General features: G+C 71.4%; 51 protein-coding genes and 4 pseudogenes (1 of these 55 cut by a window edge). 16 read left to right on the top strand and 39 right to left on the bottom strand.

Going from position 1 to position 55,750, the window contains the following annotated elements:
• Positions 1–380: the 3' portion of an SOS response-associated peptidase family protein gene (locus ACFZCY_RS42170; RefSeq protein WP_391186327.1), read on the top strand. Its footprint begins 400 nt before the window's first position; only the last 380 of its 780 coding nucleotides appear in the window; the start codon falls outside the window, past its left edge; it ends in the stop codon at positions 378–380.
• On the opposite strand, the gene ACFZCY_RS42165 is transcribed toward ACFZCY_RS42170, so the two are convergent.
• The 7 genes from ACFZCY_RS42165 to ACFZCY_RS42135 form a co-directional block, all read right to left on the bottom strand.
• On the bottom strand, positions 331–1,122 hold the full coding sequence (locus ACFZCY_RS42165) for an alpha/beta fold hydrolase (protein WP_391186324.1): 792 nt from the start codon (positions 1,120–1,122) through the stop codon (positions 331–333). The two genes, ACFZCY_RS42170 and ACFZCY_RS42165, sit on opposite strands and share 50 nt — an antisense overlap.
• A complete protein-coding gene (locus tag ACFZCY_RS42160; RefSeq protein WP_391186321.1) occupies positions 1,119–8,411 on the bottom strand; it encodes an SDR family NAD(P)-dependent oxidoreductase in 7,293 nt (2,430 codons plus the stop codon). The genes ACFZCY_RS42165 and ACFZCY_RS42160 overlap by 4 nt, the downstream gene beginning before the upstream one ends.
• A gap of 227 nt (positions 8,412–8,638) precedes the next feature.
• Positions 8,639–8,833, bottom strand: coding sequence for a 4Fe-4S domain-containing protein (locus ACFZCY_RS42155; protein ID WP_391186318.1), 195 nt, complete (start codon positions 8,831–8,833; stop codon positions 8,639–8,641).
• Entirely contained in the window at positions 8,830–10,014 is a 1,185-nt protein-coding gene (locus ACFZCY_RS42150; RefSeq protein ID WP_391186315.1) for an FAD-dependent oxidoreductase, read from the bottom strand. Before ACFZCY_RS42150 ends, ACFZCY_RS42155 begins: the two co-directional genes overlap by 4 nt.
• Positions 10,011–10,211, bottom strand: a complete 201-nt coding sequence (locus ACFZCY_RS42145; protein ID WP_391186313.1) for a 4Fe-4S domain-containing protein — start codon at positions 10,209–10,211, stop codon at positions 10,011–10,013. The genes ACFZCY_RS42150 and ACFZCY_RS42145 overlap by 4 nt, the downstream gene beginning before the upstream one ends.
• Positions 10,212–10,272: 61 nt before the next feature.
• A complete protein-coding gene (locus ACFZCY_RS42140) occupies positions 10,273–11,502 on the bottom strand; it encodes a cytochrome P450 (protein WP_391186310.1) in 1,230 nt (409 codons plus the stop codon).
• A gap of 193 nt (positions 11,503–11,695) precedes the next feature.
• Positions 11,696–12,352 carry a TetR family transcriptional regulator gene (locus tag ACFZCY_RS42135; RefSeq protein ID WP_391186307.1) on the bottom strand — a complete coding sequence of 219 codons (657 nt, stop codon included), beginning with the start codon at positions 12,350–12,352 and terminating at the stop codon, positions 11,696–11,698.
• 349 nt (positions 12,353–12,701) lie between these two features.
• Between ACFZCY_RS42135 and ACFZCY_RS42130 the strand changes: the two are divergent.
• A pseudogene (locus ACFZCY_RS42130) lies at positions 12,702–13,084 on the top strand (cytochrome P450); the annotation flags it as partial.
• A gap of 49 nt (positions 13,085–13,133) precedes the next feature.
• Here ACFZCY_RS42130 and ACFZCY_RS42125 read toward each other — a convergent pair.
• The gene (locus ACFZCY_RS42125; RefSeq protein WP_391186304.1) at positions 13,134–13,754 is read right to left on the bottom strand and encodes a glycoside hydrolase family 3 N-terminal domain-containing protein; all 621 of its coding nucleotides are present in this window, start codon (positions 13,752–13,754) and stop codon (positions 13,134–13,136) included.
• Positions 13,755–13,790: 36 nt separating this feature from the next.
• Here ACFZCY_RS42125 and ACFZCY_RS42120 point away from each other — a divergent pair, with 36 nt between their 5' ends.
• A complete protein-coding gene (locus tag ACFZCY_RS42120; protein ID WP_391186301.1) occupies positions 13,791–13,958 on the top strand; it encodes a hypothetical protein in 168 nt (55 codons plus the stop codon).
• A 259-nt stretch (positions 13,959–14,217) separates the two neighbouring features.
• On the opposite strand, the gene ACFZCY_RS42115 is transcribed toward ACFZCY_RS42120, so the two are convergent.
• The 5 genes from ACFZCY_RS42115 to ACFZCY_RS42095 all read right to left on the bottom strand — a co-directional run bounded on the left by ACFZCY_RS42115 (position 14,218) and on the right by ACFZCY_RS42095 (position 19,212).
• A complete protein-coding gene (locus tag ACFZCY_RS42115; protein ID WP_391186299.1) occupies positions 14,218–15,144 on the bottom strand; it encodes an alpha/beta hydrolase fold domain-containing protein in 927 nt (308 codons plus the stop codon).
• A gap of 102 nt (positions 15,145–15,246) precedes the next feature.
• A complete protein-coding gene (locus ACFZCY_RS42110) occupies positions 15,247–15,870 on the bottom strand; it encodes a TetR family transcriptional regulator (RefSeq protein WP_391186296.1) in 624 nt (207 codons plus the stop codon).
• A 15-nt stretch (positions 15,871–15,885) separates the two neighbouring features.
• Positions 15,886–16,278: a hypothetical protein gene (locus ACFZCY_RS42105; RefSeq protein WP_391186293.1), complete on the bottom strand. Its 393-nt coding sequence runs from the start codon at positions 16,276–16,278 to the stop codon at positions 15,886–15,888.
• Positions 16,279–16,669: 391 nt separating this feature from the next.
• Positions 16,670–18,097 (bottom strand): C4-dicarboxylate transporter DctA, encoded by a 1,428-nt coding sequence (dctA, locus tag ACFZCY_RS42100; RefSeq protein ID WP_391186290.1) that lies wholly within the window; start codon positions 18,095–18,097, stop codon positions 16,670–16,672.
• The gene (locus tag ACFZCY_RS42095) at positions 18,094–19,212 is read right to left on the bottom strand and encodes a PrpF domain-containing protein (RefSeq protein WP_391186288.1); all 1,119 of its coding nucleotides are present in this window, start codon (positions 19,210–19,212) and stop codon (positions 18,094–18,096) included. Before ACFZCY_RS42095 ends, dctA begins: the two co-directional genes overlap by 4 nt.
• A 132-nt stretch (positions 19,213–19,344) precedes the next feature.
• Between ACFZCY_RS42095 and ACFZCY_RS42090 the strand changes: the two genes are divergently transcribed.
• Positions 19,345–20,328, top strand: coding sequence for a LysR substrate-binding domain-containing protein (locus ACFZCY_RS42090; protein ID WP_391186285.1), 984 nt, complete (start codon positions 19,345–19,347; stop codon positions 20,326–20,328).
• Here ACFZCY_RS42090 and ACFZCY_RS42085 read toward each other — a convergent pair.
• Positions 20,253–22,043, bottom strand: coding sequence for a trehalase family glycosidase (locus ACFZCY_RS42085; RefSeq protein ID WP_391186283.1), 1,791 nt, complete (start codon positions 22,041–22,043; stop codon positions 20,253–20,255). The two genes, ACFZCY_RS42090 and ACFZCY_RS42085, sit on opposite strands and share 76 nt — an antisense overlap.
• Entirely contained in the window at positions 22,040–23,068 is a 1,029-nt protein-coding gene (locus ACFZCY_RS42080; RefSeq protein ID WP_391186280.1) for a substrate-binding domain-containing protein, read from the bottom strand. Before ACFZCY_RS42080 ends, ACFZCY_RS42085 begins: the two co-directional genes overlap by 4 nt.
• Positions 23,069–23,341: 273 nt before the next feature.
• Between ACFZCY_RS42080 and ACFZCY_RS42075 the strand changes: the two genes are divergently transcribed.
• Positions 23,342–25,984: a cellulosome protein gene (locus ACFZCY_RS42075; protein ID WP_391186379.1), complete on the top strand. Its 2,643-nt coding sequence runs from the start codon at positions 23,342–23,344 to the stop codon at positions 25,982–25,984.
• Here ACFZCY_RS42075 and ACFZCY_RS42070 read toward each other — a convergent pair.
• From ACFZCY_RS42070 to ACFZCY_RS42045, 6 genes are all read right to left on the bottom strand, one after another.
• Positions 25,971–26,348, bottom strand: coding sequence for a substrate-binding domain-containing protein (locus tag ACFZCY_RS42070; RefSeq protein WP_391186277.1), 378 nt, complete (start codon positions 26,346–26,348; stop codon positions 25,971–25,973). The two genes, ACFZCY_RS42075 and ACFZCY_RS42070, sit on opposite strands and share 14 nt — an antisense overlap.
• 94 nt (positions 26,349–26,442) lie before the next feature.
• Complete coding sequence (locus tag ACFZCY_RS42065; RefSeq protein WP_391186274.1) at positions 26,443–26,730, bottom strand: YiaA/YiaB family inner membrane protein; 288 nt, start codon at positions 26,728–26,730, stop codon at positions 26,443–26,445.
• A gap of 59 nt (positions 26,731–26,789) precedes the next feature.
• A complete protein-coding gene (locus ACFZCY_RS42060; RefSeq protein WP_391186272.1) occupies positions 26,790–27,191 on the bottom strand; it encodes a VOC family protein in 402 nt (133 codons plus the stop codon).
• Positions 27,192–27,246: 55 nt separating this feature from the next.
• Positions 27,247–28,035: an ABC transporter permease gene (locus ACFZCY_RS42055; protein WP_391186269.1), complete on the bottom strand. Its 789-nt coding sequence runs from the start codon at positions 28,033–28,035 to the stop codon at positions 27,247–27,249.
• A 55-nt stretch (positions 28,036–28,090) separates the two neighbouring features.
• Positions 28,091–29,020 (bottom strand): M48 family metalloprotease, encoded by a 930-nt coding sequence (locus ACFZCY_RS42050; RefSeq protein WP_391186266.1) that lies wholly within the window; start codon positions 29,018–29,020, stop codon positions 28,091–28,093.
• On the bottom strand, positions 29,017–29,388 hold the full coding sequence (locus tag ACFZCY_RS42045) for a BlaI/MecI/CopY family transcriptional regulator (RefSeq protein WP_391186262.1): 372 nt from the start codon (positions 29,386–29,388) through the stop codon (positions 29,017–29,019). The genes ACFZCY_RS42050 and ACFZCY_RS42045 overlap by 4 nt, the downstream gene beginning before the upstream one ends.
• Positions 29,389–29,504: 116 nt before the next feature.
• On the opposite strand from ACFZCY_RS42045, the pseudogene ACFZCY_RS42040 reads away from it, so the two are divergent.
• The 3 genes and pseudogenes from ACFZCY_RS42040 to ACFZCY_RS42030 all read left to right on the top strand — a co-directional run bounded on the left by ACFZCY_RS42040 (position 29,505) and on the right by ACFZCY_RS42030 (position 32,106).
• A pseudogene (locus tag ACFZCY_RS42040) lies at positions 29,505–29,986 on the top strand (phosphatase PAP2 family protein).
• 72 nt (positions 29,987–30,058) lie between these two features.
• On the top strand, positions 30,059–30,721 hold the full coding sequence (locus ACFZCY_RS42035) for a winged helix-turn-helix domain-containing protein (protein ID WP_391186259.1): 663 nt from the start codon (positions 30,059–30,061) through the stop codon (positions 30,719–30,721).
• The gene (locus ACFZCY_RS42030) at positions 30,718–32,106 is read left to right on the top strand and encodes an ATP-binding protein (protein ID WP_391186256.1); all 1,389 of its coding nucleotides are present in this window, start codon (positions 30,718–30,720) and stop codon (positions 32,104–32,106) included. The genes ACFZCY_RS42035 and ACFZCY_RS42030 overlap by 4 nt, the downstream gene beginning before the upstream one ends.
• On the opposite strand, the gene ACFZCY_RS42025 is transcribed toward ACFZCY_RS42030, so the two are convergent.
• The 11 genes from ACFZCY_RS42025 to ACFZCY_RS41975 form a co-directional block, all read right to left on the bottom strand.
• Positions 32,087–32,917: a hypothetical protein gene (locus ACFZCY_RS42025; RefSeq protein ID WP_391186254.1), complete on the bottom strand. Its 831-nt coding sequence runs from the start codon at positions 32,915–32,917 to the stop codon at positions 32,087–32,089. The genes ACFZCY_RS42030 and ACFZCY_RS42025 overlap by 20 nt on opposite strands.
• Positions 32,918–32,989: 72 nt before the next feature.
• On the bottom strand, positions 32,990–34,498 hold the full coding sequence (locus tag ACFZCY_RS42020; RefSeq protein WP_391186377.1) for a hypothetical protein: 1,509 nt from the start codon (positions 34,496–34,498) through the stop codon (positions 32,990–32,992).
• Positions 34,499–34,676: 178 nt separating this feature from the next.
• The gene (locus ACFZCY_RS42015) at positions 34,677–35,555 is read right to left on the bottom strand and encodes a hypothetical protein (protein ID WP_391186251.1); all 879 of its coding nucleotides are present in this window, start codon (positions 35,553–35,555) and stop codon (positions 34,677–34,679) included.
• A gap of 225 nt (positions 35,556–35,780) precedes the next feature.
• The gene (locus tag ACFZCY_RS42010; protein WP_391186248.1) at positions 35,781–36,152 is read right to left on the bottom strand and encodes a hypothetical protein; all 372 of its coding nucleotides are present in this window, start codon (positions 36,150–36,152) and stop codon (positions 35,781–35,783) included.
• A gap of 134 nt (positions 36,153–36,286) precedes the next feature.
• Entirely contained in the window at positions 36,287–37,123 is an 837-nt protein-coding gene (locus ACFZCY_RS42005) for a hypothetical protein (protein WP_391186245.1), read from the bottom strand.
• Positions 37,124–37,264: 141 nt separating this feature from the next.
• On the bottom strand, positions 37,265–39,355 hold the full coding sequence (locus ACFZCY_RS42000) for a beta-galactosidase (RefSeq protein WP_391186242.1): 2,091 nt from the start codon (positions 39,353–39,355) through the stop codon (positions 37,265–37,267).
• A gap of 60 nt (positions 39,356–39,415) precedes the next feature.
• Positions 39,416–40,270, bottom strand: a complete 855-nt coding sequence (locus ACFZCY_RS41995; RefSeq protein ID WP_391186239.1) for an ABC transporter permease subunit — start codon at positions 40,268–40,270, stop codon at positions 39,416–39,418.
• A complete protein-coding gene (locus tag ACFZCY_RS41990) occupies positions 40,267–41,250 on the bottom strand; it encodes an ABC transporter permease subunit (protein ID WP_391186236.1) in 984 nt (327 codons plus the stop codon). The genes ACFZCY_RS41995 and ACFZCY_RS41990 overlap by 4 nt, the downstream gene beginning before the upstream one ends.
• Positions 41,251–41,261: 11 nt before the next feature.
• Positions 41,262–42,470 carry an extracellular solute-binding protein gene (locus ACFZCY_RS41985; RefSeq protein ID WP_391186232.1) on the bottom strand — a complete coding sequence of 403 codons (1,209 nt, stop codon included), beginning with the start codon at positions 42,468–42,470 and terminating at the stop codon, positions 41,262–41,264.
• Positions 42,471–42,832: 362 nt separating this feature from the next.
• Complete coding sequence (locus ACFZCY_RS41980) at positions 42,833–43,831, bottom strand: substrate-binding domain-containing protein (RefSeq protein ID WP_391186229.1); 999 nt, start codon at positions 43,829–43,831, stop codon at positions 42,833–42,835.
• A 255-nt stretch (positions 43,832–44,086) separates the two neighbouring features.
• A complete protein-coding gene (locus tag ACFZCY_RS41975; protein WP_391186226.1) occupies positions 44,087–45,616 on the bottom strand; it encodes a family 43 glycosylhydrolase in 1,530 nt (509 codons plus the stop codon).
• 201 nt (positions 45,617–45,817) lie between these two features.
• On the opposite strand from ACFZCY_RS41975, the gene ACFZCY_RS41970 reads away from it, so the two are divergent.
• On the top strand, positions 45,818–46,999 hold the full coding sequence (locus ACFZCY_RS41970; RefSeq protein WP_391186223.1) for a serine hydrolase: 1,182 nt from the start codon (positions 45,818–45,820) through the stop codon (positions 46,997–46,999).
• Positions 47,000–47,027: 28 nt separating this feature from the next.
• Here the strand turns inward: ACFZCY_RS41970 and ACFZCY_RS41965 are convergent, their stop codons facing one another.
• Positions 47,028–47,306, bottom strand: coding sequence for a hypothetical protein (locus tag ACFZCY_RS41965; RefSeq protein WP_391186219.1), 279 nt, complete (start codon positions 47,304–47,306; stop codon positions 47,028–47,030).
• 54 nt (positions 47,307–47,360) lie between these two features.
• Between ACFZCY_RS41965 and ACFZCY_RS41960 the strand changes: the two genes are divergently transcribed.
• Entirely contained in the window at positions 47,361–48,092 is a 732-nt protein-coding gene (locus ACFZCY_RS41960) for a MerR family DNA-binding transcriptional regulator (RefSeq protein ID WP_391186216.1), read from the top strand.
• 44 nt (positions 48,093–48,136) lie between these two features.
• Here ACFZCY_RS41960 and ACFZCY_RS41955 read toward each other — a convergent pair.
• The 3 genes and pseudogenes from ACFZCY_RS41955 to ACFZCY_RS41945 all read right to left on the bottom strand — a co-directional run bounded on the left by ACFZCY_RS41955 (position 48,137) and on the right by ACFZCY_RS41945 (position 50,070).
• Positions 48,137–48,851 (bottom strand): annotated as a pseudogene (locus tag ACFZCY_RS41955) (helix-turn-helix domain-containing protein).
• Between the two features lie 212 nt (positions 48,852–49,063).
• Positions 49,064–49,498 (bottom strand): DUF2267 domain-containing protein, encoded by a 435-nt coding sequence (locus tag ACFZCY_RS41950; protein ID WP_391186374.1) that lies wholly within the window; start codon positions 49,496–49,498, stop codon positions 49,064–49,066.
• A gap of 137 nt (positions 49,499–49,635) precedes the next feature.
• A complete protein-coding gene (locus ACFZCY_RS41945; protein ID WP_391186213.1) occupies positions 49,636–50,070 on the bottom strand; it encodes an Hsp20 family protein in 435 nt (144 codons plus the stop codon).
• A 130-nt stretch (positions 50,071–50,200) separates the two neighbouring features.
• Here ACFZCY_RS41945 and ACFZCY_RS41940 point away from each other — a divergent pair, with 130 nt between their 5' ends.
• Positions 50,201–50,872 carry a type III effector protein gene (locus ACFZCY_RS41940; protein WP_391186211.1) on the top strand — a complete coding sequence of 224 codons (672 nt, stop codon included), beginning with the start codon at positions 50,201–50,203 and terminating at the stop codon, positions 50,870–50,872.
• A 66-nt stretch (positions 50,873–50,938) separates the two neighbouring features.
• On the opposite strand, the gene ACFZCY_RS41935 is transcribed toward ACFZCY_RS41940, so the two are convergent.
• The 3 genes and pseudogenes from ACFZCY_RS41935 to ACFZCY_RS41925 all read right to left on the bottom strand — a co-directional run.
• Complete coding sequence (locus ACFZCY_RS41935; RefSeq protein ID WP_391186207.1) at positions 50,939–51,733, bottom strand: SigB/SigF/SigG family RNA polymerase sigma factor; 795 nt, start codon at positions 51,731–51,733, stop codon at positions 50,939–50,941.
• A gap of 163 nt (positions 51,734–51,896) precedes the next feature.
• Positions 51,897–52,142, bottom strand: coding sequence for an endonuclease/exonuclease/phosphatase family protein (locus ACFZCY_RS41930; protein ID WP_391186204.1), 246 nt, complete (start codon positions 52,140–52,142; stop codon positions 51,897–51,899).
• A gap of 89 nt (positions 52,143–52,231) precedes the next feature.
• Positions 52,232–52,348: pseudogene (locus tag ACFZCY_RS41925) on the bottom strand (DUF5133 domain-containing protein); the annotation flags it as partial.
• A 495-nt stretch (positions 52,349–52,843) separates the two neighbouring features.
• Here ACFZCY_RS41925 and ACFZCY_RS41920 point away from each other — a divergent pair.
• The 5 genes from ACFZCY_RS41920 to ACFZCY_RS41900 all read left to right on the top strand — a co-directional run bounded on the left by ACFZCY_RS41920 (position 52,844) and on the right by ACFZCY_RS41900 (position 55,660).
• Entirely contained in the window at positions 52,844–53,347 is a 504-nt protein-coding gene (locus ACFZCY_RS41920) for a methylated-DNA--[protein]-cysteine S-methyltransferase (RefSeq protein ID WP_391186201.1), read from the top strand.
• Between the two features lie 63 nt (positions 53,348–53,410).
• Complete coding sequence (locus ACFZCY_RS41915) at positions 53,411–54,142, top strand: 2OG-Fe(II) oxygenase (RefSeq protein WP_391186198.1); 732 nt, start codon at positions 53,411–53,413, stop codon at positions 54,140–54,142.
• Entirely contained in the window at positions 54,139–54,444 is a 306-nt protein-coding gene (locus ACFZCY_RS41910; RefSeq protein WP_391186195.1) for an Ada metal-binding domain-containing protein, read from the top strand. Before ACFZCY_RS41915 ends, ACFZCY_RS41910 begins: the two co-directional genes overlap by 4 nt.
• A gap of 35 nt (positions 54,445–54,479) precedes the next feature.
• Complete coding sequence (locus tag ACFZCY_RS41905) at positions 54,480–55,004, top strand: ABC transporter substrate-binding protein (RefSeq protein ID WP_391186192.1); 525 nt, start codon at positions 54,480–54,482, stop codon at positions 55,002–55,004.
• Complete coding sequence (locus tag ACFZCY_RS41900; protein WP_391186190.1) at positions 55,001–55,660, top strand: alpha-ketoglutarate-dependent dioxygenase AlkB; 660 nt, start codon at positions 55,001–55,003, stop codon at positions 55,658–55,660. Before ACFZCY_RS41905 ends, ACFZCY_RS41900 begins: the two co-directional genes overlap by 4 nt.
• The last annotated feature ends 90 nt before the right edge of the window (positions 55,661–55,750 follow it).

Here is a 55,750-nt window from a genome sequence, read left to right as displayed (position 1 = left end):
TCCACCCCACCGATGAGCAGGTGATGGCCCTCGCCGGCCTGTACGAGTACTGGCGCGATCCGGAAGCGGGCGACGACGACTCGGGCGCCTGGCTGATGACCTGCACCATCATCACCACCGAGGCCACCGACGCGGCCGGTCGCGTCCACCCGCGCATGCCGCTCGCCCTGGCCCCGGAGCATTACGATGCCTGGCTCGACCCTCGCCGCGACGACGCCGACGAGCTGCGCGGCCTGCTCACTCAGCCCGCGGACGGCCACCTGAGCGCTCGGCCCGTTTCGACGGCGGTGAACAACACCCGCAACAACGGTCCGCAGCTCCTGGGCGAGGTCACCAGTCGCCCGCCGGATTCCGGTACGCGGCCAGCAGATCGTCCGTGAGCCGGCCGACCACCTCGGCCACTTGGGTGCGCAGATAGTGGTGGCCGCCGGGGAAGCGGTGCACCCGGGCGTCGGCCGTCGTACAGGCGCTCCACTCATGCAGGGTCTCGGGATCGACCATCGGGTCGTCGAGTCCGCCGAAGACGCTCAGCCGCGCGCGCAGCGGCGGCCAGGCCCGCCGCGTATGGTGCAGCAGCGCCACCGCGTCCGCGAGGAACGGGGTGTAGACGGTGCGCGTGAGCGCGTCGTCGGCCGGTGGCTCCCAGCCCATGATCTCGGTGATGACGGCGATCCCGGAGCCGAGGTTGCGCGCGATGTGGTCGTCGAGGCCGTCGCGGTCGGGTGGTGGAACGGCGGACAGTGCGAGCAGGTCCGGCTCGGTGCGTGACGCCGACCGGAGCCGGTGGGTGGCCTCGTAGGCGAGCAGCGCTCCGAAGCTGTGGCCGAAGACGGCGTAGAAACCGTCGGCGGGTGGCCGGTGCCGCAGGTCCGCGGCGATCTCTTCCGCGATACCGGCGGCGGCCCAGCCGATGTCGGTGATCGACGGTTCCCCGGTGCGGGTGCCGCGGCCCGGCAGGTCGACGGCCACCAGCTCGAAGAGTTCGGAGAATGCGGCGGTCCAGGGCAGGAAGAACTCCGATCCGGTGCCGGACGGTGGCACGCAGTAGAGCCGGATCCGCGCGGTCTGCCGGTCGGTGAGCCGGTTGAGCTCCGGGGCGGGGAAGGGCGTTCGCGGTGTCATGCGCCCCGCCTGGCCCGTCCGAGAAGGCGTGGGGCGAGCTGCCGGACACCGGCCGCGGTGGCCAGTTCCATCGTCGGGACGACGCAGTCCAGCCTGCGCTGCAGTACGGAGCTCAGCTCGGCCGCCATCAGCGACTCCAGACCGAGCTGGTCGAGCCGGGTGTCGGGGTCGATGCGTTCCGGAGTGGTCTGCAGCACCGTGGCGAGCGCCGAGACCAGCACCTCGGTGACGAGGGCCAGCGCCTCCGGCTCGTCCGCCGAGCGCACCAGCTCCGGTATGTTCCGGTCGGCTTCATGGGGATCGGCGTCCGGCGCGGGCAGAATCTCGGCGAAGCGCGGTGCGGCGACGGCGGGGAGGAGCTTCGCGGTCTGTGCCCAGTCCGTGTTCCCCACCATGACGACGTCGGCGCCGGGATCGGTGATCAGCTCGCCGAGAACCCGGGTGGCGGTCGTGGAGTCGAGTTCCCCGAACCCGGCCTGCCGCATGGTGTCGACCATGCCGGCCCGGTCGGCGTAGCCGGTGTCGGAGATGGCGCACCACTGGACGGCCAGTCCGGGCAGCCCCGCGGCCCGGCGCTGCCGGATGATCGCCTCGCCCGCCAGGTTGCCCGCGGCGTAGGTGCTTTGCCGGAGGTTGCCGGCGAGCGCGGAGATGGAGCTGTAGAAGACGAAGAAGTCCAGGGGCCGGCCGCGGGTGAGCCGGTCCAGGTGTGCCGTGCCGTCGAGTTTCGGGCTCACCACGGCGCGGGTCCGCTCGTCGTCCAGTTCCACGGCGGTGGCGTCGTCGAGGACGTCGTCGAGCACCATGGCGGCGTTGATGACGCCGCGCAGCGGGTGGCCGGTGGCGTCGATCGCGGCCACCAGTTCCCGGGTGGCCGCGGGGTCGGTGATGTCGGTGGCGTAGGCGGTCGCCTGTGCCCCCTCTTCGGCGATGCGGGCGAGCACCGCACGGGCCTCGGGGTGGGCGGCGCCGCTGCGCGAGGCCAGCGCCAGGTGGCGCGCCCCGCACCGGGCCAGCCAGAGGGCGGTGGCCGCGCCGAACCCGCCGAGCCCACCGGTGACGAGGTACGTCGCCTCCGGGTCCGGGGCCACGGGAGGGCGGGGAACGCGTACGGGGAGCGGTTCCGCGGGGTCGAGCGTGATGACGATCTTGCCGATGTGCCGGGAGTCCCGCAACAGGGCCATGGCGTCGGCGATCTGGTCCGCCGGGTAGGTGAGATGCGGCAGCGGCCGGTACACCCCGGATGCGACGTGCCCGGCCAGTTCGTCGATCATCTGGTCGGCCACCGGGCTGTCGCCCTGGAGCAGACTGGTGAGGTCGACCCCGAAGAAGGACAGGTCGCGGGAGAACGGCCGCAGGGCGAGCGCGTTGTCGGCGAGGATGTCGCGCTTCCCGAGCTCCACGAACCGGCCGTGCGGGCGCAGCAGTTCCATGCCGCGGCCCAGCGCCTCCCCCGCCACCGAGTTGAGCACCACGTCCACCCCGCGGCCCTCGGTGATGTCGAGGACCTCGTCGGCGAAGCCGAGGCTCCGCGAGTCCCGTACGTGTGCGTAGCCGAGCAGGCGCAGCAGCTGGCGTTTGGCGGGGGTGCCCGCGGTGGCGATGACGGTGGCCCCGATGTGTTCGGCGTACCGCAGCGCGGCCAGCCCCACTCCCCCGGCGGCCCCGTGCACGAGGATCGTCTCGCCCGGGCGGAGCCGGGCCTGGTAGTCGAGGCCGTAGTGCACGGTGGCGAAGACCGTCGGGATGGTGGCCGCCTCGGTGAACGGCATGTCCTCGGGGATGGGGATGGTGAGCCGGGCCGGGCAGCGCACATGCGAGGCGAGGCTTCCGGACTGGGCGACCATCACCCGGTCGCCCACGGCCCGGTCGGTCACCCCGGCACCGACGTGGGTCACCACTCCGGCGCATTCGAGGCCCAGCAGCGGGGTCCCGGTGTCCGGTGTCGCGGCCATGGGCGGCACCAGTCCCCGGGAGACCATGATGTCGGCGTAGTTGAGCGCCGCCGCCCGCACCTCGATGACCACGTCTCCCGGTCCGGGTTCGGGCGCGGCCACCGCCGTCCAGGCCGGTCCGTCGTCCGCCACGGCCAGGGCGAAGGGGCGGACGGCGCGGGTGGCGGGGCGGCGCTCGGTGATCCGTGGTACGAAGCGCCCGCCCCCGGTGAGTACGACCTCGTCCTCCTCGGTCCCGGCGAGCAGCTCCGCGCGGATGTCCGCCGCGGTGGCGCCGGGGGCCACCGCGATCCTGCGGACCCTCAGCAGGGGGTTCTCGCTGGTCAGGGTGCGGGCCTGGGCCCAGGCGGCGGCCGGGGCGGGGCGTTCGGGAACGGCGGTGCGCTCGCCGGTGGTCAGCACCCAGGCGTGCACCTCACGGCTCTCGGGCAGCGCCTGGCAGGCGGTGACCATCGCCCGGAGGACCGCCGCCTGCCGGACGACCAGGCCGACGGGGTCAGCCGTGTCCTCAGCGGCCTCGTCGCCGAGCATGACCAGGATCCCGGTGCTCTCCTCGGTGCCGTTCAGCGCGGCGCCCCATCGCGCGGCGTCGTCGGAGGCGTGGACGTGGCTCACGGAGCGGCCCGGACCGCGCAGCCGCGCCACCACGGATGCGGCCAGGTCGTCGAGGCCGTCGGTCGCCACCAGGAAGTGGCCGGGCGCCGTGGCCGTGGGCTCCGGCGCGGTCTGTTCGCGTTCGCCCCGGTCGGCGAGGAGGACCGAGCAGGTGGGCTCCTCGCCGACCTGGGCCACGTCGGTGAATCCGGCGGAGCGCAGGACTGGGGGCCACTGGTCCCGGGCCAGCAGCGTGTCCTCGCGCAGATCGGTGTCGGTGAAGCCGGTCGCCGAGGGGAGCAGTCCGTAGCAGGGGGCGAAGAGGTCGTTGTCGTGGAACTCCACGGCGAGCAACCGGCCACCGGTGTCCAGGAGTTCGGCGACATGGCCGAGGGCCCGGCGCACATTGGTGGTGGCGTGCAGCACGTTGGCGGCGATCACCAGGTCGAAGGAGGCGGCTCCGAAGCCCTGTTCGGTGGGGTCCCGGTCCAGATCCAGCGTCCGGTAGTCGAGGAACCGGTGGCCGGCGAAGCGGTGGCGGGCGCGGGGGAAGAACGCGCTGGAGATGTCCGTGTAGGCGTAGGTGGTGCGGTCGGCGGGCAGCCGGGGCAGCAGCCAGGCGGTGGTGGACCCGGTGCCGGCGCCGACCTCCAGGATCCGCAGCGGCCGGTCCGCGGGCCAGGCGTCGACCAGTGCGGTGAGCAGTTCCCCGGCCATCCGGTTCAGGTAGTGGTGTACCACGGAGGTCGTGTAGTGCAGCTCGGCGAGGCGCTCGGTGTCCGAGAAGAGCAGGCGCACCGGGTCGACGTCTCCGGTGAGCACACCGGCCAGTTGCGGGCCGCACCGCGCGTACAGGAGCAGCTCCGGCGCCATGGCGGGGAAGTCGCGCAGCAGACCGGCGAGAAGCCGGTCCGGTTCCGGGGTCCGGTCGAGCACGCCTTCCCGTTCGGCGAGCGCCCGCAGGTTCTCGTACAGCCCGCGGTTGGCCGGTCGCTCGCCCCTCTCCTCCAGTTCGGCGAGCGCGGCCGTCACGAAGTGGCCGGTCAGGTGTTTCACCCGGCGTACGAAGGCGGGGCTGTCGTGGCTTCGGGCCGCAGTGCTCAGCGCCGCCACTTCGGTGGCCCGCGCGGCGGCGAGCGCGGTGGCGGTCGGCTGCCCGATCGGGCCGGTGGTCCCGGGCAGTGGTGCGGCCCGGAGCGTGGTGACGATGCGGTCGACGCCGCTCGCGGCTCCCTTGTTGCGGCGTACGTGGACTCCGCGCAGCTCCATGGCGACGGTGCCGTCCGGGTCCGCGACGGTGATGTCCACCACCGCCTCGCGCAGCGTCAGGTCGCGCGTGCGGATCAGTGCCACGCCCCGGTCGGCCGGGGTACGCCAGAACCGGACCCGCTCCAGTGCGGCGGGCAGGAACTGGTGGACCTGGCCGTTCTCGGCGCGGGGAAGCAGCGCCGCGATGGATTGCAGCGTGGAGTCGATCAGGGCCGGGTGGGCGTGGAACCCCTGCGCCCCGGAGGGGTTGGCGTAGTCGGCGAGCACCGTGTCGTCGGCCACGGCGAGCCGCTGGACACCGCGGAACGCCTCTCCGTACGCCAGCTCGACCTGCCGCATCCGTGCGTAGTGCCGTTCACCGGAGATCTCGGTCCGGGCGGCCGCGCGGATGGCCGCCACGTCCAGGGGCGCCGGAGGTTCGCCGTGCAGTCGGCGCACCCGCCCCTTCGCGTGTTCCTGCCAGTCCTCCTCGCCCCGGCGGGAGGCCACGCGGAGTACTTCACCGGCGAGGCGGGTCTGCACGGTGGTGTCCATGTCGGCGTCGTCCCACGGCAGTACGAGCGCCTTGCCGATGTCGAGGCCGGTGACCTCCACGGCCCCCTCGTGGCGGGTCCGTCCGGCCGCGAGCGCCATCTCCAGGTACGCGGCGCCCGGCATCACGACCGTCCCGCTCACCCGGTGGTCGCCGATCCAGCCGTGCCGCGACGGCTCGACCGGGGTCTGCCAGGTTGGTTCCACGGTCGGCAGCCGGTCGCCGAGCAGCTGGTGGCCCGACTCCTGCCCGCCGCCCGGTCGCGCCGACCACCAGTCCGGGCCGCCGTTGAAGTGGGGCTCGCGCTGCCATGGGTAGGCGGGCAGCGGCACCACCTTGCCGCGTACCGGGAACCAGGTGTCCCAGCCGACCTCGGCCCCGGTGGCGAGCACCGCCGCGCAGGTGGTCCGCACCGAGGCCGCGCCGGCCGCCTCGCGGGACAGCGTGCCGACCGTGGTCACCGGCCGGTCCACGGTGGCGCACTGCCTGCGCAGATAGCCCAGCAGCACCGGATGGGGGCCGATCTCCACGAGCGTGCCGCAGCCGTGCTCGTCCACCAGCCCGGTGACGGCGGGCCCGAACAGCACCGGCTCCCGGATGTTGCGCCACCAGTATCCGGCGCCCAGGTCGGTGCCCGGCAGTGTCCCGCCGGTGACGGTGGAGACGAACGCCGCGGTACCGGCTCGTGGCGCGAGCCCGGCCAGCGACGTGCGCAGCCGGTCCCGGATCGGTTCCATCGACCGGCTGTGAAAGGCGTAATCCAGGTCCAGCTCCCGGACGAACACACCGCGGCGGAGCAACTCGTCCCCGAGCGCGGCCAGTTCCGCGGCGGGTCCGGAGAGCGTCACATCGGTGGGACTGTTCACCGCGGCCAGCTCCAGGTCCCGGCCGGCGATCAGCGCGGGGACCTCGTCGGCGGGGAGCCCCACCGCGGCCATCCGGCCGCCACCGGCGGTGTCGGCCTGCGCGTGACCGCGTTCGGCGATGACCCGGCAGGCCGACGGCAGGTCCAGCGCCCCGCAGGCGTGCGCCGCGGCCACTTCGCCCACCGAATGCCCCGCCACCGCGGCGGGCCTGATGCCACGCTCCCGCAGCAGTGCGGTCAGCCCGATCTGCACCGCGAACAGCAGCGGCTGGGCGATCTCGGTCCGGTGCAGCTCCGGCCCCGCGGACCTCAGCTCCGCCAGCACCGACCAGCCCAGGTGTCCGGCCAGTTCGGCGTCCACCTCGGTGACGGCGTCGCGGAACACCGGTTCGGCATCCAGCAGTTCCGCGCCCATGCCCGCCCACTGGGCGCCGTTGCCGGAGTACACGAACGCCACCGGCCCCGGGCTCGCGCTCGCCGCCGCTCCCCCGCTCACGGGGGTGCCGTCGGCGATGGTCTCCAGCAGCGCGGCGGCCTGTTCGGCGCTGCCGGCCATGACGGCGGCCCGTTCGCGGTGGTGTCCGCGCCGGAGGCAGCTGGTGAAGGCGATGTCGTAGAACGCGTCGGTGGTGTCCCGGAGCCGGGCGGCGGTGCGGGTGGCGGCCTCGGTGAGCGCCTCCGGGGTGGCCGCCGAGACCAGCACCGGCAGGGACGTCACCTCCGGCGGCGGGGTGACGGAGGGCAGGAGTGGCGGGCCGAGGACGGCGTGGGCGTTGGCCCCGCCGAATCCGAACGAGTTGACCGCCAGTGCCCCGGGGGCCAGGGGCCGCGGCGCGGTCACCGGCTCCAGGCCCAGCGTGGAGAAGTCGATGGCGGGGTTGAGCGGTTCGGCGTGCAGCGACGCCGGAATCACACCGTGGCGCAGCATCAGCACGCATTTGAGCAGACCGGCCATGCCCGCCGCGGACTCCAGGTGGCCGAGGTTCGACTTCACCGAGCCGATGGGCAGCGGCGTACTCCGGCCCGCGCCGAGCGCCTGCCCCAGCGCCCGGCACTCGATCGGGTCGCCCGCCTGCGTACCGGTGCCATGTGCTTCCACATAGGACATGTCCTCGGGGCGCACCCCGGCGCGGTGGTGCACTTGGCGCATCAGGTGCACCTGGGCCTGTGCGCTGGGCAGCGAGAGCCCGGGGGTGCGTCCGTCCGCGCCCACTCCGGTGCCGAGGACCACGGCGTGCACGGTGTCGCCGTCCGCCTTGGCGTCGGCGAGGCGCTTGAGGACCACCACCGCGCCGCCCTCGGCGCGGACGTATCCGTCGGCGTCCGCGGAGAAGGAGCGGCAACGGCCGCCGCGGGAGAGCATGGACGCCTTGGAGAACCCGATGAAATCCCCCGGGCTCAGGAGCAGATTGATCCCGCAGGCGAGCGCGACGCCGCCGTCTCCGGCGTCTGCGGCACGGAGGTGTGCGCAGGCCTGGTGCAGGGCGACCAGGGATGAGGAACAGGCTGTGTCCACCGCCATGGACGGCCCCCGCAGGTCGAACAGGTGCGAGATCCGGTTGGCGGTGTTGCAGAGCGCCGCGCCCGCCATGGTGTACGCCGTGATCGCCTCCGGGCGGGCGTACTGGAGTTGGCCGTAGTTGGCGTTGCTCACGCCCACGTGGACCCCGGAGCCGGACCCGGCGAGGGTCGCCGGGTCGATACCGGCGTCGTCGAGGGCTTCCCTGGCCATCTCCAGCAGCAGCCGCTGCTGCGGGTCCATCCGGCTCGCCTCACGGGGCGACAGTCCGAAGAACGCGGCGTCGAATCCGGTGATGTCCTCCAGGAATCCGCCCGCGGCCGAGTACGCCTTGCCGGGCCGTCGTGGATCGGGGTCCACGAACCGGCGCGTGTCGAACCGGTCCGCCGGTATCTCACCGACCAGATCGCGCCCGTCGGCGAGCGCGGCCCACAGCCCCTCGGGCGCCGTGATGCCACCCGGCAGCCGGCAGCTGAGCCCGACGACGGCGATATCGTCGGCCTGCTCTTCACGGGCGAACGGGGCGGGCAGCGTGGATGTGTTCTGTTGCGCCATCGCCACCGACCCTATCAACGGCAGCCCCCGGTCAGCGGGTTGCGGCGGACGCGTGGCGGGTCGCCCCGGGACCCGCTGGCCGGAGGGAACGCCGGGGACCGCTCAGCGGAAGAACGTGCGGAGGTCCGCGACGATCAGGTCGTGCCCAGCGGCACGCCGTAGTCCCAACCGGCGCCCGATGGTTCGTCCGGCCGGCGGGTCAGGTCGTGGCGGCCGCGGGCGGTCCCTCATTCCTCGATCGTGATGGCCGGCGCGGGGCAGACGGCCGCGGCGTGCCGGACGTCGTCGGCCTGGCCGGCGGGCGGGTTCTCATTGAGCAGGACCACGATGCCGTCCTCGTCACGCTGGTCGAAGATCTGCTCGGCGCTCATGACGCATTGTCCGGACGCGACACACTTGTGCTGGTCGACCGCCACCTTCATCGGATTTCCCTCCCCTGGAACGTCTCGACGACTTCCTGCCGGCGCAGCCGGGTCTGTTTGGGCATGCGCCAGCCGAGCACGCCGGTCGTGGTGCCGCCCTGGCGGTAGAGCGCGACGAAGCGGCCTTGCGCCAAGTCGCCGTCCACGACAGTCACTTCGGCTTCGACCGACAGCGCGCCATGGACCTGGATCTTGACGTCGAACTGGTCGGTCCAGAAGTACGGAACCGGGGTGTAGGGGCGGCTCTCGCCGAGGATGGTGGCGGCCACATGGCTCGCCTGCTCGGTGGCGTTGGTGCGGTTCTCCAGGCGCAGCAGGGTGCCCAGGCCGTCGTGGTGCCAGCGGGCCAGGTCTCCGACGGCGTAGACGCCGTCCGCGGCGCGGCACGAGGAGTCGCAGACGACTCCGTTGTCGATCTTGAGGCCGCTGCCGGTGAGCCACTCCGTCGCCGGGGCGGAGCCGAATGCCACCACGACGACGTCGGCGGGCAGTACCTCGCCGGTGGCCAGGTGCACTCCCGCGACGTGTCCGTCGTGTTCGGCAAGGCCGGTGACGGCGGTGCCGAGCCGTAGGCCGACTCCGCGGTCGGTGTGCAGTGCGGCGAGGTGCTGGGCGATCAGGGGGCCGAACTGGCTCTCCAGCGGTGCGGCCTGGGGTCCGGCCAGGGTGACCGACGCCCCCATGGTCCGTGCGGTGGCGGCGATTTCCGTACCGAGCACCCCGTCCCCCACCACCACGACGCGGGAGGCGGTCAGCAGCTCGGCCCGCAGGGCCAGGGCGTCGTCGAGCGTGCGCAGCACATGGACTCCGGCGAGGACATCCTGTCCGGCGAACGTACGGGGTCGCAGGCCTGTCGCCACGACGATCGCGTCGGCCCGCAGCGCACGGCCCGATGTGGTATGGACGGTCCGCGCCGCCGCGTCGAGGCCGACTGCCGCGTCGTTCAGGATGAAGTCGGCGTCCAGCGCGGACAGTTGTTCCGGCCGGCGGAGAAAGGCCCGGTCCGCCTCCCAGGTGCCGGAGAGGACCTGCTTGGACAGCGGCGGCCGGTCGTAGGGCTGATGCGGTTCGGCGCCCAGCACGGTCACACCGCCCTGGAATCCCTTCCGCCGCAGGGCTTCCACGGTGGAGAGCCCGGCCGCGGACGCTCCGACCACCAGAACGCTGGAGGGGATGCTCATGCGTCCTCGCTCACGTGGATCGCGCCCGCGGGGCACACCTGTACGCATTCACGCACCGCGTCGTGCTGGTCCTCGGAGGGCGCCGCGTCGAGCAGGATCACGATGCCGTCCTCCTCACGCTGGTCGAACACCTCCGGCGCGATCATCACGCAGGTGCCCGCGGCGCAGCACTTGTCCTCTTCCACGGTGACCTTCATCGCTGATACTCCTTCGTTGGTTCAAGGGGATGGGGTGCGAACTCCTGGGAGGTTCGCGGGATTACCAGGTCACGGGGAGTTCGTAGACGCCGTGGACCAGGCCGTCGTACTTGAAGGGGACCTGGTCCGGCTCGATGGCCAGTTCCAGGGTGGGGATGCGCCGGTAGAGGGTGCTGTAGACGACCTGCAGCTCCATGCGGGCCAGCGGCTGGCCCAGGCATTGGTGGACGCCGAAGCCGAAGGCCACGTGGCGGCGGGCGTCGCGGGTGATGTCCAGCCGGTCCGGGTCGGGGAACGCGTCGGGGTCGCGGTTGGCGATCTCGTTGGGCATGATCAGGCCCTCGCCGGCGCGTACGGTCCGTCCGGCGATCCCGAGGTCTTCCCGTGCGACGCGCATCCGCCCGTTGTGGACGATGTTCAGGTAGCGCAGCAGCTCCTCCACGGCCGAGGCGACCAGCTTCGGATCGTCGGTGCCGCGCAGGAGGGCGAGCTGGTCGGGGTTTTCCAGCAGGGCCAGCGTGCCCAGGGCGATCATGTTGGCGGTGGTCTCATGCCCGGCGATCAGCATCAGAGTGCCCATCCGGGCCGCCTCGGGCCGGGTCAGCTCCCCCGCCGCGATCCGTTCGGCCAGCCCGGACAGCAGGTCGTCACCGGGAGCGTCGAGCTTCTCGCCGACCAGGCCGTCCAGGTACTCGGTCAATGCCGCGTGGGCCGCCTGCCGCTGCTCGGGGGCGGACGTCCGCTGGATGATCGTCTTGCTGTTCTCCTGGAAGAACGCGTGGTCGTCGTAGGGGACGCCGAGCAGTTCGGATATGACCAGTGACGGCACCGGCAGGGCGAACGCCTCGACCAGATCGGTGGGGTTCGGCCCGGCCAGCAGGTCGTCGATCAGATCGTCGACGATCCTCTGCACCGCGGGGCGCATGGCCTCGACACGCTTGACGGCGAACGGCGCGGTGACCATCCGGCGCAGCCGGGCGTGCTCCGGATCGTCCATCCCGATGAAGCTGCGCTTCACACCGCCGGGCGGCAGCGGCATCGTGTGGGGGTAGCCGGGACGGTCGGCGTCGGCGCTGACCCGCGGGTCCGCCAGCGCGGCCCGCTGCTCGGCGAAGCCGGTGACCAGCCACGGGGTGCTGCCGTCCCACAGCCGGACCCGGGTCAGCGGGCCCTCCTGCCGCTGGGCGTACAGCTCCGGGGCCGGATCGAACGGGCAGCCCGCCGACTTGGTCATCGGGAAGTCGGGGATCTTGGCCGGGTTCCCCCCGACGGAACTCTGCGCGCTGGTCATGACCGCTGTCCTCTCCTCTGCTCCGCGTTCGGCCGGGCCGGTCGAACGGGGAGCACGATGCGGCCGCCGCCCGACGGGACGTGATCCGGCTACGGCCGCGGGTCGGCGCGTCGCCTCCCGAGATAAGTAAATCCGACGATTTAAAAAAGTCAAGCAGGTGGTTTAATCGATCTCGGCCGGAGCCGCCCGCCGATCAGGAGTCGTGCGTGACGGGCGCCTGCCACAACGCGACGATCACGTCGATGAGACCGGTGGCGACCTCGGACCACGTCGCGCGGGAGTAGATAGGGGCGTTGTCGGCGAGGGCGCGCTCCCTTTCGACGGCCATCTGCGTGATCAGATGGCGCGTCATGGCGGCGCGCTCCTCGTACACCTCGGCAGGCAGATCGGGCAGACAGCGGTTCATGCCCTCCTGCAGCGCGTACATCGACGGAGCGGCGACGGAGACTTCGTCGGTGGTGATCGCGTAGAGCGCGGGGTCGGCCGTGACCTGGGCGATGAACCGCGCGTACCAACTGGGGCTGCCCAGAGCCTCCAGATGCTCGGTGGTCGGACGGACCGCACAGGCCACCCAGTCCCGCAGATCGGCGGAGTCGCCGATGCCGGCCAGCAGCCGCCCCCGGATCCCCTCGATCTGCCCGGCGTGCCTGCGAACGATGGCGCGAACCAGGTCGACCTTGGTGCCGAAGTGGTAACTGACCGCGGCGTTGTTGCCCTGCCCGGCCGCCTCGCTGATCTGACGGTTGGCCACCGCGTGCACCCCGCGCTCGGCGAACAACCGCTCCGCCGCGCTCAGCAACGCCTCCCGCGTCGCGGCGACCCGCTCATCCTGCCTCGTCCTGTCTGCCATCATCACCACCACATTCGGGGCCTCACAAACTCCGCGACGACCGGCCCCACAAGCCGCCACAGACCCTCGCCCGAGCCGGGCGAGATCAAACGCCGGAAGCCTACGCAACAGCACACCGGGGCACCCCCCTTCCCATATCTTAAATCAATGGATTGATTTAAGATATCGTCGCGCACACGCCTTCGCCATCCATGGAGATGTCAGATGAGCCAGAACGACCAGGTCGTCCGTCTGCCGCTGCCCACCGAAGGACCGCTGGACCCGCCTGCCGCCTGGAAGCAGCTGCGCGAGCAGTGCCCGGTGGCCACCACCGAACTCCCCAGCGGGGACACCGGCGCGTTTCTGACCCGCCTTCCTCCACATGGACGACCCCGAACACGCCCGCATCCGCCGGATGGTCACCGGCCCGTTCATCATCAAACGCATCGAGGCCATGCGGCCCGCCGTCCAGATGATGACCGACGACTTCATCGACACCATGCCGGCCGGACCGAAACCCGCCGACCTGGTGGCCGCCCTCGCGCTGCCGCTGCCGTCCCTCGTCATCTGCGAACTGCTCGGCGTGCCCTACGAGGACCACGCGTTCTTCCAGAGCAAGAGCGCGGCGGGGTCCGCCGGGACGCGTCCCCCGAAGACTCACGGGCCGCCCCCGGCGCGCTCATGACGTACCTGGACGAGCAAATCGCGGCCAAGCTCGCCGACCCGGCCGACGACCTGCTCTCCGATCTGGCCGATGACCTCGACATCGCTGTCCAGCGCTGGCGTCGTATAGGTGAGGACGTCAGGGCAGCAGGACGACGCAGTCCGCGGCCATCTCACGTGCCAGGGCGTGGTGTTCGGCGGGTACGGTCGCCTCGGGTTCCGGGGCGACGGCGCGTGTCGCGAGGACGGCCACACGCCGTACGCTCGCGTCGGCCAGGGCCTCGTCCAGCACGCCGGCACGCACCGCCGGTACGATCGCCGCGTCGTTGGCGGTGTCCGGGCCGGGCATCTGCAGGTCGAGGCCCGCGGCCAGGGCCGCCACTCGGTGGCCGACGCCGCCCCAGTCCGAGACGACCGCTCCAGGGAAGCCCCACTCCGTGCGGAGCACATCGGTCAGCAGCCATCGGTTCTCCGGGGCCGGGACGCCATTGATCCGGTTGTAGGCGGCCGGATGCGCCTCGGTGACGATGCGTTCGAAGGCCGCCAGGCAGATCTCGCGCAGGGTGCGCTCGTCGCCGTCGGCGCTGACGCCCATCCGGCCGGTCTCCTGGTTGTTGGCGGCGAAGTGTTCGACGGTCGCTCCCACGCCCTGGGCCTGCAGGCCCCGTACGAACGCGGCACCCAGCACACCGGACAGGAGGGGGTCCTCGGAGTGGTACTCGAAGTTGCGCCCGCACAGCGGGGACCGTTTGATGTTCACTCCGGGACCCAGGACGACTCCTACGCCCAGAGCAGCGTGCTGAACCTGCTCGTCCTCATGCCCGACATCCCCGGCCTCTCCGATGGTCTGGGCTGGACCGGTGGCACGTTGGTGGCCGCCGGTGTCGCCCTCATGTCCCAGTTCCACTACAGCGTCGCCCAGCTCATGTCGATCGGCGTGCTCAGCGGGGCATCGAATCGGTGAGGCCGGAGGAACAGGCGCTGGGCAACGGCGCGCAGAGCATGATGCAGGGTGTTCTGCAGGGCGTGCTCACCCAGGTGGCCTTCGTGGTCGTCGCGCAGAAGAGCAAGGTGATGAAGGGCACCGCCTTCTACTCCGACGACAGCTACACCAACGGTTTTCTGCTGTTCGCCGGGGTGGTCGCCATCCCGGACCGGTCCTCCCCGTGGCCACTCGGCCGGCTGCGTCTCCCCGCCGGAGCCGGCCGGGTGGTGGCGGGTGGTCAGCCGGAGAGCGTGGTCACGAAGAAGTCGAGCGAGCGGTCGACTTCCTTGAGGGAGGGGCCCCGGTTCAGGTGTCCGTGCGTCATGCCCACCGCGAGGTGCGTTCGGACGGGGACACCGGACTCCTCCAGTTGCCGGGCGAGCAGGTCGCCGGACGGCCGGAGGTCGTCGAACTCGGACAGGACGATGCCGGTGGCGGGAAGACCGTCGAGGTTCGCCGCCCCGGGCATCGCGGCCGCCGGCAGATCGGTCAGGCGGCCCACGTAGTTGCCCACCATGTGTTCGATCGACGCGGTGGTGAACCGCAGGAGCGCCGGCAGGTCCCGCATCCCGGCCGCGGTCTCGTCGTCCAGAGCCGGGGTCGGGAAGTGGGCGAAGGGATAGGCGAGCAGCAGGGTGTCCGGACGGGGTTCGTCCTGGTCGCGCAGGCGGATCGCGGTGGACAGGGCGAGGGCGGCACCCGCGCTCGCGCCCCCGAGGCCGACAGGACCGGACCGCGGCGGGTGGGTTTCGGTGAGCCAGCGCCACGCGGCGTGCGCGTCGTCGACGGGAACCGGGTAGCGCGTGCCGTTGACGGCCAGGCGGTAGTCGACGGAGACCACCAACGCCTCGGCGCGGGAGGCGAGTTCGGCAGACACCAGGTGCGCTTCCGGCATGTCGAGATCACCACCCATGAACCCGCCACCGTGCAGCCACAGCAGTGCGCGGCGAGGCTCGCCGCTGGGGGTGTAGGTCCGGACGGGGACCTCTCCGTGGGGTCCGGGGACGGTGCGGTTCTCGACGGAGACGTCCGGCATGGTCCACTCGCCGGGATCGCGGAAGTATTCCGTGAACCTGGCCATGGCATCCGGGTCGGCCTGGGCGTCCTCCCAGCTGAGGCCCTGGAGAAGGTGCGTCTTCCCGGCGAGGAAAGGATCAAGCGGCATGGGTGCTCCCGTGGTGTGCGGCACCCAAAATCTAGCACTCTTAAAAATTTACGGCGAGAGGCCGCCACCACGCGAAAGCCGGGCCGGTCGAGGGCCGGCCGATCACTCTTCCGGCTCGGTTTCCGGACCGGAGCCGGCCGGAGGCATCAGCATCCGCGTGAAGGACTTGGCGACCGCGGCGATGTCCACCGCGGGGCCGTGCATCCACTGGATCTGCAGGCCGTCCAAAACCGCCAGCACCGCCCTGGCCAGGTGCTCGGCCGGTAGGTCGGCCCGGATCACCCCGGCCCGCTGTGCCTCCTCCAAGTCCTGCGTGACCTCCGCCGCGAGGTCCCGGTAGCGCTCGGCGAAGTAGCCGTGCGCGGGACTCTCCGGGTCGGTGGCCGCCGCCGAGAGCGTGACGTACAGCTTGGCCAGCCCGGGGTGATCGGTGGTGTGACGCGTGCTCGCCACCATGTTGTCGATCATGCTCCGGTCCTCTCCGGCGCCACCGGCGAGCGACTTGCCCAGCACGTCCCGCCGGTCCAGGACCGCGAGGAGCAGGTCGTCGCGGGTGGGGAAGTAGTACGTCAGCGCGGGCTGCGTCACCCCGACCCGGTCGGCGATGTCCTGCATGGAGGCTCGTTCTCCGTGCTCGTCGATCGCCTCGTAGGCGGCCTGGAGGATCCGTTCCCGTCGCTCCGCGCTCTTGCGATACGGGCCCCGGGGCTTCCGCTGGTTCGTCATCCGTCAGACCGTACTTCACTTCGTTCGTCGGCAGGATGGGCGTGTGACCTGGGCACCGACCGTGATCGTCGCTCTGCCGGGGAGGGCGTCGGCGGCGACTCCGGCCAGTACGGTGACGTCGCCCGGCTCGATGCCGCGGCGCCCGTCGGCCAGGGTGCAGCCCGCCGACATGCGGGGAGCCCCGCTGCCGGTGACCTCCGACGAACCGGTGCGGGAGGCGGGGCTGTTCGGCATCCACGGCGGGCACGTCAACGTCACCGACGGCCGGTAGGTGTACATGCGGGCGCCGGTCCCGGCCGAGAACGGCCCGCTGTACGAGCACACGCTGATGCCGACCCACATGCGCGGGCGCTTCACCCCCGAGGAGCTGTCCGGCCTCGAACTCACCGAGCCCTTCGACTTCACCAAGGGCGTCCGCACCCTCCGCGTGGCCGGCCGGACCTTCGTGAACCCCTACCGCTTCGGCACGCTCCTGTTCGACCTGCGCACCGACCCGGAACAGCGCGTGCCGATCGTCGACGACGCGGTGGAGCTCCGCATGGCGAACCTGCTCGTCGGTCTCATGCGGGCCGACGACGCCCCGCCGAGCCAGTACGAACGTCTCGGGCTGCCCGCCGACGGACCGCTGACGGAGGACCACCTCCTGGTGAAGGAGCAGCGCCACCTGGCCGAAGCGGCCCAGGAGCCGCTGCCGACGCCGGAGGACTACCCGGAGGGTAGACCTCTCGGCGCTCTGAGCGGACGGCGGCGCCGGTCCGGAGCAGGGGCTCCGGACCGGCTGTGCGGGGGGGTACGTACGTCAGCCGGCGGCGGCCACGGGCTCACGGTCCGTCCCGGCCGCCGGCTTCGGGTCGGGCTCCGTGGGCTTCTCACCGGGTGCGGGGTCGGCCTGCGGCTCGGAGGTGTGATCGGAAGCGGAGGTGTAGGGGATCTCGCCACGGAGGACGGCCTTGGCGCGGTCCTCGTCGAGCTGCCCCTCCCACTTGGCCACCGCCAGGGTGGCGACACCGTTGCCGACCACGCTGGTCAGGGCGCGGGCCTCGGACATGAAGCGGTCGACGCCGAAGATGAGCGCCAGCGCGGCGGCGGGTACGTGGGGAACCGCGCTGAGGGTGGCGGCCAGGGCGATGAATCCGGAGCCGCTGACCCCGGCCGCGCCCTTGGACGTGACCAGCATGACGGCGAGCATCGACAGCTGCTCGGTGAGGCTGAGGTCGATGCCGAGGGCCTGGCCGAGGAAGACCGAGCCCATGGTCAGGTAGATGGCGGTGCCGTCGAGGTTGAAGGAGTACCCGGCGGGCAGCGTGATGCCGACGACCGGCTTGGAGGCACCCGCGTGCTCCAGCTTGCCCATCATCCGGGGCAACACCGGCTCGCTGGACGAGGTGCCCAGGACGATCAGCAGCTCTTCCCTGATGTAGCGGAGGAAGGGCAGCAGACGCAGTCCGTTGATCCGCATGACCGTGCCCAGGACGACCAGGACGAAGAACAGGGCGGTGAGCCAGAAGGAGCCGACCAGCAGGAAGAGGTGGCGCAGGGTGTCCAGTCCGTAGTTGCCGATGGTGAAGGCCATGGAGCCGAAGGCGCCGACCGGGGCCAGCCGCATGATCCAGCGGATGAGCGTGAACAGGACCTTGGACAGCTTCTCGATGCCCTGGGTGATCCCCAGACCCGCCTCGCCGGCGGCGTTCAGGCCGAAGCCGAACAGCACCGAGATCAGAAGGACCGGCAGGATCTCGTGACCGGTCAGCGCGCCGGCCAGGGTGTCCGGAATCATGGCGAGTACGAACGCGGCGAAGCTCTCGTGGCTCGCGGTCGCCTCCGGCGGCAGCCCCTCGGTGGACAGGGTGGAGACGTCGACGTGCAGTCCGCTGCCGGGCTGGACGACGTTGACGACGACCAGCCCGATCACCATGGCGACGGTGGTCAGGACCTCGAAGTAGATCAGCGCCTTGAGGCTGACCCGGCCGACGGCGCGCGCGTTGCCCATGGAGGCGATGCCATGGACGACGGTACAGAAGATGATCGGCGCGATCATCATGCGTACCAGGGCGATGAAACCATCGCCCAGGGGTTTCAGCTCGGCTCCGAACGACGGCCACAGCCAGCCGACGGCGGCCCCGGCGAGGACACCGATCAGGCACTGCACGTAGAGCAGGGACAGCAGCCGGCGGATGCGGCGCGGTGGAGCGGTGCCGGTACCCGGCGCGGCGTCGTTGCGGCTCATGCGTGGCGTCCTTCCAGGACGGGAACGAGAAGTTCGGCTCGGGCGATGCGGCGGGCGGCGCGGTGCAGCAGCACCGTGGGGGACGCGCCGTCCACCGCGGGGACGGCTCGGGTGGTGATGACACCAGCCGGGGTGCCCAGGCGCAGCGTGCCGTCGGCGGTCTGCCGGGCGAGGCGGTGGGCGAGGGTGCCGGGGATGGCGGCCGCGGTGGCCAGGGCGACGGCCGAGGTGAGACCGATCGCCGGGTGGGGTGCGTGCATGGAGACCATGCGCACGCCCAGGTCGTACTCGTCCTGTGCGACCAGGGTGCCATGGGTGGTGCGGTACGGGGCAGGTCCCGCGACGACACCGACCTTCGGTACGGCGTGGCCCACGGGATCGCTCTCCTCGGCCAGCCCCATGGTCAGGGCGGCCCGGCGGCGCAGCACGGTGAGCGCGGGCACCGCCGCGGAGAACTCGGCCGGGGATTCGGTGCCGTCGAGGCCGAATGCCTTGGCCTCGAACAAGGCGGCCGGGGCGCCGGCGTCGACCAGGGATGCCTCGACCGGGCCGGCGGGCCCGGCCAGGGTGTCCAGGGCGCGGCCGGTCGGCAGGGCGCGCCCCGTGGTCGTACCCGCCGGGTCCTCGAAACCGAGCAGGACCGGCACACCGAGCGCGGCAGTGCCCGGCACCGCGGCCACGCCCTCGTCGGGCGCCGCGCCTCCGGGGGTGGGGATGGTGCCGCTGAGGCGGGCCCCGGTGTTGACGTTGAGCATCCGCACCGTGGTGGAGTCCGACGTGATCCGCACCAGGTCGTTGTGGACGGCGTACAGGGCGACGGCGGTGGCGCAGTTGCCGCAGTTGCTGGTCCACTCCACGTGCTCGTCACCGATGCCGACCTGCGCGAAGGCGTACTCGACGTCGATGCCCGGCTCGGGCGACGCCTGCACGATCGCGGCCTTGGAGGTGGTGGAGGAGGCACCGCCGACACCGTCGATCTGGCGGGGGTCGGCGGCGTTGTAGGCGGCGAGCAGCAAGGTGTCGGCATCCACACCGCTCGCCACCACATCGTGGCGGTCGAAGATCCAGCACTTGCTGGTTCCTCCGCGGATCATCTCGCCCTGCAGACGCAACACAACAGACTCCTCGTGGAAACCCAGACGGCTCTTCCGTGTGGGGTGTGATCCACAGTGGGCGTGGAGAGCATGAAGTACAATCACGGAAATCTGCATGGCTATTAAGTTGAAGTTAACCCTGGAGGTGGGGCGATGCTTGATGTCCGCCGCATCCTGCTCTTCACCGAGGTCGCCCGCCGAGGCTCGGTCACCGCGACCGCGCGGGCTCTCAACTACACGCCGTCAGCGGTATCCCAGCAGGTCAGCCGCCTGGAGGCGGAAGCCGGGCAGCCCTTGCTGCAGCGCCACGCGCGGGGTGTCACGCTCACCGACGCGGGGCGCGCCCTGGCGATACGCGGGCAGCGGATCGAGCGTGAGCTGACGGCCGCGGAGAACGAGCTCGCCGACTTCGCGGGACTGCGTGCGGGCACCCTCCGGATCGGCACCTTCCCCACCGTGGGCGCTTCCCTCCTCCCCCGGGCCGTGATCGCCTTCCGGGAAGCACACTCCGATGTACGGCTGACGGTGCGCAGCGCCCGCATCGCGGGCCTGTGGGCGATGCTGGAGAACCGGGAAATCGAGATGTCCCTGATGTGGGACTACGACTGGAACCGCATCGACCGCGAGGACATCGTCGTCACCCCGCTCGCCGACGACCCCCCGGCCCTCCTCGTCAGCAAGGACCATCCCCTCGCCGACCGTCCCATGGCCGCCCTCGCGGACTTCGCGGACGACCCCTGGATCACCCGCGCCGACCATCACCCGGTGGCCGAAGCTCTCGCCCGCAGTTGTCATACGGCCGGTTTCGAACCGCAGATCGCCTACGAGGCCCACGACTACCAGGAGGCCCAGGCCATGGTCGCCGCGGGCATCGGCGTCGCCCTCGCGCCCACCCTCGCGCTGGAAGGCATCCGGGGCGGCGTCAGCGTCCTGCCCCTGCAACCCCCCGCGCCCGTGCGCCGCATCCTCCTCGTCCGCATGAGCGACCACATCCTCACCCCCGCCGCCCAGTCCTTCGCGGGCTTCCTGCGCGACAGCGCGACGGCCGGTACGTCAGCGGGTCAGGGGCTCGGCCCGGTCGCGGGCCCTGCCTCGGGTGGAGCGCCGGCCCCCTCGGGGGCGCGCCGGGATGCGTAGGCTTCGGCGAGGAGGAGGTAGCCGGCGGCCGTCCAGGTGTAGGCGCGGTCGCGCAGGCCACTGCCTGCGAGGGCGTCGAAATTCTCCGCGAAGCCGTGGCTTTCGCACAGGGCCCGGAAGCGGGCGCTGATCTCGTCCGCGAGCCGGTGGTGGCCACCGCGCCGCAGTCCGTCCTCGACGAGGACGGTGGCGGGCGCCCAGATCGGGCCGCGCCAGTAGCCGTCCGGGCGGTAGTGGGGTGAGGTGGGAAGCTCGGTGGCCAGCCCGTAGGGGGTCAGGTGTGTCTCGATCCGGGCGGTCAGGCTCTTGGCGACGTCGTCGGGCAGGTGCTCGCCCAGCACGATCGGCATCAGATCGAGCAGGCTGGAGCCGCTCCAGGTCTCGCCGCTCCCTGCGCCCCGGGCAAGGAACCGCTCCCCCGTCCAGAGTTCGCCGAGCATGGCCGCCTGGGTCTCCTGCGCGGTGCGTGTCCACTCCCGCGCGTCGTCGGGGTGGCCGAGTTCCGTGGCCAGGGCCGCGAGTTCACGCAGTTGCAGGACGAGGAACGCGGCAAGGTCCGCGGTGACGACGACGCGTTCGCGGTCGAAGGTGGTGGCGTTGTCCCAGCCGCTGTCGTTGCCGTGCTGGTAGTGGGGCAGGGCGGTGTCGGGCGAGCGGCGTGCGGTGAGCCAGAAGTTCGTCCAGCACCGCAACCTGGCGTAGATCGCGGCGAGTTCGGCGCGGTCGGGGGGTTCGGGGAGACGTCTGCGCAAGTGGCCCAGGGCCCAGCCGTGGATGGGTGGTTTGACGAAGTTGCGCAGGACCTCCGAGTGGGTCACCGAGTCGGGCAGGGCCCCGCTCTCGTCCTGGTGGTCGAAGGGCAGCGAGAACTGGTCCCACGCCAGCGCGGGCGCTCCGGGCGCCAGGGCGAGGGCGTTGAAGCAGTGGTCCCAGCTCCAGACCTTGTCCATCCAGTGCTTGGACATCAGCACGGCGGGCCGCGTGACGAAACCCGCCGGGGCGACCGTCGCCGACCACAGGACGTACGCGGCGAGTTCGGCGGCCGGGGTGCGGGAGGAGCGCCAGGGGGCCACCGCGTCGGCGAATGCCGCGAAACCGTGTTCCGCCGCGGCCACCACCTCGCTGAACGTCGCTCCGGCGGTGTAGGGGCCGCGTGCGGTGTCGAGCTCTTCGATGGCGGCCTCCCACGTTTCGCCGGGGCGCGCGCCGATCGTGAGGCCGCGATCGGCTGTGCTCAGGGCCTGGTTGCCGGTGACACCGCGTACGTCGCCCGCCAGGACGGTGACCCGGTAGCGGCGGCCGGTCTCGTACGAGGTGAAGACATACGCTCCGTCCACCGGGTCACGGTAGAAGTAGGTGCCCGTGAACGGGGTCAGCCGCTGTGCCGCCGCGGTGATGCGCAGCCCCGGCCCGTCTCCGCGCAGGCGTACGGTGTCCGGTGACTCGTAGGCGAGGCCGATCGCCCCGTCCTCGGGAGTCGTCCAGCTGAGGAGGCCGGGTGTCGCCGTGACCCGAGTCGTGATCCGCTCGAAGGTCGTCGGATCGACGGGGACGAGGCGCAGGACGGCGTGCATGCCGTTCTGGTGGGACACCAGGTGAAGGTCGTCGGCACAGGTCTTCTCCGCCAGCACCGGGGAGATGCCGAACCAGGATCCGTGCGTGCTGAACGGGATGTCGTGAAGGGAGAACGCCGGGCCGAAGCGGGCTTCGGTCATGCGCGGTGACTCGTTTCGTGCCAGGCGGGCCCGGTGCTGGCGCGCAGGGAAACGGGCGGCGCCAGCAGGTGGTGGCGAGGCGCCGCGTCGGGCCGGCCGAACCGCTCGACGAGCAGCTCGACGGCGATGCTCCCCATCCGCTCCGCCGGCACGTCCGCCGCGGTGAGCTGTGGGGTCACCGTCTCCGCCCACCGGCTGGCCACCACCCCGGTGACGGAGAAGTCGCGCGGCACATGGCGGCCCGCCACGGCCAGGCCACGGTAAAGGCCGCCCAGCGCGGCCTCGTTGAGTGTGACGAGCGCCGTGGTGGCGGGATCGTCGCGCAGGATCCGCTCCAGGCAGGCCTGCCCGGAGGGAGCGTCGTCACCGCAGCAGTACGTCCGTACGGTGAGGCCGCGCTCGGCGGCGGCCTTGGTGAAACCGTCCAGCCCGCGGTGCGCGGACTCGTAACCCGCGCGCAGCAGGTGTTCGGGCCGGTTCACCAAGGCGATCCTGCGGTGGCCCAGGTCGGCGAGGTGATGCACACAGGCCGCCGCCAGCGCGGTGTGATCCAGGCCGACCCACCAGTGATCGTCCGGGTGCGCGGTGCGGCCGATGCAGATGGCGGGGAAGTTCTCGGCGGCGAGATGGTCGATCCGGTCGTCCTGGAGCCTGATCTCCATCAGGATCGCGCCGTCGACCCGCCGCTCGGCCAGCAGCCGCTGGAACGAACGGTCGCTGTCCACGCCGCTCGGCGAGAGCAGCACGTCGTAGTCGTGGGCCGCCGCGGCCTCCACCACGCTGCCGATGAAGTCCAGTTGCATGCCGGTGTAGTGGTTTCCGGCCGGAGGGAAGACCAGGCCGATCGTGCTGGTCCGGCCGTTGGCCAGGGCACGCGCACTCGCGTTGGGGCGGTAGCCCAGTTCGTCGATGACCCGCTGGATCTTCCGCCGGGTCCCGTCCGACACCGAGCGCTTGCCGCTCAGGGCGTAGGAGACGGTGCTGCGCGAGACACCGGCCCGCTTGGCGATCTCTCCGATGTTCACGGCGCCCCTTCGCCGAACCGGTTCGGAAGCTGACCGGTTGTCGAACCGGTTCGCATGAAGGGACGTTATGACCGGCCGTCAGTCGCCGTCAATCCCCTGCGCACACTTCGAGGAAGCCGAAGTTCGATCCGTGCCGGAGGTATTGCTGGGTGTTTTCGGGCGGTGCTAGCTTCCGTCGAACCGGTTCGCATCGTGGACGAGATGGATCACCCAACGGAGACCTCAATGCGACGCAGGCACAGCAGAAGCAGAGCAATCGCCGGTGCCGCGGCCATGACCGCCCTCGCCGCCCTGCTCGCCGTACCCACCGCGGGCACGGCCCGCGCGGCGGAGCCGGAGCGCCTCACGATCGACCTCGCCACGGACACCGGCGCCTTCCACGGCGGTGCCTCCGGCTCGCTGTACGGGATCTACGGCGATGGCGTGCCGAGCCGCAGCGTCGTCGAGGGGATGCACGTCCGTACGGTCTCGACGAAGGCGCAGGACGGCCCCCAGCACCCGGGGGCGGACGCGCTGGAGGTCCTTCCGTCGTTCGTGGACTCCGGCGGCAAGGACGTCTACATCTACATGACCGACATCTACCGCGGCTTCCCCTACCAGTGGCCGGGGGCGGACGGTCCCGCGCGGCTCGCCGACTTCGAGGCGAGGATCAAGAAGCAGGTCGAACAGGTCCTGACCATGGGCGGCTACCAGGACCATGTCGTCTACGTGCCCTTCAACGAGCCCGAAGGGAACATGTTCGGCACGGGCGAGTGGAGCTACAACAAGGTCTCCTGGCTGGACGACCCGCAGTACTACTTCGCGGCCTGGAAGAAGGTCTACCGCCTCATCAAGGGCCTCGACCCGCATGCCCGTATCGCCGGTCCGAACACCAGCGTGCTCTACGACCAGGTCAAGGGCTTCCTCCGGTACGCCAAGGCCAACGATGTGGTCCCGGATGTGATGACCTGGCACGAGCTGTCGTCGCCCGCCGCGGTCCGTACGAGCGTGGCCACGTACCGGCAGATGGAGAGGGAGGCCGGGATCGGCCCGCTGCCGATCAACGTCAACGAGTACGGCCACAACTACCACCTCTCGGTGCCCGGCCAGGTCGTCCAGTGGGTGTCCGCCATCGAGGAGTCCAAGATCGACGCCGACCTGGCGTACTGGAACATCGACGGCAACCTCAACGACTCCGCCGTCGAGGCCAACAGGGGCAACGGGCAGTGGTGGCTGTTCAACGCCTACGGCCAGATGTCCGGCCACACCGTGAAGGTGACGGCTCCCCACCCCAACCAGCAGTACACCCTCCAGGGCGTCGCCACGCTGGACGCGGCCAAGAAGCAGTCCCGGGCGCTCTTCGGCGGCAAGAGCGGTGACGCCGACGTCGTGTTCGAGAACGTAGACCCCACGCTGTTCGGCACGACCGTGCGGGCCACCGTGCAGGAGATCCCCTGGACCGGTCAGGTCGGCGACTCGGCCCAGCCGATCCGGCTGGCGGACCGGGAGGTCGCGGTCGGCGCGGACCGCACCGTGACCCTGCCGATGACCGGGATGAACGAGATGTCGGCGTACCAGGTCATCCTCTCCCCCGGTGGCAACGGCGGAGTACCGGCCGAACCCTCGGTGAGCTGGCGCACGACGTACGAGGCCGAGAACGCCACCTACACCGGCGGCGGCTACTCCAAGAACGGCCCCGAGGGCACGCCCTCGAACGTCGGCGGGTTCGCGACCTCCGGCGCCTACGACGTGGGAGGCCTGCGCACCGGCTCCGACGGCGTGCTCGCCTTCAACGTGGAGGTCCCGCGGGACGGCACGTACGACCTGAGCGTGTTCGCCAACTCCCACAACCTCCACGAACTGGTGAAGGAGCAGGGCCCGACCAATGTCTTCCTGCGCGTCGACGGCAAGGACCCGCGAGAGCTGCGGATGCCGCTCGGCTACAAGTGGGTGGTCTGGGGCCACACCGACACCACGGTGAAACTCACCGCCGGGAAACACCGGATCACTCTCGCCACCAAGGACCCGCGACTGGGCGTCACCAAGGGCGACACCATCATCGACAAGATGGACCTGTCCCTGCGCGACCGGAAGGTGACCGCACCGGCGATCTACGAGGCCGAGTACGCGGCCCTCGAGGGAGCGAGGCCGGACTACACCCGGCCCGGAACCTCGGGCCCGGGCACGGTGCCACTGAGCAAGGGTGCTTCCGCGAGCTTCTGGGTCTACTCCCGCGCTGACGGCGAGTCGACCGTATCCGTCGACCACCTCGGCGGCGGCCGAGCAAGTCTGTCGCTCAACGGCGAGAAACTGGAAGCGCCCACGGTCGGCGGGTCCGAGAAGGGCGCGGACGGTGTCCGGGTCTTCCTGCCCGGTGGCATCAACAAGATCACCGTCACCGGTGCCTCGCGCGAACTGCTCCTCGACCGGCTGCGGGTCACGCCGGCCGGCGGCGCCTCGGCGACCACGGTGTACCAGGCGGAGGACGGCACGCTGACGGGCGCCGCGAAGGTGACCGACGCCCACACCTTCGCCACCGGTGGAAAGGCGGTCACCGATGTCGGCGACGGCAAGGCCAACGCGCTCTCACTCGACGTCGTCGCCGGGCGGTCCGGACGGCACGCGGTGACCATCCGCTACTCCAACGCCGAACAGGCGCCCGCCACCCACTACAACCCCGACCCGATCGCGCGCCACGCCGACGTCTCGGTGGACGGCGGGGCGGCCCGCCGGGTGCTCTTCCCGACCACCTTCCACTTCAACGACTTCCGGGAACTGACCATCCCCGTCACCCTGAAGAAGGGCACGAACCGGATCACCTTCACGGCGGAGGAACTGCCCGACTTCAACGGCGACACGTACAACCAGTACGGCCAGCGGTCCCCTTACGCGCCGGTCATCGACCAGATCGCCGTCACACCGCTCACGCGGGAGTGACCCGCGCGCGGACCGTGGTGCGGCGCGGGATGAGCGTGGGGGCGAAGGTGCGGGTGCCGGCGGGCGTGCCGGCCGTGCGGTCGATGAGCTGGTCGACGGCCGCGGCGGCGATGGTGTCGAACGGGACGCGGACGGTGGTCAGCGGCAGTGCGAGCCGGGAGGCCAGGCGGATGTCGTTGTACCCGACGACGGAGAGGTCCTCGTACCCGGCGCGCCTGCCGAGGGCGCTGGAGGCGTAGGCCGGCCCGGCGATCAGGGCGAGGCGCTGATGGCCGAGGTCGATGAGGTGGCGGCTGGCGAGGTAGCCGCCGAGGCGGTCGTCGCCCACCGCGGCCGCGCTGTCCCCGCCGCGCCGTGACGTCAAGGGGTGCGGCGGAAGAAGAGTCCTGCGCGGTTCCCTCAACCGGCCATGGACCTGACCAGCGGGATTCCAAGGAGTGGGGGTGCTGAGAACGAATTCACAGCTTTTCGAAGGGGTCGTGTTCGGCGAGCAGCTTCTCCACACGCGCCTGGTCGACCCGGCTGACGATCTGCCCGGCTTCCTGCCGGTCCCGGATCACCTTGGCGAGGGTGAAGGCGGACGTCACCAGGTAGAGAACCGCGATGGCCAGGAAGCCGCGCACCCAGGCGTCGGCGTTCAGCTGGAAGATGCCGATGGCGGTGGCCGCCATCGCGACGACGAAGGAGGCGATCGCCTGGCCGTGGAACGCGGCCGTGCTCTGCTGCTTGACCGGTGTCTCACTCATGCGGACAAGGATCGGGGGGCCTGGTCGGCTCCGTATCCGCTCGGATACTCAGGACGTACTCAGATCCGGCGGGTATCCCCCAGGGGCTGGATCCGGGCGTGCAGAAGGCAGAATTCGTTGCCTTCCGGGTCGGCCAGGACGTGCCAGTTCTCGGTGCCGGTCTGGCCGACGTCGGCGGGCCTGGCGCCGAGAGCGAGCAGCCGCTCCAGCTCGGCGTCCTGGTCGCGGTCGGTGGCGTTGACGTCGATGTGCAGTCGGAGCTTCGCGGGCCGCGGGTCGCCGCTGGGGCTGAGGACGAGGGTGGGCTGCGGGCCGCCGAAGCCGATGTCGGGCGGCCCGATCTCGATGCTTCCGTCGTCCTCCCGGCCGAGTTCGACGTAGCCGAGGACCTCGCTCCAGAACGCGGCGAGCCGGTCGGGGTCGGCGCAGTCGATGACCAGCTCACTGATGCGGCATGCCATGCCGGTCAGTGTACGAAGACCACGACCCGGGATGCCATCAGAATATGTGGCGCCCTCACCTGCGATGGTCCTTGGGGCGGTGCAGGTGGCCGCGGGCGATGAGCTCGACGGTGCAGGCGACGGCCACCGCCTGGATCGCCATCAGGGCGACGAGGACGAACAGTTGGACCGCTCCCGCGGCGACAGGGCTGGCGCCACCCAGCAGCATGCCGACGAAGGCGCCCGGGAGCGTCACCAGGCCAACGGTGCGCGTCTGGTCGAGACCTGGCAGCAGGGCGTCCGACGCGGCCGGGCGCGCGATCTCCATGCGTGCGTCCCGGTCCGACATCCCCACGGCCAGACCTGCCTCGAACTCGCCGTACCGCAGGTTGAGTTCGTCCAGCGCCCGCCGACCCGACAGCACGGTCGCGGTCAGCGCTCCGCCGATGAAGATCCCGGTCACCGGAATCAGCACGATGCCCTTCAGCGGCACCAGGCCGCTCAGCAGCAGCACGCTCACGACCGGCAGCACGCTCAGCGCGATGGGCCACAGCGTCACCCACCACGACCCGTCCGTGGTCAGGCGGCGCCCGGCGGTCCGCACCGCCACGCCCAGCATCACGGCCAGGAAGGCCACCGTCGCCAGGGGCGAGCGCACCACCCACGCGATGATCGCGGAAACGGCGGCCAGTTGGACCGCGGCACGCACCCCGGCCAGCAGAACCTGCCGGGCCCGGTGCGTGCGCGCGTCCGGCGACAGACGGAAGAGGGCGACGGCTCCGGTCGCGGCCAGGAGAAGCAGGACGAGCAGCACGGCCAGCGTGGTGTTGACCGGCAGAAGGGAGGAGGCTGCGCTCGGACGCATCGTGCGGCTACCTTCGGAGGGAATGAGCTGTTCGAGGGAACCCCCGGCCGGTTGGTCAGCGGCTCTCCTCCCCTTGGGCGACTTCGACGTCGTGGTGGAAGGCGAGCACATCGGTCGTCGCGGCGCCTGCCGACAGGAGTGCGCAGACGGCGAGGAGCAAGGCGGCACCGCGCCTGACCGGGGCCGGTCGTCCCGCGGGCGCCAGGAGCGCGTCGACGCGCCGCGGGACCGGGCCGGCGGCCGCCGCGGCCGCGAAGTCCGGGCGGGCGGAAGGGGAGGCATGACCGGCCAGCGCGGCCCGGGCGATGGCCCTGGCCGTGAGGCGCCGGTCGCCGACAGTGCCGGCGGCGGCCTCGTCGGCGGCGCGTTCGGCGGCGAGCCGGATGTCGGCGCGCAGCCCGCACAGGGCGGGGTGGCAGTGGGCGGCGAGTTCGGCGGCGGCGAGGAAGTAGTGGTGGCCGGCCCGGTTGTGGGCGCGCTCGTGGGCGAAGAGCGCCTCGCGCTCGGCCGGGTCGAGGCTGCGCAGCATGGCGGTGGTGACGACGATGCGCTGCGGGCGGCCGGGCAGCGCGTACGCGTCCGGGTGGGGCGAATCGATGACGCACAGGTCACCCGCGGCGGGGCGGCTTTCGGCCTGCGTACGGGCGGTGCGGAAGGTGCGGGCCTGCCGGAGGGCGGAACGCCCGAGGGTCCAGGCGCAAACGGTGAGCGCGCCGGTGGCCAGCGCGGCCGCGGGCAGGACGAGCAGGTCGGAGGGGGTGCGCAGGGGGTGGACCAGCTCGCCGAGCGCCGCGAACGGGGGAAACGTGAGCAGTCCGGTCAGCACGAGGGCACCCAGGGCGGCCACGCACGCGCCGGCCAGCACCAGGGCGGAGGCGGTCAGCACCCACAGCGCGCTGACCGGGTCCAGGCGGGCGAGGGCGTGCCGGGCCGACGGCGGTGCCGCGAAGGGCAGCAGCAGGGGAACCAGCAGCAGGGCGCTCACCGCTCCTCCGCCTCCAGCAGTCGGCGCAGCACCTGCTCGTCGTCGGCGCTGAGCTGGGCGACGAACCGGGCCAGGACCGTCTCCCGGTCGGTGTCCCGCGCCAGTTCCCCGTGCATGCGCCGGGCGGTGAGCCCGGGGGCGTCCTGGACGGGGAAGTAGGCGTAGCCGCGGCCCTGCCGCTCGCGGCCGACCATGCCCTTGTCGTGGAGGCGGGACAGGATCGTCGTCACCGTCGTACGTGCCAGGCCGACACCGAGTTCGAGCTGCACGCGGCCGGGCGTGAGCGGCGCGTCTGCGGCCCACAGGGCGGCCATGACGGCGGCTTCCAGCTCGCCCGCCGGTCGCCGTTCATCCTTCTCGTCGGTCATGGGAACGTTCCTCACCCCGCCATCGTCTACAGTTCAGTAGACCGTCTACAGGATTGTAGTCACTCGGGTGCCGTTTCGGCGGTGCCCGTCCGTCCAGTATGAGAGGGCCCGCGCCGATGGCCGTACCCCCCTTCGCCGAAGCATCACAGCTCGCGGTCGACGGCTCGTCCCTCGACGCTTCGGCCTGCACGGCTGTCGTGGACTTGTCGCATCGCGCCCCGGGCTGGCTCGACGGCGTGGTCTCCGCGTGGCCGGCCTACGGGCTCGTGGTGTTCGCCGTGCTCATGGTCCTGGGCTGGAGGCATGCCCCGCGCCGGGCGACTGGTCCTTCCCCAGCAACCACGTGGCCATCGCCGCCGCGGCGGCGATGGCCCTGTTCCTCGTCTCCCGCCGGCTCGGCGCTCTCGCCGCCGTGGCCACGGTCGCGATGGCGGCGTCCCGGGTCTGGACCGGTGTCCACTATCCGCACGACGTGGTGGCCGGTGCCGTGGTCGGCACGCTCGTCGCGCTGGGTGCCCGGGGTGTGCTCAAGCGGTCCTCGGAGGCCCTGGCCCGGCGGATCGCGGCCACCCGGCTGCGGCCGCTGCTGATGCCATGAAGCACTGCCGGTGGCCGCCCACACGGTTCATCACGGAAACCACGGTCGCGGACGAAGGAGCGATAGAGGACCATGCGCCACAGGATCCTGGTCGTCGAGGACGATCACGCCCTGCGTGACGTACTGCTGCGCGGGCTGCGGGAGGAAGACTTCGACCCGGTGCCGTCGCCCGACGGCGCCACCGCCCTGCGCCTGGCCTTCGGCGACATCGCCGCGGCCGTGATCGACGTCGGGCTGCCCGACGCGGACGGGCGGGACGTGTGCCAGGCGATGCGGGCAGGCGGGTTCCTCTCCCCCGTCGTCTTCCTGACCGCCCGTCACGGACTCGCCGACCGGCTGTCCGGGTTTTCCGCCGGGGGCGACGACTATCTGCCCAAGCCGTTCCACCTCGCCGAACTCGCCGCCCGGCTGCGCGCCGCTCTCAAGCGCGCCGGGCCCGGCCCCGCGGCCGCCGCCGGGGACCTGGTCCTCGACCCCGTCCGGCACAGCGCCACCGTCGGTGGCGCACAGGTCGACCTGACTCCGACGGAATTCCGTCTGCTGGCCACCCTGATCGCGGCCTCCGGCGGCATCGTGCGCCGGCGTGAGCTGGTCCGGGCGGGCTGGCCCGAGGGCGCGCAGGTCAGCGACAACACCCTCGACCAGTACATGACCCGGCTGCGCCGCAAACTGGGCGGAGTCCGCAGTGAGCTGACCATCAGCACCGCCCGCGGGATCGGGCACCGTCTGTCATGACCACCGTGCTCACCCGGCTTGCGCCACGTACCTTGCGCGGCCGCCTCTCCCTGGTCGCCCTGACCACCGCCGCGCTGCTGATGACGATCCTGACCGTGGTGTTCAACACCACGGTCCGCCACCACCTCCAGCGCCAGGCGGACGACGAGCTGCGCACCCGGGCGGCCGCCGTCGCCACGACCGTCGACACGAGCGGCCCGAGGGTGCGGGTTCTCGAAGCCTCCGACGACGGGCTCCTCGACGCGAACGTGTGGATCTACGCGGGCACCCGGTTGCTCGAACAGCCGCCGTCACCCGCCGTTTCGCTCACCCACGCCGCCGGACGACTCGTCGCCCGCGGCGGGCGTGACTGCGCCACCGTCACCGCCGCAGGCCACGGGTCCGGGGGCATACGGCTCTGTGCCCGGCCCGTACGGAGCGGCGGCAAGCCGGCCACGGTGGTCACGGCCCTTGACCTGGCCCCGTACGACAGTTCGGCGGACACGCTGCTCCTGGGTTCGCTCGCCCTGGACGCGGCGATGCTCGGCTGCACCTACGTCCTCACCCGGCTGGCGGTGGGCCGCGCGCTGCGTCCCGTACGCACCATGACCGACCAGGCCACCCAGCGGAGCACCGTCGCCTCCGAGGAGCGCTTCGGCTCGGTGCGGCTGCCGAGCGAGCTCGCCCGCCTGGGCGCCTCCCTGGACACGCTCCTGGACCGCATCCGCGCGGTACTGCGCCACGAGCGGCAGCTCACCGGGGAACTCTCGCACGAACTGCGCACCCCGCTCAGCCGGATCGTCGCCGAGCTGGACTGGTGGCAGACCCGGCCGCGCTCGGCCGCCGAGACCCGCGCCACCCACCAGGTCATCGCCGACGCCGCGCGGTCCATGCTGACGATCTGCGAGACCCTCCTGGATGACGCCCGCGGCAGCACGCACACCGCGGGCACGGCCGAGGTCCGGCCCGTACTGCGCCGTCTCCTCGAACGCCTCGACGTCCCGGCTCACGTGACGATCGATCTCACCGATCACCACCTCCACCAGGGAGGCGACACCGCCGGGAACCTGGAAGCCGGAATCCCACCGGCCCTCCTCGAACGCATCGTGAGCCCCCTGCTCGCCAACGCCCTCCGGTATGCCCGGTCCAGCGTCGTCGTGCGCACGTCCCGCGCATCCGGCAGCGTACGCGTCGACGTCACCGACGACGGGCCCGGCGTACCGAGCCCGTTCGCCGATCAGCTCTTCCAGCCGGGCCGGCGGGCCGATCCCGGTGACGGACACGGCGGAGCGGGCCTCGGGCTGCCGCTCGCACGGCGTCTGGCCCGCGCGGCCGGTGGTGAGGTGTCCTACGACAGCGGGCACACGCCCGGGGCGAGGTTCATCGTCAGCCTGCCGACCGGCTGACCCGGGCCTCGATGACGTCCTTGCGTGTCACCGCCAGATACACGACCAGGCCGAGGATGACCGCGAGGAACAGCACGCTGGTGACCACGGTGCCAAGGCCCAGGCCTCCGCCCCGGGACGGCTGGGAGAGGTAGTCGCCCACCGAGGCGCCGAGCGGGCGGGTGAGCACGTACGCGATCCAGAAGCTCCACACCGCGTTCAGGCCGAGCGCGAGGTGTGCCACCGCGACGGCGGCGATCGCCAGGGCGAACAGCACCGCGGACACCCAGTAGCCCAGGTCCATGCGCTCGGCGACCAGGTCGCCGGCGGCGGTACCGAGGGCGAAGGTGAACAGCACCGCGAGCCAGTAATAGGACTCGCGGCTCATGGAGTCGATGCCGTGGATGGACAGGGTCCGCTCCCGGCGGTACCAGACGGTGAACACGATCGCGAGGACGACCGCGAACACCGTGGTGCTCGTGGTCAGCGGTACGCCCATGTTGTCGGTGAGGTTGTCACTGATCAGCGTGCCGACGATGCTGATCAGGGCCACGGCGAGCCAGTACACGCCCGGGCGGTAGGCCGAGGTGCGGAACTGGACGACGAGCACGACCGCCAGCAACGCGCTCATCAGCAGCGACACACCGGTCAGGCCCAACCCCAGCTTCTCGTTCAGCATGTCGGCCGCGGTCTCGCCCACCGTCGTGCACAACACCTTGATCACCCAGAAGTACACGGTGACTTCGGGCACCTTGTTCAGGCGGAGGCGGTGACCGGGCGAGGCGGCGGCAGGGCTGTGGACCGTGGAGGTCTCGGAAGTCTCGGATGTCATAGACCGGACCGTGTCACCGCATACCTGAATGTTTCCTGACCGGTGCACAGCGCGGCCGTCGCGTCCACGGGCTCATCCGGGTACGCCTTTCCGGGCGGCCGGGTCCACATAGAGGCGCAGCCCGCCGAACGGATGGAGGGGCCAGCCCAGGGCGTACGCCGGTGGCTCGCCGTGCGTCGTGGCCAGGGCGGCCACCGGCGTTCGGCGCGCGGTCCGCAGGAGGTGCGCCCGGGTGGTGTCGGCGTTGTGGCCCCGGGTCTGCGCGGAGGAACAGCCGGCGTAGAACGCGATCGGGATGGCGTCATGTCCCGTCAGGAGGCACGGCGGGCGTACGCCGAGGTGGTGCAGCTCGGCCGCCGTGCGGGCCCACTCGCGGTGGGCGGCGGTGGTGCGGTCCACGGCGTGGTCCAGCACCGCGAACTGCACGGCCAGGTGCCCGGCGAGGCCGAGCGCCACGAAGGCCACGGCCACCGGGCGCCAGGCCCGGCTGGAGGCGGTGACCAGGTGGACGAGGGCGTCGGCGGCGGGTATCGCGAGCAGCGCGTAGGCAGGGAGCAGGAAGCGGGGCGCGGCGTATCCGATCATGAACAGGTAGGGGATGGCCGCCGTCGTGGCGCAGGCGAGCGGCACGAGGGTGACCGCGGCGCGCCGGGCCTTCACCGCGACCACGAGCCCGGCCACCACCACCAGGGGAAGGGCGTACCACCACGCGGTGACCGCCACACTCGGCATCGGCCCGGTGCACGGGCGGCACAGTGCGCGTCCGCCGAGGCTCCGCAGCTGGTCGCCGATGGCGATGTGCCAGCCGAGGCCGCCTTGGATACGGGAGCCGTCGGACAGGCGCTGCGCCGGGCCGCCGTATCTGACGTATGCCTCGACGATCCACTCCGCCGCCCCGGCCGCCAGCCCGGCGCCGAGTGCGAGCAGCAGCCGGATGTGCCGCCACCGGCGTCGTACGCCCACCGAGAGGGCGAGCAGCGGCAGGCTCACCCAGACCGCGTCCATGGGCCGCATCCACGCCATCAGCGCGGCGTTCGCGGCCACGCCCCACAGCGCTGCCCGGTCGAGGCGGTCGGTCCACGCGCGCAGGAAACAGCCCACGCCCGCCAGGGCGCCGACCGCGACCCAGTAGTTGGGCATGGCCTGCGGGCCGTAGAACAGGGTCACCCAGAGCGTCGCGAACAGGGCGCCCGCCAGGGCCAGTACGCGCGGGGGGAACAGTCCGCGCCAGACGCGCAGGGCGAGGAACAGCGCCAGTCCGGACAGCAGCGCCAGATAGACCCGCAACAGCGCCGTGGACGACGACCACTCGGCGATCGGCGCGACCAGCAGCGAGATCCCACGGGCGCGCGGTGCGCTGAAGAACGCCGCCGGGGCGTGTCCGCTGATCTGGCTGACGTAGACCGCCTCGTCCCAGCCGAGGCCCATCCCCGGCCGCACCAGGACCAGTTGCGCGAGGGTGAAGGCGCCCGCCACGAGGGCGAGCCAGTACCGGCCTTCGGTCCGCCGCGATGTCCGGGCGGCCGGCGGTGAGGTGCGGCGCTCGGTACCGGCGAGTGGGATGTTCACGGTCCCGGTCATCATCCGCCCTTCGTTCCTCCTGGCTGCGGGGTCGAAAAACCCTACGAGGCGCGGGGTGAGAGCCGGATGCGGAGAAGGCATGAAAGCGGTAAGAAAACGAGTGAACCAGCCCTCCTCCGCTCCGGCGACGCCCCGCCCGGCAGCCCCGGGGCGGGGCCGCCGGGTCTCGCGTGGCCGCTCAGGAGACGCCCGTCAGGGTCTTCTCCTGTGGGGCCGCGGTACGGCGTTCCTGAACGTGGGCGTAGCCCATGAGGCCGACCAGGACCGCGAGCAGCACGGCCGACGAGCCAGCTGTGCCGAGGTCGAGGCCGCCCTTGGCGATCGGCTTGGTGAGGAAGTCGCCGGCGGTGGCCCCCAGGGGGCGGGTGAGCACGAAGGCGATCCAGAACAGCACCACATTCGGTACGGCGGGCACCCGCATCAGGGCGACGAGTACGGCGAGCACTCCGGTGACGAGCAGGGCGCCGCCCGCGTAACCGAGTCCGGAGCTGTCGGAGAGGAAGTCACCCATCGAGGTGCCGAGCGTGTTCGATACGAGGATCGCCGCCCAGAAGAGGGCTTCGGCGCGGAAGGTGACGATGTCGCGGATGGCGAACGTCAGGCCGGTGCACTTCCAGATGACGAAGATGACGAGCAGCAGCGACATCAGGATGACGGCCCCCGCCGGGTAGCCCAGCCCCAGGCCCTGGGGCCCCCAGCCGAGCGATGTCGCGCCATCGGTGAGGAACTTGGCGCTGGCGTCCCGGTTCATGAAGTCGGACATCGTGGTGCCCGCCATGCTCGTGGACAGGATGACGGTCCAGTAGCAGAAGGGGTTGTACCGCCGGGACCGGAGCTGGACAGCCAGCGTGATCACGAAGATCAGGAACAGTGCGATGGTGGTAAGGAAGTAGCCGATCTTGAGGGTCTGGGCGAAAAGGTCACCGGCCGTCTCGCCGAGGGTGGTCGCGGCGATCTTCATGACCCAGAAGGCAAGCGTGACCTCCGGCAGCTTCCGCAGCACGTACCTGTCGGCGCCGGCGACGTCGATGTCGGTGAGGACTTCGGGCTCGGGCAATGTCGGTCCCTCCGGGGTGGCGGCATACGGCGGGTACGAGACACACCGCGCACAGCGATGTCCTCGCCCACGGTCCGACACTCCCAGCCGCAGCCTGAACGCATCCTGAACGCCACCGACTTGGGAGACCCGGAAGGATGTTCGAGCCGGAAGGGCGCCCCAGCCGCTCACGTACGGCGAGCGCATCCTGGAAGGGGTCCGTACGGTCTGCCCGGAGGCCTCAGCTCATGCGGCCAGCGTCTGGGCCACCGCCACCGCGGGCACGCGCGCCACCGGGATGCGTACCGGCGCGACCGGCGAACGGGCGGGCCACACGCGGTACGTGGTCTTGGCCGGATCCACCAGGGCCTCACCGAGACTGATCCGTCCCTCGGCATACAGCCTGTCGCATTCAGGGGTGGGCAGGGCGACGTAGCAGCCTCCCCTGTTGGTGGTGGAGTCGTACGGCTGCCAGTAGCCGTACCGGCGTCGTCCATTCGCGTGCACGGTGAGGAACACCGGAGTACGGGAGTCGGACATGACGCGGAGAACGCCGGCGCCGGCCACGTCGGAGGGAGCCTCGGAACGGGAGCGGGACTGGTAGAGGACGGGGGACATCAGGATTGCCTTTCCGAGGGGCCGGGGCTCAAGATCATCTACCCAATTAAAGCAGCGATATGATCTCGCGTACACAACTTCCGCTCGAGCAAAAGGGCTTGGGCACTCCCCCGCCCCGGCCCATACGCAGGGTGTCAGCCGTCCGTGGACCGGACAGTGCTCATGATCTTCTTGATCTCGGCGGCTGTCAGCGCGTTCGGCACTCCCTGGTCCGCGTAGATCACCCAGCCGTGCATGGTCCCGTCGGGGAGCTTTTGGGCGATGCTGTGCACGATCGCCTTCGGCGGGACGCATGAGCTGGGCCGGTTGGTGACGGTGACCTCGGCGGTCGCGGTGTAACCGTTGAGGCCCCCCTGCTCGATCGGCTTGGCCGGGCTGACCTTGATCTTGGGCTTGTGGTCCTCACCGCCGTACGCGGCGAAGCCCCAGTTGCCCGCCCAGTTACGAGCGTTTTCCTGGAGGGAGCCGTCCTTGCCGCCGCCCGTGGTGCCGACGGTGGCGAGCTGGCCCTTGCCCGCCTCGCCGATGGCCTTCGGATTGGGGCTCGACCCGCAGCCGCCCTCACGGTAGTTGGCGGTTCCGGTCATGACGACGATCGGCTGACCGCCCTTGTCCGTGTAGGACAGGGCCGTGCCCTCCTCGATCAGCTTCCACTTCTCGGCCTTGGCGGGCACGTCGTAGCGGAAGTGGTGCTTCTGCGCGGTCTGCGTCTGCCATCCCGGGACCGACGGCTGATCGCCCGACGGGCCCGCCGGGCCGGAGGACGTGGACGACCCCGCCGAGGGCGCCTTCGACCCCGCGGCGTCGGCGCCCTTGTCCGTGGCCTTGCCGGTGTCGTCGTTGCACCCGCTCACAGCGACGGCCATGCCGATGCCGACGGCGGCGATCAGGGTCTTCTTCATGCGCCGGGACGGCGTCCGGGCGGACTGACGGTACTGGGCAACGCGCTCGATGATCTTTGACTGAGACATGATCGGCACTCTAAGCGCACCGCGCCGCCGCCCATCCCCCGGGGGGATGCTCACCACAAGACGGGTACCTCCTCGTGACACACCGCATAAGACTGATACACACGGCGGCCCTCGGGCTGGGCGGCGGCGGTGGGCCGCAGGTCAGCGTTCCAGGAGTACCCGGACGTCCCAGGACCGCAGCCTCAGCTCCTCTCCGGCCCGGTGGTCCGTACCGTCGAGCGCGTCCCGGGCAGCCGCGGGGAGCCGGATCGGCACCTCGTCCCAGGACCAGTTGTGCACGAAGCGCACCCTGCGGCCGTCGGGGGCGGTGGCACCCGTGCAGGTGACACTCTCCTGGGCGAACCTCCAGCCGCCTTCCCGCGCGGGCACGGCCCACCGGAACAGCGACCTGGCCAGAACCGGGTCCGGCACGGTGCCCACGTACGTCACCCGGCCGTCGCCATGGGGGTGCGTGGTGACGGCGGGCCAGCGGCCGAAGTGCGGATGGTCGTACCCGGCCAGGACCTGCGCGCCGTCGGCCTGGAGGCCGTCCACCCAGCGGGTGGCGGCCGCCCCGGTCGGCAGGGCGAGGGGGGAATCGGCAGCGGGGCGGACCGGCACGTCCTCGGCGAGGTTGCTGAACTCGTCGTACCAGGCTCCGGCCGCCCTGGCGAGGCGCCCGGGCATGACGTCGGTGCGGGCCCTGGCGTACGGGTCGCCGTAGCCGGTGCGCGGGCCGAGCACGAGGTGCCCGCCCGCGGCGGCGTAGTCGCAGAGCCAGTCGAGCGTCGTGTCGTCCGCGCTGTACAGACCCGGCACGACCAGGACCGGGTGCCGCTCGGCGGCTTCGCGCGCGGTGGCGTCGGTGAGGCGATCGGCGTGCAGGATGCGGACCTGGAGCCCGGCGTCGAACGCGCCCCGGTAGAAGGGGTCGAAGAGGCCCTGGTAGGAGCGCCGGTCCGGGTCGCCGTCCGGCCCGGCCAGCGGCGGCTGGAACGCCAGTGCCCACTTGCTCGCGGACGAGTGGACCATCGTCACATCCGCGTCCGGTGTCAGACCGGCGACCAGGTCGCCCGCGGTTTCGAGCTCCTGGCCCATGCGGGCGATCTCCTGATAGACGCGCCCGGGACGGCCGCTGTGCGGCAGCACGCCGCCCCAGTAGGTCTCCGTGCCGAAGTGCAGCGTGTGCCAGTGCCAGTACTCGATCATCCGCGCCCCGCGCGAGACCAGCGCCCAGGCCGCCTGGCGCCATTGTCCGTCGTAGGCGGGCCGGTTGTTCCAGGAGTGTCCGATGGCCTGGGCGTCGGTCTCGGTGACCAGGAACGGCTCCTGGCGCGAGGAGAACATCCGGTCCGCGCTCTCGTACAGCGCCCAGGTCCCGTTGGTCGTCCAGGCCTGTCCGCCGGTGCCCCGGTCGGGCAGGGCGAGGCCGTCCTGCATGGTGTAGTACGCATTGCCCGCGGTGACGTCGAGCCCGGCGGCCAGGGCCTGGTCGTCCAGGGCGGGCCGGTCGTAGGCGATGCAGGTGGTGACGAAGTGTTCCGGGCGGGCGTACTCGCGCACGATGTCCGCCTGCCAGCCGATGAACCGCGTGGTCTGCTCGGCCTGGAAACGCCGCCAGGCCAGGTCGTACTGCGGCTGCGCGTTGCCGTCCGGGGTCCACAGGTCGGCCCATGTGGACAGCCGGTGCGACCAGTAGACCAGGCCCCATTCCCGGTTCAGGGTCTCCACGTCGCCGTAGGTGGTACGCAGGTGGTCCACGAAGCGCTGGAACACACCGTGGTTGTGGAACAGTTCGTTGCCCGGTTCGTTGTCGACCTGGAAACCCAGCAGCGAGGGGTGGTCGGCGTAACGGGCCAGGATGGCGCGAGTGACGCGTTCGGCGTGGAAGAGAAAGGCGGGGTGGGTGAAGTCCACCTCCTGCCGGGCGCCCCAGGGGATGCGCTCACCGGTGCGCCGCTCCCCCGCGATCTCGGGGTACAGCCGGGCGAGCCATGGCGGTACGGCGTACGTCGGCGTCCCGAGGACGACGCCGATGCCGCGCTCATGCGCGCCGTCGAGCACCGGCCGCAGCCAGTCGAGGTCGAACCGGCCGTTCTCGGGCTCCCAGGTGGACCACACCGACTCGCCGACCCGGATGACGGAGAATCCCGCCCGCTCCATCAGGTCCAGGTCGGTCTTGAGCCGGTCATACGGCTGGTACTCGTGGTAGTAGGCGGCGCCGAACAGCACGCGCGGGGGAAGCTCGGACACAAGTCCTCCTCTGTCGAGGGTTACGGGAGCGGCCGGGGCGGTGGAAGCGGTGGGGCCCGGTCAGCCCTTGACCGCGCCCGCCGACAGCCCTTCGAGCAATTGCTTGCGCAGCAGCAGAAAGACCAGGACGGTGGGCACGGTGGCGAGCACCGATCCGGCCAGGACGAGGTCGTACTGGCGGTTCTCCGCCTGGAAGAGCGTCTGAAGCCCCAGGGGGAGGGTGAACTGGTTGGTGTCGGAGACCAGGACCAGGGGCCACAAGAAGCTGTTGTAGCTCTGCAGGAAGGTCCACACCGCCAGGGCGCCGAGCGACGGGCGCAGCAGTGGCAGGACGACCTGGCAGAAGATGCGGAACTCCCCGCAGCCGTCGATCCGGCTCGCTTCCAGCAGTTCGTCCGGGACGCTCTGGATGATGTACTGCTGCATCATGAAGATCCCGAAGGCGGGGGCCACCCACGGCACCACCAGGGCGAACCAGGGATTGCCCAGCCCTGTCTTGACCAGGATCACGAACAGGGGCACGAGAATGACGGCGAACGGGATCGACAGCGAGCTGAACATCACCGCGAACAGGAACTTCCGCCCGGTGAAGCGGTATTTGGCGAAGCCGAACCCGGCCAGCGCGCAGACGAAGACCGATACGGCGGTCGCCAGGACGGCCACCACGGTGCTGATGAGGAACCAGCGTGTAAACGGCTGGCTGTCCAGCAGATGCCGGTAGTTGGCCAGGGTCGCCGGGCTGGGCAGCAACCGGGGCGGGTAGGCGAAGATGTCGCCACGCGGCTTGAACGATCCGCTGAGCGCCCACAGGAGCGGCCCGACGAAGGCCAGCAGCAGAGCCGTCAGGGCGATGTAGAGGAGTGCGCGTGAGGAGGTCCGGTATCCGCGGGTGCGTTGCGGAGTCGAGGTACTCATGAGGACCTTCCGATGCCGAGCAGCCGGTTGAAGACCTGGCTGATGGTGAAGACGAGGGCGAACAGCACGACTCCGGCCGCCGCCGCGTAGCCGAACTGCTGCCGTTCGAAGGCCGCCCGGTAGATGAACATCGCCACCGAGAGCGTGGCGTCGCCCGGTCCGCCGCGGGTGAGGAGAAAGGGCTCGTCGAAGATCTGCGCCGCGCTGATGAACGAGGTCACCGCGACGAATCCGGTCACCGGCTTCAGCGCCGGCAGGGTGACGGTGGTGAACGTGCGGAACGGTCCCGCTCCGTCCAGCTCGGCCGCCTCGTACAGCTCGCGGGGGACGTTCTGCAGCCCGGCGAGGAAGAAGATCGTCAGATAGCCCGCCCAGCGCCAGAGCATGATGAGGCTGATGCAGACCTTGGCCAGGGTCGGATCGCCGAGCCAGTCGAATCCGCCGAGCCCGAACACCGCCCTGAGCGCCGCGTTGGCGAGTCCGAACTGCCGGTCGAACACAAGGCTGAAGATGAGGGCGACGACGATGGGCGACACCACCATGGGGATGAAGAAGGCCACCCGGAACAGATCCCGTGCCCGAAGCCCCCGGGCGTTCAGGCCCTGGGCCATCATCAGCGCCACGGGGACGATGATGAGCACGCTCACCAGGACGTAGACGCCGGTGTTCTGCAGCGCGCGGTGGAAACTGACGTCGGTGAGCAGATGCGCGTAGTTGCGCAAGCCGACCCAGTGCGGGGGTCCGAGCCCGACCCATTCGCACAGGCTCAGACAGACCGCAGCGAGGACCGGCACGACCATGAACAGGACGTACAGCACGTAGAACGGTGCGATGAACAGGTACGGAGCGCGGCTGGGCCCACGCCGTGGGCGCGACGCGCGGCCGCCGGTGGCGGTGACGGCCCCGGTCGCGGTCGTGGTCGTGGTCGTTGCCGCCGTCGCGGCCGCCGAGCGGACTCCGTCCGCGGGGATGCTGGTCATCTGCGCCCCTCCTATCGGCTTGCCTGAGCACGGAAGTCGGACGTGGCACGCCGCAGCGCCTCGCGCGGGGAGAGGTCGCCGCGGTACGCGCGGATCAGGTAGCCGCTGAGAACGTCCGTGAGGATGGACTGGTCCGGGCTCTGGTAGTAGGCGGGCACGTGGTCCACGAGCGGGGCGAAGACCTCGAACAGGCGCTGCCCGCCGCAGAACTCGTCCTCCAGGGCCAGGAGTTCGGGGCTGCGGAAGACCGAGCGGCGGGTCGGCAGATAGCCCAGCTCGCGATAGCGGCGGATCTGGGCCTCCTTGGTGAGCCAGGTGGCGCGCAGGAAGTCGGCGCCCGCCGTGGTGTTCGCCTTGCCCGTGATCGCGGTGAAGCCCGTGCCCCCGGCGACCGAGGTGCGGCCACCACCGGCCGAGAATCTCGGGAGCGCCCGGATACGCCACCGTCCCGACTGCTCGGGGACGTTCGGCTCAAGCCCGAAGGTCTTGTACCAGCTCGCCATCCACAGCCCCGCGACACTGCCGCGCTTGAGGGCGGTCTGCATGCTGGGGCCGTAGAAGTCGGCGACGTCCACGAGGAAACCGCTGCGCAGCCCGTCACAGATGAACCGGAGTGTCTCCTCCGCCTCGGGCGAGTCCAGGGTGCTGCGCTGGTCCGCGTCGAAGAGCGCGCCCCCTCGCTGGTAGAGGAGGATGGCGAAGAGCTGCACGACCTGGTTCAGATCGCTGCCGGTGGACACCGCACCCAGGGAGACCCGGTGTTTCGCGTACAGCCGGGAACCGGCTCGCGCCAGTTCCTCCCAGCTGCCGAGGTCGGCGGGTATGCCGTACTTCGACAGGAGGTCCTCGCGGTAGTAGTAGACGGTGATGGGCGTGTCCGAGTCGAGCGCGTAGAGCCTGCCGTCGACCGTGTAGGGGGCTCGGCGCGCCGCGAGCAGGTCGTCGCCGAGCGGCGCGACGTCCTTGGTCCAGTCGCGCAGGAGGCGGGCGGAGAGGTCGCCTCGCAGCATGCGCGCGTAGTTGCCGATCTCGAAACCCATCACATCGGGGGTGCCGCGTCCCGCGACGGCCTGGGCCAGGAGCTTGGTCACCAGGTCCTGAGCTCCGGCGCGGGTCACCCGCAGCCGGTAGGAGAACCGGGTGGCGCGGTCGGCGCGGGACACGGCGTGGGTGAAGAAGTCCTGATACCCCTGGTCGTGGGTCCACAGCGACAACGTCACGGGGCCGGAGGTACGCACGCTCGCCGCCCGGCCGCGTCCGCAGGCCGAGGCCGCTCCGGCCACGGCGAGGGTTCCGGCGCCGGCGGCCCACCGCAGCAGGGTTCGGCGCGGGGCGGTGCCCGTGCCGGGACCGGGGCTCGGCGGAGGTGGCGCGCGGTGGGAACCCGGCGTCCTCCGGGGCGTGGGGGAAGGAGGGAGGTGTTTCATGTGCGGCTCCTCATCAAGGCGTGTGCTTGCTGAGTGATGCGGGTGGGCATGGCTCGTCAGCCGTCCTGTGACAGTCGGGGGGAACGGCGGAGCGTGGTGGCCGGGGGCGATGCGGGCGCCGGTGGTGGCGGCGGGCAGCGGATCCCCGCCGGGTGTCAGGGGCGCGGGGGCCGGCCGCTGGACCGGCGGACCACCAGCCGGGCGGGCGGATCGTCCCGGGTGGGCGCGGGGGCCTCCGGGTCTTCCATCTGATGGGCCAGCAGGTCGAGTCCGTGTGCCGCCACGGTGTCGAAGTCCTGGCTCACGGTGGTGAGCGGCGGCGAGAGGTACGCCGCGGAGGGAATGTCGTCGTATCCGACGACGCTGACCTGGTCCGGCACCGCGATCCCCGCCTCGGCCAGGCCGCGCATGACACCGATGGCCATGTCGTCGTTGGCCGCGAAGACCGCGGTGACCCCCGGGGTACGGGCCAGCCGCAGTCCGGCCTCGTAGCCGGAGGAGGGCGACCAGTCGCCCTCGACGCACTCCGGTTCCGGGGCTCCCGCCTCCCGCAGGGCCTTGCGCCAGCCCTCCATGCGGTCGCGCGCCGCCCACCACCGGCCAGGTCCTGCCACGTGCCACACGGTGGCGTGCCCGAGGGAGAGGAGATGCCGGGTGGCCGCCATGCCACCCCCGACTCCGTCCGCGCCCGTGACCAAGGCCCGGGTCCCCGGAGCAACGGCCGGCATCCGGCCGAAGCTGAGGATCGGAACCCCCGGGTCGAGGGGAGCGGCCTCGCCCTCGTCGATCGGCTCGGAAAGCACGATGCCGTCCACGCCCTGGTTCAGCAGGGATTCGATGGCGTGTGCGATGCCGGAGGGCTGGCCGTCGAGTGTCGTCACGACGCTGAACGAGTAACCGGCGGCGCTCGCCGCCCGCTCCAGCGCGAACAGCAGCGACGCGGGGCCGTAGAGCGCGGTCCCCAGGGAGACCACTCCGATCCGGCGGAAGCGCCCCTGGAGCAGCGCGCGGGCGGCGGTGTTGGGCCGGAAGCCCAGTTCGCGGGCGGCCCGCAGCACACGGTCGCGGGCCTGTTCGCTCACATACGGCTCCCCGTTGACGACCCGGGACACCGTCTTCTGGGACACCTGGGCCAGCCGGGCGACCTCGCGCATCGAAGGGGGCCGGTGTCCCTGCCGGGATCCTGAGGAGGGGGTCTGAGATTCGGTGCCGGGCACAACGCTCCCTTCGAGCACGATCCCGGGCGGTGCCGGATCACGCGACGACTGACTGCGTAGTCATACGGGCGAGCTCGGCGGTACGGCCTGCTCTGTCTACGTAGTCAGGCGACTATGCACCCGCCCTCCGGACACGTCAATGGTTCGCGCAAACGTGCTCCCACCGCGGCCCGGCATCGGGTGCCGCACCGATCATGGGCGCGGTCCGGGGGCCGGCTCATAGTCGAACCAGTCGAAGTGCACGGTGCCGGCCGAGGCGTACATTCCCATGACCCGGCCGGTGAAGCCGCCCGCCACTTCGGTCGACAGGTAGCGGCCATCGAGCGTGGCGAGCTCGACGAACGTGCCGTCCGGTTCCTCGAAGCCGAGGGAGAGGGTGTCAGGGCCGGTACGCGCCTCGTTCACGGCTTGTACGGCAGCCACATGGAGTCCCAGGATCAGGGGCCCGTCGGGTACCGGCCGAGACGCCACCACGGTGTGCAGCGGGCCGATGCGGACGAGTACGCGCACCTCACCGGATGCCGCCTCGATGGCGTAGTGGTGCTGCTCGTCGAGGCGTACGGCCAGCCCGCCGCTTCCTTCCGCCGGGTCGATCAGGGTGCGTACCCGGCAGGACAGGTGTTGCTGGCGTCGACCGACGAACATCACGTCGGGATCGTCGAGGGACTTCCCGAGAGCGCGCAGGGTCAGCCACCCGGTCCGCTCGTTCGTGGTGCAGTGCTCCGCGGGGCGCCGACGCGGCGAAATCCAGCATGGGGCCGGCTCACCGAGGTCGAAGTCGTCCCGGACCGGCGCGACGGCACCTGGCCGCAGCGGCCACGGCGGAGCGGGCAGGACGAGCGACAGTTCGCCGACGACCGGCCACCCGTCGACCCAGCTCACCGGCGCCAGGAACGTCTCGCGGCCGAGCACGTGCCAGCCGGGAGTGCCACCGCCCGGGCGCACCCCGAGCAGCACCATCCACCACGAGCCGTCGGGCGCCTGGACGAGGTCCGCGTGGCCGGTGTTCTGGATGGGGTGGTCGGTGCCGCGGTGCGTCAGGATCGGGTTGTCCGGGCATGGCTCGAACGGGCCGTTGGGCGTGCGGCCACGGGCGATGGAAACACCGTGGCACCGCTCGGTGCCGCCTTCGGCGATGAGCAGGTACCAGTAACCGCCGATGCGGTACAAGTGCGGTGCTTCCGGGGCTTTGGCGCCATTGGTGCCGGACCAGAGCCGGCGCGGCGGACCGAACGACTGCCCGGTGCGGGGATCGATACGGACCTGTTCGACCCCGGCATAGGTGCACCAGCAGTTGCCCTCGTCGTCCCAGGCGAGATCCGGGTCGATGCCGGGGACCCCGGGCAACCGGACCGGATCGGACCAGGGCCCGGCCGGGTCGGTGGCGGTCACCAGCAGGTGGCCACCGTCGTTCACGTTGGTGGTGATCAGCCAGAACCGGTCGTCGTGGTGGCGCAGCGTGGGCGCGTAGATCCCGCCGGAGGAGGGGGCGTCGCGCGGCAGGCGCAGTTGGCTCGGCCGTTCCAGGACGTTGCCGATCTGCGTCCAGTGCACCAGATCCCGGCTGTGGAAGAGGGGTACGCCGGGGAAGTACTCGAAGCTGGAGCACGCCAGGTAGTAGTCCCCGCCCGCCCGGCAGATGCTGGGATCCGGGTGGAACCCGGGAAGCACCGGGTTCTTGATGGTGTGGTCGCCCGTCCCGGGCATGCTCGGCACGCTCATGAGTCTCCCCGTCCACCGTTCGCCCGAACCGGACCGGCCCGCGCTCCCGCACTACCCTGCCCGCCGACGATGGCGGTCAGTCACGGCGCCGTGTGACCGGGCGCCGCCGGTGGCAACCACCCGCGCTGGGGGGATATCCCCCACTCCGGTCCTGGGGTGCGCCGGATCGCGCCCCGTCGGGGGCGAACCTAGCGTTCAGCCATGACCGCGACCCTGCGAAAACACCTCGCCATGGCACTCGGTGTCGCCACGCTGCTCGCCGCCGCGGTGGCCACCGGCGCCGCCCGGCCCGCCGGCCACTCCCCCGCGGAGCGGTTGCGCCGGGACACCGAGGCGATCCACGCCCTCGGCGTCAGCGGTGTGCAGGCCCGCGCGATCGCGCCCGACGGCCGGCAGTCGGTCGCCACCAGTGGCACCGCCGACCTGAACACCGGCCGCCCGGTTCCTTCCGACGGCTACTTCCGCATGGCCAGCACCTCCAAGACGCTGATCGCCACCGTGGTCCTCCAGTTGGACGCCGAGGGCGGGCTCTCCCTGGACGACACGGTCGCCCACTGGCTGCCGGGAGTGGTACGGGGCAACGGCAACGACGGGAGCCGGATCACCATCCGCCACCTGCTCCAGCACACCAGCGGCATCCACGACGATCTGCCCGGATACACCACGCCGGAGGAGTACTACCGGCAGCGCCACGACGTCCACGGCCCCGAGCAGCTGGTCGCCCGCGCCATGGCCCACGCGCCGGACTTCCCGCCCGGCGAGGGCTGGGAGTACTCCAACACCGGCTATGTCCTGCTCGACATGGTCATCCAGCAGGCCACCGGTCAACCCGGCCACCGGGAGATCGAAGACCGCGTCCTGCGCCCGCTCGGCCTCGACCGGACCCGGTGGCTGGGAACCTCGCCCTCCCTGCCCCGGCCTCATGCCAAGGCCTACCAGCTCTTCGGTCCCGGTTCCGTGGTGGACGTCACCGACCAGATACCGGTGGACCACGAGAACCTTGCGTGGGTCACGACCACGCGGGACGAGAACGACTTCCTCCGCGCGCTGCTCGCCGGCCGCCTGCTACCGGCGCGGCAGCTGGCCGAGATGAAGCGGACCGTCCCCGTCAGCGCGGAGGTCCAACGGCTGTGGCCCGGCGGCCGCTACGGGCTCGGCCTCGTCGAACGCCCCCTGAGCTGCGGAGGAACCTACTGGAGCCACGAGGGCGGGGACGGCGGCTACATCACCCTCAACGGCGTCACCGACGACGGCAGGCGAAGCGCCGTGGTCTCCATGTCCGAGGCACGCGGCGACGCCCCGGAGCACATTCTGGACCAGGAGAACGCCGCCGGTGCCCTGATCGACCACGCATTGTGCGCCGGGAGCCCCGGCACCCCGTGAGGACGCTCCGTCGCAGGCCCCGGACGCCTCATGGTCCGGCCGGTGCCTTCAGCAGTTGGTTCAGCTCGTCCCCAGCGCCGTCGTACCCGGCGTCGGAGATCCGTTGCAGTTCGCGCAGGTCGCCGAGCGCGACCGCGCGCCGGGTGAGCAGGAGCCCGGCCCGCATGGACCCCTCGTCCAGCAGCTCGCTCAGCTCCTCCAGGTCGCCGGCCGCGTCGGCGAGGTCGGCCAGCCGGTCCAAGGCCGTTTCGTTGCCCTCGTCGGCCAGTGCGCGCAGGGTCTCCCGATCGATGTCCGTGTTCGCCATGACGCCATGGTGCGACCCTGCCCCAGGGGAAAGGTCAAGTGGGACGATGGCCGGGTGATCACCATCGGACAGCTGGCCGGATACGTCGGAGTGTCGACCAAGACCATCCGCGTCTACCACGACAAGGGGCTGCTGCCCGAGCCCGACCGCGACGCGTCCGGCTACCGTCGGTACGGCGCGAACGACGCCATCGACCTGATCAAGATCCGCACGCTCGCCGAAGCCGGTGTCCCCCTGGCCCGCATCCGGGACCTGAGATCAGCGACCGACGCGGAATACCAGCAGGCGCTGCGCGAGATCGACGACGAGCTCACCGCCCGCATCCGTGGCCTGCGGGCGACACAGGGGCGCCTGCGCCGGCTCGCCGCCGGGGATCTGTCGCCTCTGCCCGCCGAGGTCGGTGCCCATGTGGAGGACCTGGTCCGCTGGGGATTCACCCCTCGATGGGTGGAGCTGCAACGCGACCTGTGGATCCTCGTGTTCGCCACCCACCCGGACCAGGCGATCACCCTGTTCCAGGAGCAGGCCGAGATCCTGGCTCACCCAGCGCTGCGGCAGCTCTTCCTCGACTACGACCGCGCCCACGACCTCGACGCCGACGATCCCCGCATCGACGGCCTCGCCCGCCGGATCGCCGACGCGACCCGAGAACGCTACGGGCCCGGCGAACCGCCCGCGCTGGACGCGGCCTCCGAGATCCCCGCCCTCGCCCAGGGCACGGTCAACGCCGCGTCCCCGGCATGGCGGCGACTCGACATGCTCATCCGCGCACAGCTGCACACATGACTCGACGCCACGTGTCGATCAGGGGCGCGAAGCGGTAGGCCGGATCAGCCGTGCGTGCTGGTGGCCGGTGGGGCGGCGATGGCGGTGAGCCGGAGCTTGGTCTCGTCCTCGCTGCCGGGCACGGCGGTCATGATGACGATCTTCAGTTCGGAATCGCCGTCGGTCAGGAGGTCGCAGTCCACCGAGACGGGGCCCACCGACGGGTGGTCGATGGTCTTGTGGTCCTCGCGGTGCGCGGGCACTTCCCCGGTTGCCCACGGCTCGGCGACCTCCGGTTTCCCGCGCTCAGTTCGCGGATCAGCGCGGCCAAGCGGGCGTCCCGGGAGAAGCGGCCGGTGGCGCGGCGCAGGTCGGCGACGGCGGCGTCAGTGGCGTCACGGTCCGCCTCGGCCACGGGCCACAGCGCGAGGCGGGCGGGGCCGGTGTCCACCGGGAACCTGTCGCGGGCGAAGTCGCGCAGCCGCGGCGGCGAGGCGGAGGGGTCACCCAGCAGGGCGGCCCACCCACGGTTCCACCACACCAGTTGCCAGTCCGCCGCGGGTCAGGGACGCCACGACCGACGCGGAGGGTGTCGTGGCCCGCCCCTGTGCCAGGCGCGCGATGTAGTCGACCGATACCCCGGCCAGGTCGGCGAGTTCTTCGCGCCGCAGCCCGGCCGCCCGGCGCCCGCGGCCCCCGGCAGCCCGGCGGCCGCCGGTCCCGCCACGTACGGATCATCGCGCCCGGTCCGGATGCGGGTGTCGCCGACATGGCCTCCATCCTTCTGCATCCCCGGTCGTGCGTGGGGGTGCGAGGGTGGTACCGGTCTTCCTACCGTCGAAGCGCCCCTGGTCCGCCTCCGTCGTCGGGGCCAGTATCGAACACATGACGATCACCTTGCCACCGAGGAGCCCGGCGCGGGCACCGGGCGCTTCGCCTCCGGCCATGGCGAGATCGCCTGGTCCTGAGGGGCAGTGAGGGAACCGCGGGCGTCAGGCCGCGCGCGTCAGCTCGATCCGGCCGAACAGGAGGGCGTAGCCGGAGGCGAGCTGGGCGAGGATGCGGTCCATCAGGTCGGCTCCCGCGAGGTGTGCGACGACCCTGAGGACGGAGCCGGTGTCCCAGCGCGCGGTGGCGGGGGTGCCCCCCAGCCGGGTGGCGAGGTCCTTGACGAAGCCCCAGCCGGTGAGGGGTTCGCGGTCGGGGATCTGGTCGGCGAGGATCCGGGCCGCCTCCACGGGCAGACGGGCGGCGAGGTCGACCCGCTCATCGCCGGTGAGCTGCCGGCCCAGGCCGGTGAGCACGGCGCGAACGACCGTCTCGGCCCGTTCTCGAGTGGGGTACGCCCCTTCGTAGCGGACTTTCTCCAGCATCTGGTCGAACGTCATTTCCGCGGTGACCGGGGCGTATTCGGACTGGACCGGCATGGCTGGTCGGGTCGCCTTTCTCGTCATGCTTGCTCGTCGTGTTGGTGTACGCGAGTGATCGCGAAGGGCGGGGCGGAGGACGGGAAGGGAGCACCGGCCTCGACCGTCCTCCGCCCGCGAGGGGTGGCCGACCCGGGTCAGCCGCTGATCTGCTTGCGCCCGGCGCCCTCGCCGATGGCGATCTTGCGGGGCTTGGCCCGCTCGGCGATGGGGATGCGCAGGGTCAGGACACCGGCGTCGTAGTCGGCCCTGATGTGCTCGGTGTCGAGGGTGTCGGCCAGCATGAGCTGGCGGGAGAACACGCCCAGGGGCCGCTCGGACAGCTCCATCTGCACATCGTCGGCCTTGGCGAGCGGCCTCCGCTCCGCCTTGACGGTGAGCATGTTCCGCTCGACGTCGATGTCGATGGCGTCGGTCGAAACGCCGGGGAGGTCGAGGGCGATCACATAGTCGTCGCCCTCGCGGTAGGCGTCCATCGGCATCGGGGACGGCCTGGACCAGGTACCGGTGGACCCCACGAGCTGCTGGGTGAGCCGGTCGAGCTCGCGGAACGGGTCGGTGCGCATCAACATCAGGAAACACCTCCAGTGGTCTTGGGCAGTACCGCCAATGCGCTGCAACCTGTCTCCGTTGTAGCATGTCATCGGAACGATGACAAATGCTGATGTCGTCGACACGATGACAGGAAGGGAAGGGCGTGCCATGACCAGCCCGGAGGAATCCCGCGGACCCGACCCCGCACCCACCTCGTTCCCCGCCACCGCGGCGGCGTTGGAGGCCATCAACGACGCCGTGCGCAGCGCCACCACCCCGCCGGGCCGGGCGCCGGAGCCGGACCGGACCAGCTCGGAGCAGGCCCTGGGCGCGCTGTTGCTGCTGCGGGAGCTGCGGGACCAGCTCGCCGGGTGGGAGCCGTGGCTGATCGAGACAGCTCGTGAGGCGGGCGCCAGCTGGGCCGAGCTCGCGCACCCCCTGGGCGTGGCGAGCCGCCAGGCCGCCGAGCGCCGCTATCTGCGCGTACGGCCCGGCGCCCCCGGCGCCACCGGGGAGCAGCGCGTGCAGGCCACCCGTGACCGCCGCGCCGCCGACCGCACCGTCACCTCGTGGGCCCGTGGGAACGCCGCCGACCTGCGCCGACTCGCCGGGCAGGTCACCGCGCTCACCGACCTGCCCGCCGAGGCCCATGGCCACATCGCCCGGCTGGCGGACGCCCTCGCCCACGACGACCCCGCCCGGCTCGTCGACCCGCTCGCCGAAACCCATCAGCACCTGACCGCACGTCACGCCGATCTCGCCGCCCGCGTCGACACGATGACCCGCCACACCGACCGGCTGCGGCAGGACAGCGGGGACCAGCGCCGCACCACGAACTGACCACGCCCGCCTTCCCCCGGAAGTGCTCCGCCGGGCGCCGGTGGTACGTCAGAGGCCTGGAGAGCGTCACGCCGCCTTGGCCTCGATCTGGTCGTGCAGCTTGGCGCAGGTCCGGCTGATCAGCCGGGAGACGTGCATCTGGGAGATGCCGAGCTGCTCGGCGATCCGGCCCTGGGTCTCCTCACGGAAGAAACGCAGGTACAGGATCCGGCGCTCCCGCTCGGGCAGGGCACGCAGCTTGGGCTTCAGGGCCTCACGCTGAATGACACGGTCATAAGAAGGCTCCGGCGCGCCGAGCGTATCCGCCAGGGAATACCCGTCGTCGGCACCCGAAACCTCGGCGTCCAGGGACAGCGCGGAGAAGCTTTCCATCGCCTCCATCCCCAGCAGGACGTCCTCTTCGCTCATCCCGGTGTGCCGGGCGATATCGGCCACGCTCGGGGAACGGTCGTCGGGGGTGCGCGTGAGGTCCTGCACGGCCGCCCGCACCCGGTTGCGCAACTCCTGGACCCGGCGCGGCACGTGTACGCCCCACATGTGGTCCCGGAAGTGGCGCTTGATCTCCCCGACAACGGTCGGCACGGCGAAGCTCGCGAAGGCGCTGCCGCGGTCCGGCTCGTAGCGCTTGACGGCCTTGACCAAGCCGAGCATGGCGACCTGGCGCAGATCCTCCGCCGACTCACCGCGGTTACGGAACTGCCTCGCCAGCCGCTCCGCCATCGGCATCCAGGCGCGTACGACCTCTTGCCGCAGCGCCTCCTTTTCGGGACCATCGGGCAGAGTGGCGATGCGCTCGAACTCGGCAGTGGTGTCGGGAGCGTCGTCGTGCGAGTGCTTGCTGCGTGCGCGTTCGGCAGTCATGGCGCGGTCTCCCTCATCCTGTGGTCGGTAGCACCATGGGAGAAATCCACCCGCCGGGGGTGCCGGACACAGCACACCCCGAGCAGCCGAACTGCTCCCTTGGGCGTGCCTCCAGTCCGAAGCACAACCAGCGCCTGCCCCGCGCCCACACCCGCAAACAAACTCATCGGGGCCAACTGGGCTTGTGATGGAAGGACGTACGGGCCGCCAGAACCGCCCCCATGCCGTCGGCGGACCATCGAGGGTGGGGCACGACATGCCAGCCCTCGGCGGCGAGGGGTCGCACGTCCCCGCGGGTCACCTCCTGGAGCGCGAGCACATCCGGGGCCCGCCGCTCGAGTTCCCGTGCCAGCGCGGCGCGGCGCCTGGCGCCGTCGGCGTACTCGGGCGCCAGGACGTTCCTGGTCATCACCCGCATACCGGCAGTACCGAGTGGGTTCATCATTGCTTCCCTAGAGATTGACGACGGAGTCGTCGCGCGCCCGGGCGCCGCTGCGTTGCCACGTCGTCCATACGCCGCCGAACCTCAGGACCGCCCGCGTCGGCATGGAGGGCCCGGAGGGTTTCGTACTGCTCGACGAGACTGCGCAACACCGCGGGGTGTGCCATCAGCATGGTGCCAGCTCGATCGGGCACGGGCCGTCGTACGTCGGCCCCCGCTTCAGGGCGTCGCGCACATCGGCGGGGTCCCTCGGCGCGGATGGCGTGGATGCCCGTGGCCCGGGCGATGGCGGAGTGGTCCGCGGGTGCGTGGGCGGTCTGGTGATCGGGCAGGCCGTCGACCATCATCTCCAGCTTGCCCGACCGGCGCGCCCACACGGCTTGCCAGCTCCATGACCTCGGCGTGCGCCCCGCGGACACCGGCACCGCCAGAAGAGCATCACCTTCTCGGCGGCGTCCAGCCGCCGGGCGAGCGCTTCGGCCTGCTCCCGCGGTGGCAGTACCCGGCACAGGGTGGTCACCAGGTCGGTGGCGACGGGCTCGTCCGGCGCGGTGAGCGCCGAGTTGGCGTGCGTCACCACCCAGCGTGATGTCCGAATACCGCCAGCATTCCCTGTCGCGACCCCGCATCGTTGACAGTGAACCCACAGAGGACGAGAGAGCGCGACGATGACCATCTACACCACGTTGGACAGCCCCCTGGGCGAACTGCTGCTCGTGGGCGAAGAGACACCGGACGGCGCCACACTGACCTCGCTGTCCATGCCCGGGCAGAAGAACGCTCCGGCCGTACAGCCCGGCTGGCACCACGCGCCCGCCCCGTTCACGGAGACCGTCCGGCAGCTGGGCGCGTACTTCGACGGCGGACTCACCGCCTTCGACATCCCGTTCACGCCCGGCGGCACGGACTTCCAGCGGCGCGTGTGGCAGGCGCTGGAGCACATCCCCTACGGCACCTCGACCACCTACGGACAGCTCACCGAAGGGCTGGGCGTACCCCGTGAGCAGGTCCAGGCCGTGGGCGCGGCGATCGGCGCGAACCCTCTGCTGCTGGTACGGCCCTGCCACCGGGTGATCGGCGCGGACGGGACGATGCGCGGCTACGCGGGAGGCGTCGAGCGCAAGGTGTGGCTCCTCACCCACGAGGGCGCGCTGCAGCCGACGCTCATCTGACCTGTGGGCCTGGGGCGCTCGCACCCGGCCGCCTGACGAAGCACACCGAAGGAACCGCACACCATGACCGACACCACCCGCTCCGCGAGCCAGGTGGCCGACCGCGTCGCGGCGGACGACTGGGACGCGCTCACCGCCGAACTGGACGAGCACGGCAACGCGCTCACCGGACCGCTGCTCACCCCCGCCGAATGCCACCGGATCGCCGGACTGTACGACGAGACCGAACGCTTCCGCACGACCATCGACATGGCCCGCTACCGCTTCGGTTCGGGCCAGTACCGCTATTTCACCCATGACCTCCCCGACCTGGTGCGCGAGCTGCGCGAGGCGTTCTATCCGCGGCTGCTGCCCATCGCCCGCGACTGGGCCCGCAAGCTGAACCGGCCCGCGCCATGGCCGGACACGCTCGAGGAGTGGCTGGCGATGTGCCACGAGGCGGGGCAGGCCAAGTCCGCCCAGATCCTGCTGCGCTACGGCCCCGGCGACTGGAACGCCCTGCACCGGGACGTGTTCGGCGACATGCTGTTCCCGCTCCAGGTCGTGGTCGGTCTCGACGCGCCCGGCGAGGACTTCACCGGCGGCGAGTTCATCATGACCGAGCAACGCCCCCGCGCGCAGTCGAGGGGATCGTCCACCACCCTGCCCAAGGGCCATGGGCTGATCTTCACCACCCGGGACCGCCCGGTGGCCTCCAAGCGCGGCTGGGCGAACGGTCCCATGCGGCACGGTGTGAGCACCGTACGGTCCGGACACCGCCACACCCTCGGCCTCGTCTTCCACGACGCCGCATGACGCCCGCCCCGTCCGGCCGCGCCCCGCACGGGAGGCACCGCACGCTGATCGGCCCCGACGGGGCGCCCTATCGCAGCGCCACGCCCGGTAGTCTCGGCGGGCACCGGCGCCTGCGGCTGTACGGGCGTCTGGACTGCCCCTCCGCGCTGCGGGCCATCGCCCGCGGCCACTACGTGAAGCACCGGGTGTTCTTCGTGGACGAGGCCACCGCGATCGCCGCCGGATACCGGCCGTGCGCCGTGTGCCTCCCCCAGCGGTACGCCCGGTGGAAAGCCGACCGGGAGAACACCACCACACCATGAGCCCTCTCACGGGACCACCGGCATCCCGATCGCCCTTGATCCGCGCGGAGGACCTGGCCGCGTACGGCGATCTGCCCAGCCCCGCCCCGCACACCGCCCCCGAACTCGACGCTCTCCTGAGCCTGTTGGCCTCCAGGAAGGGCCGCGTCGAGACCGTCGCCATCGGCCACAGCCGGGACACGGCCTCCCGCGACGCCGCCGAGGCCTTCGCGGCCGCGTGGAAGGCGCGCGACGGAAAGGTCCTCACCAGGGTGGACTGGCCGGAGAGCGCCGCGTCCTGGCTTCGGCCCGCACGCCGGCTGACCGCCGAGGAGCCCGACGCCTGGGTCATGGCCGCGGCTCCGCTCGGCTTCGCCCAGCTGGCCCGCCGGCTGCGGCACTCCACCGACTGGGACCCGGCCCGCACGGTCGCCTTCGCCGCCCTCAAGGACTCCCGCCTCCCCGCGCTGACCGGGCCGGACACGCTGCACGGCCTGCGCGGCGCCACCGCCGAGGGCGGCACCTGGGAGGTACGCCGGCGCTGGGTCACCTCGTACCCGCCGGCCGGGAGGAGCGCATGACCGCCCTGATCCCCCGCCCGCCCATGGAGGTCGCCCCCGGGGCCGTGCACCTGCCCGGCTGGCTCACCCTGGAACAGCAGCGCGAACTCGTCACCGCCTGCCGTGCCTGGGCCACCGGCCCGGTCCCCATCCGCCATACCCGCCTGCCCCGCGGCGGTGTGATGTCGGTGCAGACGGTGTGCATCGGCTGGCACTGGCAGCCCTACAAGTACACCCGCACCGCCGGCGATGTGAACGGCGAGCGGGTCGCCGAATTTCCGGACTGGATGGTCCGGCTGGGCCGCCGCGCCCTGCTGGACGCCTACGGCGACGCACAGGGCGCGGCCGGCTACACACCGGACACCGCGCTGATCAACTTCTACGACGGTCAGGCCAGGCTGGGCATGCACCAGGACAAGGACGAAAGGTCCTCGGCGCCGGTCGTCTCGCTGTCCATCGGCGACACCTGCGTCTTCCGCGTCGGCAACACCGAGACCCGCACCAGGCCCTACGCCGACATCGAGCTGGCCTCCGGCGACCTGTTCGTCTTCGGCGGCCCCTCCCGCTACGTCTACCACGGCGTGCCCAAGGTGTACGAGGGCACCGCCGACCCCGCCACCGGGCTGGCCTCCGGGCGCCTGAACATCACCATGCGCGTCACCGGTCTCACGGACTAGGGCCTGTGTGATGTTGTGATCAGCCAGTTGCCTTCAGGATGTCGTCGATCCAGATCATCGAGGCACGGAGGTGGAGGCCGGCGAGGTAGC

It is taken from the genome of Streptomyces sp. NPDC007983 (assembly GCF_042958345.1).
Lineage (GTDB): Bacteria > Actinomycetota > Actinomycetes > Streptomycetales > Streptomycetaceae > Streptomyces.
This window is presented reverse-complemented; position numbering and strand designations above follow the sequence as displayed.

Coding starts and splice junctions, on each gene's coding strand:
- ACFZCY_RS42165 (WP_391186324.1), bottom strand. CDS start 1,122: ATGACACCGCGAACGCCCTTCCCCGCCCCGGAGCTCAACCGGCTCACC.
- ACFZCY_RS42160 (WP_391186321.1), bottom strand. CDS start 8,411: ATGGCGCAACAGAACACATCCACGCTGCCCGCCCCGTTCGCCCGTGAA.
- ACFZCY_RS42155 (WP_391186318.1), bottom strand. CDS start 8,833: ATGAAGGTGGCGGTCGACCAGCACAAGTGTGTCGCGTCCGGACAATGC.
- ACFZCY_RS42150 (WP_391186315.1), bottom strand. CDS start 10,014: ATGAGCATCCCCTCCAGCGTTCTGGTGGTCGGAGCGTCCGCGGCCGGG.
- ACFZCY_RS42145 (WP_391186313.1), bottom strand. CDS start 10,211: ATGAAGGTCACCGTGGAAGAGGACAAGTGCTGCGCCGCGGGCACCTGC.
- ACFZCY_RS42140 (WP_391186310.1), bottom strand. CDS start 11,502: ATGACCAGCGCGCAGAGTTCCGTCGGGGGGAACCCGGCCAAGATCCCC.
- ACFZCY_RS42135 (WP_391186307.1), bottom strand. CDS start 12,352: ATGGCAGACAGGACGAGGCAGGATGAGCGGGTCGCCGCGACGCGGGAG.
- ACFZCY_RS42115 (WP_391186299.1), bottom strand. CDS start 15,144: ATGCCGCTTGATCCTTTCCTCGCCGGGAAGACGCACCTTCTCCAGGGC.
- ACFZCY_RS42110 (WP_391186296.1), bottom strand. CDS start 15,870: ATGACGAACCAGCGGAAGCCCCGGGGCCCGTATCGCAAGAGCGCGGAG.
- dctA (WP_391186290.1), bottom strand. CDS start 18,097: ATGAGCCGCAACGACGCCGCGCCGGGTACCGGCACCGCTCCACCGCGC.
- ACFZCY_RS42090 (WP_391186285.1), top strand. CDS start 19,345: ATGCTTGATGTCCGCCGCATCCTGCTCTTCACCGAGGTCGCCCGCCGA.
- ACFZCY_RS42085 (WP_391186283.1), bottom strand. CDS start 22,043: ATGACCGAAGCCCGCTTCGGCCCGGCGTTCTCCCTTCACGACATCCCG.
- ACFZCY_RS42075 (WP_391186379.1), top strand. CDS start 23,342: ATGACCGCCCTCGCCGCCCTGCTCGCCGTACCCACCGCGGGCACGGCC.
- ACFZCY_RS42065 (WP_391186274.1), bottom strand. CDS start 26,730: ATGAGTGAGACACCGGTCAAGCAGCAGAGCACGGCCGCGTTCCACGGC.
- ACFZCY_RS42060 (WP_391186272.1), bottom strand. CDS start 27,191: ATGGCATGCCGCATCAGTGAGCTGGTCATCGACTGCGCCGACCCCGAC.
- ACFZCY_RS42055 (WP_391186269.1), bottom strand. CDS start 28,035: ATGCGTCCGAGCGCAGCCTCCTCCCTTCTGCCGGTCAACACCACGCTG.
- ACFZCY_RS42045 (WP_391186262.1), bottom strand. CDS start 29,388: ATGACCGACGAGAAGGATGAACGGCGACCGGCGGGCGAGCTGGAAGCC.
- ACFZCY_RS42035 (WP_391186259.1), top strand. CDS start 30,059: ATGCGCCACAGGATCCTGGTCGTCGAGGACGATCACGCCCTGCGTGAC.
- ACFZCY_RS42030 (WP_391186256.1), top strand. CDS start 30,718: ATGACCACCGTGCTCACCCGGCTTGCGCCACGTACCTTGCGCGGCCGC.
- ACFZCY_RS42025 (WP_391186254.1), bottom strand. CDS start 32,917: ATGACATCCGAGACTTCCGAGACCTCCACGGTCCACAGCCCTGCCGCC.
- ACFZCY_RS42020 (WP_391186377.1), bottom strand. CDS start 34,498: ATGACCGGGACCGTGAACATCCCACTCGCCGGTACCGAGCGCCGCACC.
- ACFZCY_RS42010 (WP_391186248.1), bottom strand. CDS start 36,152: ATGTCCCCCGTCCTCTACCAGTCCCGCTCCCGTTCCGAGGCTCCCTCC.
- ACFZCY_RS42005 (WP_391186245.1), bottom strand. CDS start 37,123: ATGTCTCAGTCAAAGATCATCGAGCGCGTTGCCCAGTACCGTCAGTCC.
- ACFZCY_RS41995 (WP_391186239.1), bottom strand. CDS start 40,270: ATGAGTACCTCGACTCCGCAACGCACCCGCGGATACCGGACCTCCTCA.
- ACFZCY_RS41990 (WP_391186236.1), bottom strand. CDS start 41,250: ATGACCAGCATCCCCGCGGACGGAGTCCGCTCGGCGGCCGCGACGGCG.
- ACFZCY_RS41980 (WP_391186229.1), bottom strand. CDS start 43,831: ATGCGCGAGGTCGCCCGGCTGGCCCAGGTGTCCCAGAAGACGGTGTCC.
- ACFZCY_RS41975 (WP_391186226.1), bottom strand. CDS start 45,616: ATGAGCGTGCCGAGCATGCCCGGGACGGGCGACCACACCATCAAGAAC.
- ACFZCY_RS41970 (WP_391186223.1), top strand. CDS start 45,818: ATGACCGCGACCCTGCGAAAACACCTCGCCATGGCACTCGGTGTCGCC.
- ACFZCY_RS41965 (WP_391186219.1), bottom strand. CDS start 47,306: ATGGCGAACACGGACATCGATCGGGAGACCCTGCGCGCACTGGCCGAC.
- ACFZCY_RS41950 (WP_391186374.1), bottom strand. CDS start 49,498: ATGCCGGTCCAGTCCGAATACGCCCCGGTCACCGCGGAAATGACGTTC.
- ACFZCY_RS41945 (WP_391186213.1), bottom strand. CDS start 50,070: ATGTTGATGCGCACCGACCCGTTCCGCGAGCTCGACCGGCTCACCCAG.
- ACFZCY_RS41940 (WP_391186211.1), top strand. CDS start 50,201: ATGACCAGCCCGGAGGAATCCCGCGGACCCGACCCCGCACCCACCTCG.
- ACFZCY_RS41935 (WP_391186207.1), bottom strand. CDS start 51,733: ATGACTGCCGAACGCGCACGCAGCAAGCACTCGCACGACGACGCTCCC.
- ACFZCY_RS41930 (WP_391186204.1), bottom strand. CDS start 52,142: ATGACCAGGAACGTCCTGGCGCCCGAGTACGCCGACGGCGCCAGGCGC.
- ACFZCY_RS41920 (WP_391186201.1), top strand. CDS start 52,844: ATGACCATCTACACCACGTTGGACAGCCCCCTGGGCGAACTGCTGCTC.
- ACFZCY_RS41915 (WP_391186198.1), top strand. CDS start 53,411: ATGACCGACACCACCCGCTCCGCGAGCCAGGTGGCCGACCGCGTCGCG.
- ACFZCY_RS41910 (WP_391186195.1), top strand. CDS start 54,139: ATGACGCCCGCCCCGTCCGGCCGCGCCCCGCACGGGAGGCACCGCACG.
- ACFZCY_RS41900 (WP_391186190.1), top strand. CDS start 55,001: ATGACCGCCCTGATCCCCCGCCCGCCCATGGAGGTCGCCCCCGGGGCC.